Origin of the sequence: Cobetia sp. 2AS, assembly GCF_029846355.1 — a bacterium.
GTDB lineage: Bacteria > Pseudomonadota > Gammaproteobacteria > Pseudomonadales > Halomonadaceae > Cobetia > Cobetia amphilecti.
This window is the reverse complement of sequence record NZ_JARWKQ010000001.1, coordinates 1-57,671: the sequence shown is the minus strand read 5'-3', so window position 1 is coordinate 57,671 and position 57,671 is coordinate 1. Positions and strand designations below refer to the sequence as shown.

Genomic DNA, 57,671 nt, shown 5'->3' with positions numbered 1-57,671 from the left:
GAACTGGTCGAGGCCGCGCGCATAGATGGCGCCGGGCCGTGGCGCTTTCTCAAGGACATCCTGCTGCCGCTGTCGAAGACCAATATCGCGGCACTGTTCGTGATCATGTTCATCTACGGCTGGAATCAGTATCTGTGGCCGCTGTTGATCACCACCGATGCCGACTACCTGACCATCGTCGTCAGCCTCAAGCGCATGCTGACCACCGGTGATGGGCTGGTGCCGTGGCAGGACGTCACCGCCACCACGCTGCTGGCCATGGGCCCGCCGGTACTGGTGATCCTGTTCATGCAGCGCTACTTCATCAAGGGCCTGGTGGACAGCGAGAAGTGATCTCGCGCTCCGACCCGCGACACCTCGCCCCAAGCCCCCTGATTCCGTTACGCCGTGATGGACAGACTTGCCCGTCACGCCACCGCTCTGGATACACAACTCATGGCAACACTGGCGCTCAAGCAGCTCAAGAAGCAGTACCCCAATGGCTACCAGGCCCTGCATGGCATCGACCTGGCCTTCGGCGAAGGCGAGCTGATCGTCATCGTCGGGCCTTCCGGCTGTGGCAAGTCGACCCTGCTGCGCACTCTGGCGGGCCTGGAAGACATCTCCGAGGGCGATCTGGAGATCAACGGCAAGCGCGTCAATGAGCTGGAACCCGCCGAGCGCGACATCGCGATGGTGTTCCAGAACTACGCGCTCTACCCGCACATGAGCGTGTTCGACAACATGGCCTACGGCCTCAAGAATCGGCGCACGCCCAAGGACGAGATCCAGCAGCGCGTCAGCGAGGCCGCCGAGCTGCTGGGCCTGACCGAGCTGCTCGATCGCCGCCCCAAGCAGCTCTCCGGCGGCCAGCGTCAGCGTGTCGCCATGGGGCGCGCCATCGTGCGCAAGCCACAGGTCTTCCTGTTCGATGAGCCACTCTCGAATCTGGACGCCAAGCTGCGTGTGCAGATGCGTCTCGAGATTCGCCGCCTGCAGAAGCGTCTCAAGGTCACTTCCGTCTACGTGACCCATGATCAGACCGAGGCCATGACCCTGGCGGATCGCCTGGTGGTGATGAATGGCGGCCATGTCGAGCAGTTCGGCACGCCGATGGCGCTCTACGATCAGCCCGCCAGTCAGTTCGTCGCCGGCTTCATCGGCTCGCCGGCGATGAACTTCCTGAGCGCCACCCAGGCACAGGCAGGCCTTGCGCTGCCGTGTGGCGCAACCATTGCCCTGCAGGGTGAGAGTGATGAGGGCGAAGGCCTGGCCACGGGCGCTGAGCTGACCCTCGGCATTCGCCCCGAGCACCTGCAGGTACTGGGAGCAGCCGATGCCCTGCCCGCAGGGGCCGCGGAGCTTGAGGCGCGCATCGAGCTGGTCGAACCGCTGGGTGCGGACACCCTGGCGTACTGCCGACTGCAAGGCCAGAGCGAGCCGCTGGTGGTGAGATTGGATGGCGAGCACGCCGTCGCGGAAGAACAGACGCTGCGCCTGGCCATCCTTCCGGCGCGTGCCCATCTGTTCGGCGCCGACGGCAAGCGGCTGGCAACTCGCGAGCAGGCGACAGCGGCCACCGAATGAGCGCTGTCGTCCTGTCGCGGGCCGACGGAACCCCTTGCCCTGATAACGTCATCATTGGATGGTAATGCTTGAGACCTGCCCTGATCCGTCTCGCGTCTGAGCATCAGTGATCCGCCTCGACCGATCAGCGCCACAGCTGCGTGGCGGGCAGACATGCCATTCTTTCTGTGAGGATTCACCATGGTTTCATCGTCACATTCAGCCGACGCATCACATTCAACTGACAGCGTCCTGTCCCTGCCCCTGGCGATCGCACATCGCGGCCTGTCGGCCTATGCGCCGGAAAACACCCTGGCCGCCATTCAGGCGGCGCATGAGGCAGGCTTTCAATGGGTGGAACTGGACGTGCAGTTGCTGGGCGATGGCACGCCGGTCATCTGGCACGATGCCGGCGTGAATCGCTGCTCGGATGGGCGTGGCAAGCTCAAGAATCTCGATTGGGACAGCGTGCAGACCTTCGATGTCGGCAGCTGGTTCAATGCGTGCTTTGCCGGTGAGCGCATGGCCTCGCTAAAGCAGGCGCTGGAGCTGATCGCACGCCTGGACATGCGCCTGAATCTGGAGCTCAAGCTCAGCCCTGGCCACGATGCCCAGGCGCTGGTCGATGCTGCCATCCCGATGGCCAGCGCCCATCTGCCCGCCTCACACCTGATCATCTCGTCGTTTGATCCCCAGGCGCTGCACCTGACGCGGCAACGCGACCCGCAGGTGCATATCGGCCTGCTCTACGATGACATCCCCGACGACTGGCAGAGTCTGGCCGATGAGCTGAACGCAAGTTCCGTGCATGCCGATTGGCGCGCCCTGACGCGGGCCGCGGCCAGTGCCATCACCAGTCATGGCCACAAGCTGCTCTGCTATACGCCCAACGATGCAGCCGCCTTCGCGCCGCGCTGGGCCTGGGGTGTGGATGCCGTCATCAGCGATGACCCGGCCATCTTCAGCGAGGAGGATCGCGAGCCCACTCTGCCGAACGACACCACCACGCAAGGGCTACCCCAGACATGACCCCGGGCATCGAGCGCGACAGTCGCAGCGTCGAACACGCCAGCAACGATGCACTGACGCCGCGCCAGCAACAGATACTCGAGCGACTGGCCCGCGAGGGCCAGCTGGCCGTCGATCCGCTGGCCCATGCCTTCGACGTCACGCCCCAGACCATCCGGCGTGACCTGGGCGTGCTGTGTGAGCGGGGGTTGGCACGTCGGCGCCACGGCGGCATCGAGCGCCCACCCGGCGGCTACAACCTGGGACATTCCCAGCGCATCATGCTGGCGCGGACCGCCAAGCAGGCCATGGCCGCCAGCGTGGTCGCCGAGATTCCCGATGGCGCCACCCTGGCGCTGGGCATCGGCACCAGCGTGGTGGCGGTCGCCGAAGCCCTGCTTGCCCGACGCGGCCTGCGCGTGATCACCAACAATCTGCAGGTGGCGCAGGCGCTCTCGACCCATCCGGATGTCGCCGTCCAGTTGGCGGAAGGACAACTGCGCCCGCAGGATCTCGATGTGGTCGGCAGTGCTACCGTGGCCTTCTTCGCGCGCCATCAGGTCGATATCGCGGTCCTCGGCTGTGGCGGTCTCGATGCCGGTGGGCTGCTCGACTTCGACCCGGAAGAAGCCGCGGTCAGCCGTGCGCTGGTCCATCACGCCCAGCGCCGGATTCTGGTCGCCGATGCCAGCAAATGGGGGCGCGCCGCCATGTGCCGCATCGCCCCGCTCGAGGAGATCGACCTGCTGGTCACCGATGAGCTGCCCCATCAGGCCGATTATCGCAGCGCGCTGGAGGCTGCCAGCCAGCAGAGCCTGTCGGTGCGCTTCACTGCCTGAACCGAGGCGCGTCGCGCAAGCCGGCACGCATCGACGATACTGAAGGGACACGCGGCTGATGACAGCCGCGCGCCCGCTTACCTTCTGAGGATTTCTGGAATCACCATGCAAGCCTTCGCCCACTGTCCTGCCAGCACCCTGTCGGGTATCCGGTATCTGTTGACCGATATCGATGACACCCTCACCCATGAAGGGCGTCTCGCGGCATCGACGCTGGCGGCGCTGGAGCGTCTGGATGCTGCCGGCATCAAGGTCATCCCCGTCACGGGCGGCTGTGCGGGCTGGTGCGATCACATCGCACGCGCCTGGCCGGTCGCCAGCGTGATCGGTGAGAACGGCGCCTTTGCCTTCCGCCGCCAGGGGCAGCGCATCCTCACCACCTGGTGGGAAGACGAGCAGCGCCTGCGCGCTCGCCAGCGCCATGTCATGACCGTCGCCCGCCAGCTGCTGCTCAATCATCCGCGTGCAGCACTGGCCCAGGACCAGCCCTTCCGCTTCGCCGATGTCGCGGTGGACCACTGTCAGGCGGTCGGCCCGCTGGCCCAGAGCGAGATTCGCGCCATCATCGCCGGCTTCACGGCCGCCGGTATTCAGGCGCGTGCCAGCTCCATCCACATCAATGCCTGGCAGGGCGAGTTCGACAAGGCGCGCATGGCGGTGCGGGTCCTCACCGAAACCTTCGGCCTGGACCGCATGCAGCTGGAGCAGGAGGTGATGTACGTCGGCGATGCGCCCAATGATGCGCCGATGTTCGCCACCTTCCGCCACACCGTGGGCGTGGCCAACATCATCCAGCACCGCGCGGCACTCGGCTGGGAGCCCAGCTGGGTGACACGCCACAGTCATGGCGCCGGGGTCGAGGAAATCGCCGAGGCTCTGCTCACGGCACGCAAGGGAGTCGAGAGCGTCAAGACAGACGCCTAACCTGTGACTGATGGCAGCCATAGACCTCCAGCAGGATGACAGCCACAGGCCTTTGGACAGAAGTCAGCAGACAGGCATGAAAAAGCCCGTATGGCATTGCCATGCGGGCTTTTGTTATCCATAAGACAACGAATAACGCCAACTACCGGCTATCAATCCCCGAAGAACAATCCCCGCAGACCCTCGCCCGGATCATCAAAGCGCATGAAGGCTTCTCCCACCAGGAAGCCGTGGACGCCAGCGTCGCGCATCTTCGCCACGTCGTCACGGGTATGGATGCCGGATTCGGTGACCACACGCACGCCCTGCGGCATGTCGCTCAGCAGGTCCAGCGTCGTCTCCAGCGACGTCTCGAAGGTGCGCAGGTCGCGGTTGTTGATGCCGACCAGCTCGATGCCCAGCGCCAGTGCACGCTTGAGCTCTTCGCCGTCATGCACCTCGACCAGCACATCCATCCCCAGCTCACGCGCCTGACGATACAGAGCGCTCAGGCGTGCATCGTCCAGCGCCGCGACGATCAACAGGATGCAGTCGGCGCCGATGGCACGCGCTTCCAGCACCTGATACGGATGGATGATGAAGTCCTTGCGAATCACCGGAATCGAGACAGCGTCGCGCGCCTCGATCATGAAGTCCTCATGCCCCTGGAAGAAGTCGGCATCGGTGAGCACCGACAGACAGGCGGCACCGGCCTGCTCGTAAGCCACGGCGATCTCGGCGGGCACGAAGTCTTCACGGATCACGCCCTTGGAGGGTGACGCCTTCTTCACCTCGGCGATGATGGCCGGCTCGCCACGGTCGATGCGCGACGTCAGCGCCTCGATGAAGCCGCGCGGCGCGCTCTGCTTCTCGATCAGGGTCTGCAGGTCCGCCTCGCTCACCGCGGCGCTGCGCTCGGCGATCTCTTCTTCCTTGCGCGCCAGAATCCTGGCCAGGATGGTCGGCAATGCCTTGTCAGTCGTCTGCTCGGTGCTCATCAGCGGGTCGCTCCTTCATCATTGACCTGGGCGTAGACACGGGTGAAATCCGCCAATTCCTTCATCTTCTCGAATGGCAGCTTGCTGGCCTGCACGTCCTCGGCAATGCTGACACCCTCCTTGAGACTGTCCGCGATGCCCGCCACGTAAAGGGCCGCACCGGCATTGAGCGCCACGATGTCGCTGGCCGGGCCTTCATCACCGCGCAGCGCCTGCTGCACCAGCTTGAGGCTGGCGTCCGAGGTCTCCACCGCCAGACTTTCCAGCGACTGGCGTGCGATGCCGAAGTCTTCCGGCGCGATGCGGTATTCGCGGATCTCGCCATCCTTGAGCTCATTGACCAGCGTCGGTGCCGCCAGCGAGATCTCGTCCAGACCATCATCGCTGTGCACCACCAGCACATGCTCGGCCCCGAGGCGCTTGAGCACCTCGGCCATCAGCGGTACCAGCGCCGGGTCATAGACCCCCAGCACCTGGCGGGTGGCGCCGGCCGGATTGGTCAGCGGACCGAGGATGTTGAACATGGTACGCACGCCCATCTCGCGGCGCGGGCCGATCACGTGCTTCATGGCGGCGTGATGATTGGGCGCGAACATGAAGCCGACCCCGATATCATCGATGCAGCGTGCGACCTGCTCGGCGTCCAGCGCCAGATTGATGCCGGCCGACTCAAGCAGGTCGGCACTGCCGGACGATGACGAGACACTGCGGTTGCCATGCTTGGCCACATGACCACCGGCGGCCGCCACCACGAAACTTGCCGCCGTGGAGACATTGAACAGGTTGGCACCATCACCGCCGGTGCCGACGATATCCACTGCATCGGTGGCGCGCACCGTGACGCGCGTCATCAGCTCACGCATCACCTGGGCGGCGGCGGCCAGCTCATCGACGGTCTCGCCCTTCATCGACAGCGCCATCAGCAAGGCCCCGATCTGCGCCTGGGTCGCCTCGCCGGTCATGATGGCCGTCATGACCGCATGAGTGTCGTCGTAGCTCAGGTGCTGGCGGCGCATCACGGCGCCAATCGCCTCACGCATCTGCATGTTGTGTCTCCGCAGGCGCCAGCCTCGGCGGCTGACGCATGAAAAATAGGATGTAACTCTTGCGATCAACGCCCGCTCAGGCGGCTTTCGCAGCCTCGCCGCGACGCAGGAAGTTAGCCAGAAGCTCATGGCCCTGCAATGTCAGGATCGACTCAGGGTGGAACTGGACACCTTCGACATCCAGCTCGCGATGGCGCAGGCCCATGATCAACTGCGGCGTGACATCGTCATCATCCGTCCAGCTGGTGACGATCAGACACTCGGGCAGGCTCTCACGATCGACCACCAGCGAGTGATAACGCGTGACTTCCAGCGGCTCGGCCAGCGCAGCGAAGACACCACTGTTGTCGTGACGCACGGCGGAGGTCTTGCCGTGCATCACCTGGGGCGCACGTACCACCTTGCCGCCGTAGACCTGACCGATGGCCTGGTGACCGAGACACACGCCCAGAATCGGCAGCTTGCCGGCGAAGTGGCGAATGGTTTCCAGCGTGATGCCGGCCTCGTTGGGCGTACACGGCCCCGGGCCCAACACCAGATGTGAAGCGCCGAGCGCCTCGATCTGCTCGAGCGTGATGGCGTCATTGCGCACGGTCAGCACTTCCGCGCCCAGCTCACTCAGATACTGGACGATGTTGTAGGTGAAGCTGTCAAAGTTGTCGATCATCAGCACGCGTGGCGTGCTGGCGTCCTGCGAAGTGAATGTCTGCATGGTCAGTGTCCATTCTCGGGAGCGGATCATGCGCCGTGATTGACCGGCCTGCCCGCTCTCCTGTGGTGTCGTTCCCGCCGTCCAGCAACAAAAATGCCGCCCTGGTCGGCGGCATTCTTCTGGTCGTACGTCCTCGAACTTCAGACATGCGAAAGCCGCCCCCTTGTCAGGAGCGCCACCACTGCTGGCTGAGGTCGTGCGGGTTACGTAGCGTCATGGGTCAATAGTGCGTTGAGCTGCCAGGAGTGTCAATCACATGCGCCGTTGCAGGGAGTGACCCGCGAACACTGGCGAGTCACTCCCGAAATGCACGGCGCGCCGATCAGTCCAGATTGTCCAGACCGCGCTCCGCCATCGCCACGGCACGGAACAGGGCACGCCCCTTGTTGAGGGTCTCGTCCCACTCGGACTGCGGCACGGAATCGGCCACGATGCCGGCGCCGGCCTGGACGTGCAGCACCTTGTCCTTGAGCACCGCGGTGCGGATCGCGATGGCGGTATCCATGTTGCCGTGCCAGGAAAGATAACCCACCGCACCGGAATAGATGCCGCGCTTGACCGGCTCCACCTCGTCGATGATCTCCATGGCGCGAATCTTCGGCGCGCCGGACAGGGTGCCGGCCGGGAAGGTGGCCCGCAGCACGTCCATCGGCCCCAGGCCTTCCTTCAGCTTGCCGGTGACATTGGAGACGATGTGCATGACGTGGGAATAGCGCTCCACCACCATCTGGTCCGTCACCTTAACGCTGCCGGTCTGGCTGATGCGACCGGCGTCGTTGCGACCCAGGTCGATCAGCATCAGGTGCTCGGCGACTTCCTTGGGGTCTGACAGCAGGTCCTTCTCCAGCGCCAGGTCTTCTTCTTCGGTGGCGCCGCGCACGCGGGTACCGGCGATCGGGCGCACCGCGACCTCGCCATCCTCGAGACGCGAGAGAATCTCCGGCGACGAGCCGATGACGTGGTGATCATCCAGATTGAAGAAGAACATGTACGGCGAGGGATTCAGGCTGCGCAGTGCACGGTAGAGATCCAGCGGCGCGGCGCGGTAGGGAATCGACATGCGCTGCGACGGCACGCACTGCATGACATCACCGGCCAGCACGTATTCCTTGATCTTCTCCACTGCGCCCTTGAAGCCTTCCTCGGTGAAGCCGGAGGTGAAGTCGGTCTCCTTGACCGGCTCGCCGCCGGTGCCGGGGCTGACAGTGTTCAGCGTCGCGCTGCGCAGCTGGATCTCGAGGCGCTCGAGACGCTCGCAGGCGGCCTCGTAGGCGTTCGGCGTTGCCGGGTCGGCGTGGGTCAACAGCGTCAGACGCCCGGACAGGTTGTCGAAGATCACCAGCTCGTCGGCGACCATCAGCAGGATGTCCGGCACGCCCAGCGGGTCCGGCTTCTCGACGCCGCGCAGGCGCGGTTCGATATAGCGCACGGTGTCATAGCCGAAGTAGCCGACCAGACCGCCATTGAAGCGTGGCGCACCGTCGATGACCGGCACACGGAAGCGGGTCTGGAACTGCTCGATCCAGTCGAGGGGGTCCTCGACTTCGGTCATGCCGGTCTGCTCGCCATTGATCAGATGCGAGACCACCTGACCACGCACCTCGATGCGCTCACGACACGGCAGGCCGATGATGGAGTAACGCCCCCACTTCTCTCCGCCCTGCACGGACTCCAGCAGGAAGGTCCACGGCATGTCGGCCAGCTTGAGATAGGTAGACAGTGGCGTGTCGAGATCCGCCAGCACGTCACGGGTGACGGGAATGCGGTTGTAACCGGCTTCGGCCAGTTCAGCGAAGTGTTGTGGGGTCATCATGACCTGCAGTTCCTTCCACGGAGGGTGCGTTGCCGACACGGGGCCGGCTTGTCTGGGACTCAGTCTATCATCGCGGGTCGCTGGCGGCAGCGCTGGTGGAGGCAAGTTCTGCCATCTCATGCCTCACTGTGCGCCCGAGCGGGACACCAGCCTCGCTCTGTCAATCAATTCCAATCAATCAGCGTCACTCAGCCAGCCACGACCAGCTCGGCGAGTGAGTCGACGAGGTAGTCCGGGTGGCTGCGCGAGATCGGCTCGCCATGGTTGTAGCCGTAAGGTACCGCCAGGGTGCGGAAACCGGCGGCGCGGCCTGCCGCGATATCGTGACGCGAGTCACCGACCATCAAGGCCTGACGCGGCAACACTCCCAGCCGCTCGGCGGCGAACAGCAGGGGCGCGGGGTCCGGCTTGCGCGTCGGCAGGCTATCGCCGCCCAGCGCCAGCGCGAAATGCTCGCTCAGCGCGAAGTGCGAAAGCAGCGGTTCGATGAAGGCTTCCGGCTTGTTGGTGATCAGCACCAGCGGGATCCCGGCCTGGCGCAGACCTTCCAGGCATTCCCGCACGCCGGGATAGAGTCGCGTACGCGAGCTGGGGTCGGCGGCGTAATGTGCCAAAAAGCTCTGATGCGCCTGCTCGACCCGCGCCAGGTCATCGGTCGCCAGGCCATGTGCTGCCAGGGCGCGCTCCACCAGTACCCGCGATCCATTGCCGACAAAGTCGCGTATCCGCGCCTCCCCCAGCGCCGTCAGCCCCTCTTGCTCAAGCATGCAGTCGATCGCATGGGCGAGGTCCGGCACCGAGTCGATCAGGGTGCCATCGAGGTCGAAGGCGACCATCTCGATCGCCCTGAGCGACGGATGTACCGGACCTGTGAATGTGGGATGATCGTGCATCCTTGCTCCTTTTCAGCGACAGAATTCGTGTAGGTGCCAAAAGCGCAACGACGAGTTCTCGCGTGCTCATGGCGAATATACGTAAAATAACGACATCTCGCGCATGCAGCACTATTTAGCACGCTCATTATATTGTTATCATAGCGGTATCGCGACGCCAGTTATCGACTCCGGGCCTTGCATGTTCTGACTCGATAGCCGGCCGACACTTTTCACACCTTCCCCATCAATCTTGTCACTGAGGAGCACTCAATGGCCATTCCCCGCATCGTAGTCGTTGGCGGAGGCGCCGGCGGTCTGGAACTCGTCACCAAACTGGGCCACAAGCTGGGCCGCAAGAAGAAAGCCGAGATCATTCTGATCGACCGCAACTCCACGCACATCTGGAAGCCGCTGCTGCACGAAGTGGCCACCGGCGTGCTGGATTCCGGCCTCGATGAAGTCTCCTACCAGGGCCATTCCAAGGCCCACGGCTACAAGTTCCAGCGCGGCACCCTGGAAAGCCTGGAGCGTGAAGAGAAGCAGCTGACCCTGGCCGCCATCCATGACGCCAAGGGCAACGTGCTGCTGCCCGCCCGCCAGCTCAGCTATGACTATCTGGTGCTGTCACTGGGCAGCGTGTCCAATGATTTCGGCACCGAAGGCGTCGCCGAACATTGCCACTTCCTGGACAGCCCGCAGCAGGCCGAGAAATTCCGCCGCGACATGCTCGACACCTTCCTGCGCTTCAGCGCCAACGGCGAGGAATGTGAGCGCCAGCAGCTCAACGTCGCCATCATCGGCGCCGGCGCCACCGGGGTCGAACTCTCCGCCGAGCTGTTCGATGCCTCCAAGATGCTGCACAGCTACGGCTTCTCCTCGCTGGAAGACCGCCAGGTCAAGGTCCACCTGATCGAGGCCGCACCGCGCATCCTGCCCGCCCTGCCGGAACGCATCGGCAAGCCGGTCGCCAAGGAGCTGACCAAGCTGGGCGTCGATATCCACGTCGATACCCGGGTGACCTGTGCCGACTCACGCGGCATCACCACTGCCGATGGCACTCTGATCGAAGCCGACCTGAGCGTGTGGGCCGCCGGTATCCGTGCGCCCGCCTTCCTGTCCGAGCTGGGTCTGTCCACCGAGCGCAACCATCAGGTCAAGGTGCACCAGACCATGCAGAGCATCGATGATGAGTTCATCTTTGCCCTCGGTGACTGTGCCAGCTGCCCGCAGCCGGATGACAAGCGCGTCCCGCCGCGCGCCCAGGCCGCTCACCAGCAGGCCAGCCTGATGGTCAAGAACCTGCGTGCCGCGATGGCCAACAAGCCGCTCAAGGACTTCGTGTTCAAGGACCACGGCTCGCTGATCTCGCTGGCGCACTTCGATGCCGTCGGCTCGCTGATGCGCGGTGCCTCGGCGCGTTCGCTGTTCATCGAGGGCCGCCTGGCCAAGTTCTTCTACGCCTCGCTGTATCGCATGCACCAGATGGCGATCCACGGCGTGGTCAAGACCGGCGTGACGGTGGTGGTCGATGGCCTGAACCGCTACCTGCGCCCGAAGATGAAACTGCACTGAGACTGAGCCTGCCCGGCAGGGTCGCCAGTCAACAAAACGCCCCAGACGGATTCCGTCGGGGGCGTTTTCATTTCACGCATTCAATCAAGCAGACCGTCAGGTCTCGCCGAGCAGGCTATCCAGTGTCATCTCGCCGGCGATCAAGCGGCGCTTGGCCGCCACACTCAACTGCTTGACGCGATACTCAAGCTTGAGCGCCCGCGAGCGATCGCCGACCACCTGTTGATAACACAGCGTCAGCGGCCCCTTGCCGCGCAGCGCTCGCGCACCGCGCTTGCCGCCCTCATGCTCGCTCAGGCGGCGCGCCACATCGGTACTGATACCGGTGTAGAGGCGCCCCTGGGCCGTCTCGAGCACATACAGCGACCACTCGCTGAGCGCCGCGGCGTGAACCGAGCCGTCGGCCGCTCCCAAAGCTCTCGCGCTGTCATCCGTCACGCGATCAGCTGCGCACGCTGGCAAGCTCGGCACGCAGCTTCGCCAATACGCTGTCGTAGCGGTTGGCATCGCTGTCGCTGCGCGCATTGAAGATGGCGGAACCGGCCACGAAGGTGTCGGCACCGGCACGCGCGATCTCGGCGATGTTGTCGACCTTGACGCCACCATCGATCTCGAGACGGATGTTGTAGCCGGAGGCATCGATGCGACGACGCGCTTCACGCAGCTTGTCGAGGGTACCGGGGATGAACGACTGGCCGCCGAAGCCCGGGTTGACGCTCATCAACAGAATCATGTCGACCTTGTCCATCACGTAGTCGAGGTAGGACAGCGGCGTGGCCGGATTGAATACCAGACCGGACTTGCAGCCCGCATCACGAATCAGCTGCAGCGAGCGATCGACGTGGTCGGAGGCTTCCGGATGAAAGGTGATGTAGCTGGCACCGGCCTCGGCGAAGTCACCGATCATGCGGTCGACCGGCGTGACCATCAGGTGGGCGTCGATCTCGGCGCTGATGCCGTAATCACGCAGCGCCTTGCACACCATCGGCCCGATGGTCAGGTTGGGCACGTAATGATTGTCCATCACGTCGAAGTGGACGATATCGGCCCCGGAGGCCAGCACATCCTCGACCTCCTGCCCCAGGCGGGCGAAGTCAGCAGAGAGGATCGACGGGGCAATCTTGAAGTCATTCGGCAGTAGTTCAGACATGTCATCAGGCGCCAGCGAGAAGTGGAAGAGGCATTTTACGCCACCCTCTCACAAAAGACAGGCGCTGTGTGAATGTGCACGGCCAGCCTGCCGATCCGTCGCCGGCCCACGCCAGGCACTCCACTGCGACTCGCACCCTCAAGCCGCCCTCACACCAAGCCCTCATCCCCTTCCCAGATCAGACGCCAACAAGAATATTGCCGTGCAAAGTTGAAATTGGTGCATTAGCAACTGATAGTTAAGCTGTTCTCTCGGCCCAGTGAGCAGCTCGCTGGCCTTCTGCGCATGTTCCTCGCACTGCACGCATCATGTCGCATCTCTTATAACGATAACAGGAACCTACACCTCTCATGTTCGACACCTCTCTCGCAAACCGCAGACATCTCAAGGCGCTGGCTGCCGCCGCACTGTTGCCGCTGGCCGGCCTGCTACCGACGGCGATTCCCGCTGCCTTCGCCGAGTCTTCTGCAATTCTGGAAGGCGAGCGCTTCCACCCCCAGGAAGGCCAGCACGGCATGGTCGCGACCAGCCACTATCTGGCCTCTCAGGTCGCACGCGATGTGCTGGCCGATGGCGGCAACGCCGTCGACGCCGCCGTGGTGGCAGGCTTCGCGCTGGCCGTGACCCAGCCGCGCTCCGGCAACATCGGTGGCGGCGGCTTCATGCTGGTCTCCGATGAGAAGACCGGCGAAGTGGTCGCCATCGATTACCGCGAGAAGGCCCCGGCCGCAGCCAGCGAGACGATGTTCCAGGACGAGAATGGCGAGGCGGTCTCCGAGTGGTCACGCTTCACCCACCGTGCGGCAGGCGTGCCCGGCACCGTCGCTGGCCTTGCCAAGGCGCTGGAAGACTACGGCACCCTGAGTCTCGAGCAGGCGCTCGCCCCGGCCATCAAGCTGGCCGAAGACGGCTTCGTGATTCCGACGCGCTTCGCCAAGGGCTTGAGCGATGCCAAGGACCGTCTGGCCAAGTGGGACAGCACCGCCAAGGTGTTCTACAAGCCGGATGGCAGCAACTATCAAGCCGGTGAGCTGTTCAAGCAGCCGGAACTGGCCGCGACCCTCAAGCGCATCGCCGCCAATGGTGCGCGCGAGTTCTACGAGGGTGAGACCGCCCGGCTGATCGTCGCCGAGATGGAGCGCCACGACGGCATCATGACGCTGGATGACCTCAAGGCCTACGAGCCGGCCATTCGCGAACCGGTCCACGGCACCTATCGTGGCTATGACATCTTCTCGATGAGCCCGCCCTCCTCCGGCGGCGCGCACATCGTCGAGATTCTCAACATGCTCGAAGGCGATGACATCCAGGCGATGGGCTTCAATTCCGCCGCCACCATCCACGTGATGGCAGAAGCGATGCGCCGCGCCTACGCCGACCGCTCCGAGTATCTGGGCGACACCGACTTCGTCGATGTGCCGCTGTCGGGCATCATCTCCAAGGACTACGCCAAGGAATTGCGCGCCCAGTTCGAGCTCGACAAGGCCACGCCCTCCAGTGAGGTCAAGCCCGGCAAGCCGCAGCCGTATGAGTCCAATCAGACCACCCACTTCTCGATTGCCGATGGCAATGGTCTGGCCGTTTCCAATACCTACACCATCAACTTCAGCTACGGCTCCGGCATCGTGGTCGATGGCGCAGGCTTTTTGCTCAACAACGAGATGGATGACTTCTCCGCCAAGCCGGGCGTGCCGAATGCCTATGGCCTGATCGGTGGCGTCGCCAACAAGATCGAGCCGAACAAGCGCATGCTGTCTTCCATGAGCCCGACCATCGTGATGAAGGATGGCAAGAATTTCCTCGTCACCGGTAGCCCCGGCGGCTCGCGCATCATCACCACCACGCTGCAGGTGATCATGAACGTGATCGATCACGGCATGAACATCCAGTCGGCGGTCAGTGCGCCGCGCATCCACCACCAGTGGCTGCCGGACGAGATTCGTATCGAGGCGGGCATCAGCAAGGACACCATCCGTCTGCTCGAGGCGATGGGCCACAAGGTAGTGACCAAGGACGCCATGGGCGCCATCCAGTCGATCATGATCGACGACGGCACCTTCTACGGCGGTGCTGACCCGCGTCGCTCCACCTCTTCGGCCATGGGGCTGTAGACGACGGCTGCGACGGGGTAATCTCTGCATCGCATCGCCGAGCTGCCCCATCAATGACGCCTTGACCCCATTGTTGGGGCGGGCTATCTGTGACGGGCGACACTTCGGTGTCGCCCGTTCGCGTCTTGCCGTGCCATCACGCCATCAGCCCTACAAGGTGCCCTCGTGTCCTCAACCAAGTCACTCACGCCGCCCATCTCTGGCTGGCGGCAGTGGGCCAACCGCTATCCGGTCGCCTTGATCGCCCTGGCGCAGCTGTTCGGCACCAGCCTGTGGTTCACCCCCAATGCAGTACTCACGCCGATGCTGGCGAGCTGGGGCTTCGCCGGCGATAGCGCCGCGGCACTCGGCCAGCTGACCTCCTCGGTGCAGGGCGGCTTCATCGTCGGCACCCTGGTGCTGGGGCTTGCCGGCCTGGCGGACCGCTTCGCGGCGCGCCATCTGTTCATGGCTTCCTGCGTGCTGGGCGCGCTGACCAATCTGGCGCTGTTGATCGCGCCGGGCCTGCTGAGCGCCTCAGGCCTGCGCGTGCTGACGGGACTGGCACTGGCCGGCATCTACCCCATCGGCTTGAAGCTGATGGTGCAGACCGCACCGGACCGTGCCGGTGCCGCACTCGCCTGGCTGGTCGGCATGCTGGTGCTTGGCACCGGGCTGCCGCATGCACTGGCCGCACTGCAACAGGGCGAAGGCATGCAGCTGCCGTGGGGCGCGGCCATCAGCACCGCCTCGCTGCTGGCCATCGTCGGTGCCGGTCTGGTCGCCATGCTGGCCCCACCGGCGGCGAAAGCCGCCACAGCCCCCCGCCAAGCAACAGCGGCGAAAGACGGCCGCAACACCTTTCTGGCACGTGCCACACGAGGCCTGGCGGCCTGGCAATATCCCGGCTTCGTGCGCGGCGCACTGGGCTACTTCGGCCACATGTGGGAGCTGTACACCCTGTGGGCGCTGACACCTCTGCTGCTGACCCAGATGGCCAGCGCGACAGGCGTGACGCTCTCTCCTGCCAGCCTGGCCTGGCATAGCTTCCTCGTCATCGCCATCGGCGCGCCCGGCTGCGTCATCGGGGGCTGGCTCTCGCGCAGCCGCGGCAGTCTGTGGGTGGCGCGTCTCGGACTCGCCGGCTCGGTGACGCTGACGTTGATCTTCGTCGCTGCTACGCAGCTTGAGGCCGGTTACGGCGTGCTGCTGGCACTGCTGGCGCTGTGGAGCCTTCTGGCCGTGATCGACTCGCCACAGTTCTCGGCACTCGCCGCGGGCGGCACGCCGGTCGAGCTGCAGGCCAGCGCCCTGGCGATGATGAATGCCTTCGGCTTCAGCCTGTCACTGGTCTCGATCGCCTTGCTCACGCCGCTGATCGCCGGCCACGGCAGCCTGCTGTTGCTGGCCTTGCTGCCCGGCCCGCTGCTGGGCCTGCTGGCCTTGAGCAGACGCGTCGACGGCGCATGAGCCATGGACCATGGGCTACGGGCCATGAACCTCGGCCACTGTCGCTTGCAGAGGACAGCCGTGAGCCTGAATTTCCACTACGCTCAGGCGCCATTCTGGCCCTATACTCGCGCCATTGTGCTCCGGCCATCCCGCGCTGCAGGCGAGATATTGGCAACGGATGGCCGAGATGACTCCCATGACAACCGGCCTCAGGCCCAGGAACCCCGATGATGATGCACAAGTTGCGCACCACCTGCATGAGCGTGGCACTGATCGCCACGGCGGCACTTCTCAGCGCTTGCGGCACCAGCCCGCAGCGCCTGTACGTCAATCCGCAGGTCGGCGAGATGGGCGTGGTCGGCCACGGGCAACAGGTGGTGGTGGACGTGCTCGATGAGCGTCCGTCAGAGCGCATCGGTTCTCGCGATGGCGCCACCAATGCCTCGAGCTATCTGGTCGTGCCGACCGGCGACCTGACGCCCAAGCTTGAGGCCCAGACCGTCAGCGCCCTGCGCCGCATGGGCTTCGTGCCGGTATCCGCCGAGCAGGCCAACCAGGGCGCAGCAGAGCTGACCATCTCGCTGACCGAGCTGGCCTATGGCGTGAAGCGTGGCGGCCTGATCACCGATACCGCGACACTCAATGGCGTGATCAAGGCCGTCGCCGTGTCCGGCAAGCAGCGCTATACCGGCAGCTACACCGCGACGCGTGATCAGGGCTATGCCCTCAAGCCGAGCCAGGAGAAGAACACCGAGATGGTCTCTGAGGTGATCGGCGATGCGCTGACTCGCGCCTTCCAGGACACCACGCTGATCCGCCAGCTCGATCAGTAAGTTCGAACAGCAAGCTCAATCAGCAGCTCGCCACCAACGAAAACGCCACCGCCGCCCATTGGGCGGCGGTGGCGTTTTTCATGAGGACTGAACCTTCATGAGGACTGGACCTGACTGACAAGGTCACCCCCGAGTCGTCAGCGACGCGGTCCCTTGCGCACCAGACTCCATACCGTCTCACGCAGCCCGCGCTCATCCGGGGCGCGACGCTCCAGCACCTCAAGCGTGAAGTTGGCGCTCAACAGCTGACGAATCTCGTCTTCGGCGACATGGAACGGCGGCCCCTGATGCTGCTCCGTCTGCCGCTCGAGACTGATCAACAGGCCACGCGCGCCCGGGGGCAGCAGCTGCGCCAGATGGAAGGCGTAGCGCTGCCGGGTGGCCGGCGGCAAGGCAATCAGCGCGGCGCGATCATAGAAGGCGTCCAGATGATCGACATGGTCGATATGGAAGTGGAAGAAGTCTCCGCACCACAGCTCGACCATGCCCTGACGGAAGCATTCGAAGTGCTCCAGCCGATAGCGCGAGACATCCCCGGCGCCTTCGGCGACGAACTGCTCACAGGCCTGGCGTGCAAGCTCGATGCCCAGCACCGGATAGCCCTGCGCCGCCAGCCAGCGCATGTCGAGACTCTTGCCACACAACGGCACCAGCACCTTGGCACCCGCCGCGATCTCAAGCCGCGGCCACCAGCGCTCCAGCGCCGAATGCGTGGCGGGCAGATGAAAGCCGATCCGCCCTTCCTGCCATCGCGCCAGCCAGGGGTCACTGGCCGGCGTCGCGTCCATCGTCGTGTCTTGTGCCGACATGAGCTGGCGCACTCCCTCTGCTATCGGTTACCGGAATGCCTTACAGGAAGCCGTGACGCTTCTTCTTGCGACGCGGCAGGTGCGGCACGATAAGGCCGACCAGCAGGCCGACACCCGCCACGCCACCGCCGTACATGAAGTAGCGCATCAGCAGGTCCTGCTTCTTGGTATCGAGCTTGGTTTCCATGTCCTGCATCTTGCTGCGCGCCTGGGCAAGCTCGGCTGACTGGCTGTTGCTGGCCTGCTCAAGCTCTTCGATGCGCGCCTGACGCGTCTCGAGGCCGGTCTTCATGTCCTCGACACGGGTTTCCCACTCTTCATTGATGCCATCGAGCTTGGCAGTCAATTCCTTGACCCTGGCGCTCAGCTCGGGCACCCGGGCATTGACGCTCTGAGTGTCCTGCAGGTCAGCGGAGGGAATCCACACCACGTCGCCGCTGGCGGTGCGGATCTTGCTGTAGTCATTCTGGACCTCGAGCAGCTCGACCGGCTGGCCGGCTTCCACCGTGCCCACGATGCGGTAGCCATCCGTCGGGCCACTGCGCACGAAGGTGGTGAGGTCATCGGCGACCCAGCGGTCGGTGGCCGCATTGGCCAGCGGTGCGCCCAGCAGCAGGCTGCCGGCGACGCCAGCCCCCAGCACCATACGGCGCAGTGAGCGCGCAAGCGTCGAACACGGCGATCGGGGTGACAGGAGACCGAAAGATGAAGGGGTGCTGGTAATGGAGAATCGCGTCATATCGTGTTCTTCATGGCTGTCTAAGGGCGTAAGCCGACCGTGTCAGGCGTGTGGGCACGAGGAGCAAGCGCGCTGAATCCTGCGTCCCCACATGCCGAACATGATCGACCGCTTTTGGGCGAAGGAAGGCTCGCCCTGTCTGCCCATGCGGTGTCTGCCAGGTTGCGCAATGCAAGGCATCCTGCCTGGCATCGCTGTCGCGCTTGGACGTACGGTAACGAAATTGCCGCGAGAAAAATCCGAGACTGTCATTTCAGTGTCTTCAGACATCCACACTTTCTGTGGATAAGTCTTGGGACAACCTCAAAGGGGCAGGTCTGCGCACGGCGAAGTGCCTGCCCCGCCAACAAATCGATCAAATTTTAACCAGCTCAGGCAGCCGGGCTATCGGCATGAAAACCTCAACAAATCAAGCCATTGACAGCCTGATGTGCGTTGCGCAACACCTGCCTGATAACTATGAAACATGCCAAGCCCCTGTTGTAGCGTCAGGGCATGCGCGGACTTTCTCGTGAGGATACCACAGCCACCATCAGGCTGAACCGGTGGTTGGCAGGCATCCTCCTCATTGCTGACAGCGATGCGACAGGGCTGGCCGCATGGCCGGCAGACTCCTATACTGTGCCGTCCCGATTTTGGCCTCGACCCGATCAGCGTGCCGCTTGGCACAGTATCGTCGCGCCCTCGATTCCCGGCCAGCCATCGGCGCCGGGGCTCATTCATTACAAGTCGCGCCCGCTTCTCCTGACCGCTGACGCTGCCCGCCGCCATCATGTGCCCGGGCGCGAGGCGCACGAAGCCCGGGCGCGCAGCTCAGAGCGTTCACACAAGGCAATGGCGAAGAAACTCTTCATCAAGACTCACGGCTGCCAGATGAACGAGTATGACTCCGCGCGCATGGCGGATCTGCTCGGCGAATCGCATCAGATGGAAGTCACCAGCGACGAATCCGAAGCAGACGTCATCCTGCTCAACACCTGCTCCATCCGCGAGAAGGCCCAGGAGAAGGTGTTCCACCAGCTGGGACGCTGGAAGAAGCTCAAGGAAAAGAACCCGGACCTGGTGATCGGCGTCGGCGGCTGCGTGGCCAGTCAGGAAGGCGACAACCTGCGCAAGCGTGCCCCGCATGTGGACATGGTGTTCGGCCCGCAGACCCTGCACCGCGTGCCGAAGATGCTCGACACCCGCCGCGACAGCCTCAAGCAGATTTCCGTGGTCGACGTGACCTTCCCCGAGATCGAGAAGTTCGACAATCTGCCCGCGCCCAAGAGCGACGGTGCCAGCGCCTTCGTCTCGGTGATGGAAGGCTGCTCCAAGTACTGCACCTTCTGCGTGGTGCCCTACACCCGCGGTGAGGAAGTCTCGCGCCCCTTCGAGAAGGTGATGGATGAAGTCATCCACTTGGCCGACCAGGGCGTGCGCGAGATCAACCTGCTGGGCCAGAACGTCAACGCCTACGCCGGCCTCAACCAGCTGGGCGAGGAGATCGACCTCGCCGAGCTGATCAGCTGCGTGGCGCAGGTCGAGGGCATCGACCGCATCCGCTTCACCACCTCGCATCCGCTGGAGTTCAAGGACTCGCTGATCGAGGCCTTCGGTGAGATCCCGGAGCTGGTCAGCCATCTGCATCTGCCGGTGCAGTCGGGCTCCAACCGCATTCTGGCGGCGATGAAGCGCGGCCACGAGCGTGACCTCTACATCGACAAGCTCGAACGCATCCGCGCGCTGCGTCCGGACATCAGCTTCTCCTCCGACTTCATCGTCGGCTTCCCGGGCGAGACCGATCAGGACTTCATGGACACCATGGACCTGATCGGCCAGATCGGCTTCGATCACTCCTTCAGCTTCATCTACTCCGCGCGCCCGGGCACCCCGGCGGCGAATCTGGAAGATGACACCCCGGAAGAAGTGAAGAAGGAGCGCCTGCTCATCCTGCAGGAGCGCATCAACCAGCAGGCGATGCAGATCGGTCGCAAGATGGTCGGCACCACCCAGCGCATCCTGGTCTCCGGCTTCTCGCCACGTGACCCGGGCCTGCTGTCCGGGCGCACCGAGAACAACCGGGTGGTCAACTTCCGCGCCGCCAACCCGACCGAGCTGATCGGCTACCTGGTGGATGTCGAGATCACCGAGGCCTACCCCAACTCGCTGCGCGGTGAGCTCAGCTCGCCCTACCGCTATTGATCGCTCGTCGCTCACGACATTGACGAGGCGCCATCAGCCCCCACTATCAAGCAGATAGCCACGCTGGCCGTACAGGACAATTGCCCTGTACGGCCATCGCGCATTAAGCTCTCTTGAGACTTCGGCAACGCGTCACCATTGACACTGAAATGGCGCCGTCATGCGCCGTGGCGGGCAGAGCGCCCCGTGCATTACGCGCAGGTATCCGCCATCGCGGCTGCCCCTCATCGCCAAGCATCATCGTCACTCATCACTATCAGGATATTCGACGCCTTGAGCCACCAGTCACAGCAAGCCAATCGCATTCTCAACATGACGCTTGAGCCGGCAGACCCGCAGCGTCTGGCCAGCCTGACCGGCCAGCGCGACGAGCATCTCAAGCTGATCGAATCCCGGCTCGGTGTCACCCTGCGCAATCGCGGCAATGACTTCCAGATCGCAGGCCCCGCGGCCGCCGTAAAGGCGACCGCCAACGTGCTGGAACATCTGTACCGCGAGACCGGCGCCGGCGAAGTCGATGCCGAGACCGTTCATCTGTTCCTGCAGGAATCCGGCGTCGAGGCGCTGGTCGAGGCCGCCGAAGACCAGGGCGCCACCTACGGTGATGTGGTGATCCGCACGCCCAAGGTGCTGGTGCGCCCGCGCGGCTTCAATCAGCAGGGCTATGTCACCGAGATGCGCAATCACGACATCAACTTCGGCATCGGCCCGGCCGGTACCGGCAAGACCTATCTTGCCGTCGCCGCTGCCGTGGAAGCGCTCAACAACAACGAAGTGCGACGCATCCTGCTGGTGCGCCCGGCGGTCGAGGCCGGCGAGAAGCTCGGCTTCCTGCCGGGGGATCTGGCCCAGAAGATCGACCCCTACCTGCGCCCGCTCTACGATGCCCTGTACGAGATGCTCGGCTTCGAGCACGTCAACAAGATGATCGAGCGCCAGATCATCGAGATCGCGCCGCTGGCCTACATGCGCGGCCGGACGCTCAACAACGCCTACATCATTCTCGATGAGTCCCAGAACACCACGCGCGAACAGATGAAGATGTTCCTGACGCGCATCGGTTTCGGCTCCACCGCCGTCATCACCGGTGACGTCTCGCAGGTCGATCTGCCACGTGGCACCCAGTCAGGCCTGGCGCACGTGATGGAGGTCCTCAAGGACACCCCGGGGATCAGCATCACGCGCTTCCTGGCCAAGGACGTCGTGCGTCACCCGCTGGTGCAGCGCATCGTCGAGGCCTACGACACCTTCGAAGCCGCGGAAGAGCAGCAGGAAGGCGAACGTCGCGAGCAGCGTCAGGCCGAGCGCGAAGCCCGCATGGCGGCGCTGAATGCCCAGAGCAACGTGCCGCCTGCCAGCACCCCGACGGGAGGTAGCCAGTGAGCGAAGCCCCCGCAGTCGTCGTGGACCTGCAACTGGCCATCGGCGAGAGTGAATTCGATGGCCAGCCGCTGCCGGCCAGCCATCAGCTGGAAGCCTGGGTGGCGGCTGCGCTGCTGGCCGCCGCGGAGGATGGCGCGCTGGAGCGCGATGCCAGCGCCGCCGCGGCGCCGTACGAGCTGACCGTGCGTCTGGTGGAAGAAGCCGAGAGTCAGGGCCTCAATCGCGATTATCGCGGCAAGGACTCCCCGACCAACGTGCTGTCCTTCCCGCATGAGCCGCTGGATCTGGACGACTTCGCCCTGCCACCGGAACTGGCCGCGCGCTTCGCCGAGGAAGGCGATGACGACAGCCTGCCGCTTGCGGGCATGCCGGAGAGCGATCTGGATGCCGGCGAAGAGGAAGGTCTCGACGGTCACAACAGCGACGATGTCATGCTGGCGTCAGACGCCATGAGCGAAGCTGACGAGGCAGACGTCTCTGAGGCCGCGTCTTCTGGCTTCTCGACTTCTGGCGCCGCGTCTTCTGCCCTCGGCTCTGCGGCTACCGAGACCGCGGCTGAGCAGGCTCTTGATGAACAAGCTCTTGATGAGCAGCGCTTTCTGGGCGACCTGATCATCAGCGTGCATGTCGTCGCCCGCGAAGCGCGGGAACAGGGCAAGTCGCTGGAAAATCATTTCGCCCACATGCTGGTCCATGGCACCTTGCACTTGCTCGGCTATGACCATATCGAGGACGATGAAGCCGAACGCATGGAAGCGCTCGAGCGTCATGTGCTGGCAGGGCTCGGCATCGCCGACCCCTACCGGGAAGAGAATCACTGATGCCGGCGCCCTTGCGCATCGGCAGCACCCGCCGTCGGGTGGCTCGGGGCTTGTCCCCGGGTCACTCGGCTGCCCCGATACCACCACGACGATGGGGTATCGCCACCGAGGAAAAGAGAAACTAACGCATGAGCGAAGACCGATCGGGAAGCCAATCGAAAACCTGGCTCGATAAGCTGTTCGGCGCCTTCTCAAGCGACACCGACGAACCCAGCTCCCGTAGCGAGCTGCTCCAGTTTCTGGCTGAGGTAGGCCCACGCCTCAACCTCGATCAGGACGCCATCGCCATCATCGAAGGCGCGCTGGAAATCAGCGACCAGCAGGTGCGCGAGGTGATGATCCCCCGCTCCCAGGTGCAGGCCATTCAGGTCGATCAGCGCCCGGAGGAGTACCTGCCGCTGATTCTCGAATCGGCTCACTCCCGCTATCCCGTCATCGACGAGAACCTCGACGAGGTGCTCGGCATCCTGCTGGCCAAGGACCTGCTGCCGCTGATTCTGCAAAATGACAGCGAGCGCAAGCGCTTCGATCTGCGCGAAGCGATCCGTCCGGCGATGTTCATCCCCGAATCCAAGCGCCTCAACAGCCTGCTCAAGGAATTCCGCGAGACCCGCAATCACATGGCGGTGGTCATCGACGAGTACGGCGGCACGGCAGGCCTTGTCACCATCGAGGATATCCTCGAGCAGATCGTCGGGGATATCGAGGATGAGCACGACACCGATGAGGATGAGGACATCCGCGAGCTGGGCGATGGCCAATTCGCCGTCAGCGCGCTGACCACCATCGATGACTTCAATGAGCACTTCGATACCGACTTCTCCGATGAGGAATTCGACACCATCGGCGGTCTGATGATTCAGCGCTTCGGTCACATGCCGCGCCGTCAGGAATCCACCGATTTCGCCGGCTGGCGTTTCACGGTGCTCAATGCGGACAATCGTCGCATTCGTCAGGTACAGGTATGTCGTCTGGAAGATGCCACCGGTGACGCGCCGCCCTCGGCCGAGCATCGTGCGCACATCAGCGGCGAGTGATTCATGGCCTGACCACAGGCTGACCCGATAGAGGACAATGCCAGACACATCCGCCGATGTGTCTGGCATTTTACAAGGAGAGCGGCATGTCAGATTCCCCCCGCGCGAGGAGCTTCCCGGGCGCCTCGTTGCTGGCCAATGTACTGGCGATCATTGCCGGGGTACTGGTCACCCTGAGCTTTGCCCCCTTCGAGCAGTGGTGGCTGGGCCCGATCGGCGCAGGCCTGCTCTACGGGGCGCTGCGCATGGAAGGCGGTGGCTTCCTGCGCGCCTGGTGGTTCGGGGTCGGCCTGTTCGGCAGCGGAGCCAGCTGGGTCTACGTCTCGATCCATGATTATGGCTATACCGGCATGCCGCTGGCGGTGCTGCTGACGATGCTGTTCGTAGCCTGCATGGCGCTGTTCCCGATGCTGTGGATGGGCCTGTGGCAGCGCTTCTGCTCACGCAAGCTCGATGTACTGTCATTCGCTGCGGTATTCGTGCTCAGCGAGCTGTTTCGCACCTGGGCCTTCACCGGCTTCCCGTGGCTGCTGCTGGGCAACAGTGCCGTGGGCTCGCCGCTGGCCAGCTGGGTGCCGGTGCTTGGCGTCTACGGCATCTCGCTGATCATCGCGCTGTCCGGTGCGCTGCTGTGGAATCTGGCATTGCGTCGCCGCTGGTGGGCGATCGCGCCGCTGCTCGTGCTGTGGAGCGCGGGTCTGCTGCTGCCGACCGACTGGACACAGTCCGGCGGCCAGCCGGCACGCGTCGCCCTGTTGCAAGGCAACCTGCCGCAGTTGATCAAGTGGAGTGCTGAAGGGCAGCGCCGTGCGGCCAATACCTACGCCGCGATGACGCGCGCCGTGCAGGACGATGCCGACCTGATCGTCTGGCCGGAGACGGCACTGCCGATGCTGCGCGACCAGGCCGAGCCCTTCCTCGAGCGCATCCAGGCAACTCTGCCGCCCAAGACCGGTCTGATCACCGGGATCGTCGAGCGTGACGCCGACAATCGCTTCTACAACAGCGTGATTCCCATCGATGACCCGTCGGCCCAGTATCGCAAGGAGCACCTGGTGCCCTTCGGCGAGTATGTGCCGCTGGAAAGCTGGTTGCGGGGCATCATCGGCTTTTTGGACCTGCCGATGTCGAGCATGCAGTCAGGCGACAGCCAGCAGCCGCCACTGATGGTCAGCGGTCTGCGTATCGGCGTGGCGATCTGCTATGAGATCGTCTACCCGGAGCTGGTCCGCCAGCGCGCCTTGAGCTCTACGGTGCTGCTGACCGTCTCCAACGACACCTGGTTCGGTCACTCCATCGGCCCGCTGCAGCACCTGCAGATGGCTCAGCTGCGCGCGCTGGAAAACGGCCGCTATCTGCTGCGTGCCACCAGCAATGGCGTCACGGCGATCATCTCGCCGCAGGGTGAGATCATCGCCCAGGCGCCCCAGTTCGAGGAGGCCACCGTCACTGGCGATATCCGCCTGCAACTGGGCATGACGCCCTGGATGCACTACGGCCTGCTGCCGGTGTGGATCCTGATCGCGCTGCTGCTGGCGCCGGGCCTTGTGCTGGGCATCAACGAATGCCTCAAGTCGCGCCGTCAACGCCCGCAGGACGCCTGAGGGCCAGAACGTCTGAGTCCCCTGGACCTCAGACGCTTGAACGCTCAACCTTACCCGTTGCCGGGCCGATGCCCGGCACTGCCTCTGCACAAGCGAGACCACAATGGGCATCACCGAGTTACTCGGCATCATCAAGGACCTGGTATTGCCGCCCGGCGGGCCTCTCCTGCTGCTGTTTCTGGCCATGCTGGTGCTCAAGCGCTGGCCGGGCCTGGCACGCGCCATGATGGTCGTGGCCATCCTGGGCATGTGGCTGCTGTCCTCGCCTGTCGTCTCCACGCGCCTGATGTCAGGGCTGGAGCGCATTCAGCCCAGTGAACCGGCAGAGTGGATCCAGGCGCAGGCCGTGGTCGTGCTTTCCGGCGGACGCTACTACGACGCCCCGGAACTGCAGGGCCGTGATCGCATCAATGGCGAGACGCTCAGCCGTCTGGACGAAGGCGTCCGCGTGGCCCGCAACGCGGAGCTACCGATTCTGCTCACCGGTGGCAAGGTATCGTCTTCCGATGACGGCACCCTCGCCGAGCTGATGCAGCGCTCGCTGATCGATGAATTCGACTACCCGGCGCGCTGGCTGGAGAACCGCAGCGAGAACACCCAGCAGAATGCGCTCTTCACGCGCGAGATGCTCGAGCAGGACGACATCAACAAGATCGTGCTGGTGACCAGCGCCTGGCACATGCCGCGCGCGATGCGCAATTTCCAGAACCAGGGCTTCCGCACCATCATCCCGGCGCCGGTGGGCTACACCACGGTGTCCGGACTGGGTATCGATGCCTGGATCCCCAACAGCTCCGCGCTGACCCAGTCACGCTGGGCACTGCATGAATGGATCGGCTGGCTGGTGGGTCGCTAGACCCGACAGCGCTGTTGGCAAGACAAGCGAAGGACTGCTGGCAAGACACACGAAGGGCTGCCCATGGGCAGCCCTTCGTGTGTCTATATAACCCGCTCAGCAGACGCTTATCGCTGGATTGCGTTCAGACGTCGCTGTCACGCATCCAGCTGGCCTCCTTGAGCCATGGCCCCAGCTGGCGGAGCTGGAAGGCGCGATCGCGCGTCCACTCGTCACTGCCGACGTGCGCCGTGCCGCCAGGTGCTTCTCCCAGCACGTCGTCCGGGAACTTCAGGCTGTCACGACCCTTGATCTGCAGCGAGTAACACCGGTCGTGGCTGACCAGACTTTCGCGCAGATAGCGCCACACGCATTCCTTCATGAACCACTGATCGATATTCGGCGTCTCGACATGCTGTGGCTGCCATTGGGCCAGCAATGTCTCGAGTGGCGGCAGGACTCCGGCCACCCCGCCCCACAGCCCCGCCAGCACCAGATCGGTATGACTCCACCAGTCACGCATGACATGGAAGAAGCGCCCGGACGTCAGCCACATCTGCACCGCGCGCACTTCGCGCAGGCTGATGACGCTGTCGCAGTCGCGAACCACGAAGTAGCCCACCGTCGGGTCATCGGCGACCGCGAAGCGCCAACACAGCCGCTGTCTCAGGGTGTCACTGGAGGGACGCTCACACAGCTCGGCGTCCAGTTCCCGCGCCAGGGCCAGGAAATCATCGGGCACGCTGTCATCGTGATAGAGCCGAACCCGCCACCCCGGATACAGCACCGGCGCCAACAGCAGGTTATGCAGCATGCCGTTCAAATAGCGCGGCCCCTTGCCCCAGAGGCCAAAGGACAGCACACGCGTCTTGCCGGCGGCGACTGCCGAGGGGGATTCAGCGGGCAGCTGCCAGCCCTTCGCCAACGCCAGGCCCCCATGCTGCTCGTCCTTGAGCGCCAGGGCGCGACTGCCATGCTCGCGTGCCTCGTCATGGCGCTTGAGTCTGGCCGCGCTGCTGGCCAGCGAGTCGAACAGCACCGGATTAAGACAGCCCTGTGCGGCCAATGCCTCACCGGCCGCCAGCGAGCCGGCGGCATCATTGGCGCGCGACAGACACACTACCTGATTGAGCGCGATCTCTTCATCGGCCGGACACTCTACATGCCCCTGGGCCAGAATCTGGCTGGCCGAGCGATAATCCGCGAGCAGAAACAGGTAATAGGAGATCTGCTTGAAGAGGCCCGCCTCACGTGGACGCGGGCGCTGATTGAAGTGATCGATCAGCTGTTGCAACGCCTTGTGGCGCTGACCGGCGCTCCAGGTGGCATGCGCCGGGGCGAACCAGTCTGACGGTGTCGCCATCAGCCCTGATCACCCTCATCGGCCGCGGGAGGCTGACGAGTGACGGGCGGCGCGCCACGCGAGAAGAAGCGATGTCCACAGGCATGGCAGGGTTCCAGCACGCTGGGCCGCGTGAGCGTGGTGGTCGACTCACAGTGCACGCAATGCAATAGCCCCGGCGCGATGACCTCGCCGCTGGTGTAGTCGGCGCGCGCGGCCTCGAGGTCTTCCTCGAAGTGGGCGCGGTCTACCACGGTGCGGTCCGCGATCGACATCAGCGCGGAACTGACACTGCGCGACAGCACCGAGAGATCGATCCCCAGCCAGCTGGCGATCCCTTCTCCACCGGTCGCCAGATGGCGGCGGAATTCGCGCATATCACGCTCGACCCAGGCACGCAGCAGCGCCAGCTCGTCGAGCGTGAATTCCTCGACCTCGGCCTCGAACTTGACCGCTTCATCCAGCTCGGCCTTGAGGCCACCCCACGACAGCTCACCGCTGCTGTCTTCCAGCCGTGTCAGGATTCGCCCATAGGCATCGCCGAGACGTCCTTCACCTTCGCCCTGCGGCTGGCTGGAGGCTGAGCGCGAGGGCATCGGCGTATCTTCAAAGCCACTGTCGTGCGAGGACGTGGCAGCCGTATCACAATCCGTGGCGCTGATCGGCTCATGGGGATCGCGGGGTTCACGTGGTTGGCTCATGGACTCTCCTTGTGTCTTCACCTTCTCCCGTACTGCGGGAGGGCATGGCGCTCTACCTTCAGCATGGTGGCGTTGGCGTTGCGACACAAGCCACACTCTTCCACTCCCTGACACGCATCAAGCGCGTGGCACTGGCAGCATGAAGCGCATTCGCCTGGCGCCACAGGGCTCGCCTCCCCTACCTGAGTCCTGGCGTCTGGGGTAGACTTGACCCCATCGCAGACAGCGGCGGCCCATCCCGATGTGACCGCCCACCTCTTCACGCCCTGCCTGTCCCTGGTGACGGGTAGCGGCCAATGCCAAGGTAGTGACGGACCCGATGGATTCACAGGATACTTCTCAACAGTACGCTCCCGATCAGATCGAACAGGCTGCCCAGCAGTACTGGGAGAAAAATCAGTGTTTCAAGGCGGTGGAAGATGCCAACCGCGAGAAGTTCTACTGCCTGTCGATGTTCCCCTACCCCAGCGGCAAGCTGCACATGGGTCACGTGCGCAACTACACCATCGGTGACGTGATCTCGCGCTTCCAGCGCATGCAGGGCAAGAACGTCATGCAGCCGATGGGCTGGGATGCCTTCGGCCTGCCGGCGGAAAACGCCGCGATGAAGAACAACGTCGCGCCGGGCAAGTGGACCCACGAGAACATCGCCTACATGCGCGATCAGCTCAAGGCGCTGGGCTTCGCCTACGACTGGAGCCGTGAATTCGCCACCTGCGACCTGGAATACTATCGCTGGGAGCAGTGGTTCTTCGCCAAGCTGGTCGAGAAGGGTGTCGTCTACAAGAAGAGTTCCATCGTCAACTGGGACCCGGCGGACCAGACCGTGCTCGCCAATGAGCAGGTCATCGACGGCCGTGGCTGGCGTTCCGGCGCACTGATCGAGCGCAAGGAAATCCCGCAGTGGTTCCTGCGCATCACCGATTACGCCGAAGAGCTGCTGGCCGACCTCGACAAGGTCGAGTGGCCGGAGCAGGTCAAGACCATGCAGCGCAACTGGATCGGCAAGTCGCGCGGTGTCGAGCTGAGCTTCGGCCTCGATGCCAAGGCCAGCCAGGTGCAGGAATCCCTGACCGTCTTCACCACCCGTCCGGACACCCTGATGGGCGTGACCTACGTCGGCGTCGCCGCCGCTCACCCGCTGGCCAAGGCCGCGGCGGAGCACAATGCGGAGCTGGCCGAGTTCAACGCCGAGTGCGCGCGTGGCGGCACCAGCGAAGCCGACATGGCGACCATGGAAAAACGCGGCATGGATACCGGCTTCAAGGCCATCCACCCGCTGACCGGCCGTGAAGTGCCGGTCTTCGTCGCCAACTTCGTGCTGATGGAATACGGCACCGGTGCCGTGATGGCCGTGCCGGCCCACGACGAGCGTGACCACGAATTCGCCACCAAGTACGACCTGCCGATCGAAGCAGTGATCGCCGATGCCGACGGCAATGCGCCTGACGTCAGCGAAGCCGCCTTCACCGAGCACGGCGTGCTGATCAACTCCGGTGACTTCAATGGCCTCGACTTCGAGAGCGCCTTCGATGCCATCGCCGCGCGCCTGGTCGAGCAGGGCCGTGGTGAGGTCAAGACCAACTTCCGTCTGCGCGACTGGGGCGTCTCCCGTCAGCGCTACTGGGGCGCACCGATCCCGGTCAAGAATGGCCCGAACGGTGAATCCATCCCGCTGACCGACGACGAACTGCCGGTCGCCCTGCCGCTGGAAGTCGAATTCGACGCCTCCGGTGGCTCGCCGATCAAGAAGATGCCGTCCTTCAGTGACCTGGGCGATGGCTGGCAGCGCGAGACCGATACCTTCGACACCTTCATGGAGTCCTCCTGGTACTACGCGCGCTTCTGCTGTGCGGACAACGCCGATGCCATGCTGGACGAGCGCGCCAACTACTGGCTGCCGGTCGATTACTACATCGGCGGCATCGAGCACGCCATCCTGCACCTGCTCTACTCGCGCTTCTTCCACAAGCTGATGCGTGACTTCGGCCTGGTCGACAGCGACGAGCCGTTCAAGCAGCTGCTGACCCAGGGCATGGTGATCGCGGACACCTACTACCGCATCAACGCCAAGGGCGGCCGCGACTGGTTCAACCCGCTGGACGTGGACGTCGAGACCGACGACAAGGGCCGCGCCATCAAGGCCGTGCTGAAGTCCGATGGTCTGCCGGTGGAAATCGGTGGCACCGAGAAGATGTCCAAGTCCAAGAACAATGGCGTGGACCCGCAGTCGATGATCGACCGCTTCGGTGCCGACACCGTGCGCCTGTTCATGATGTTCGCCGCGCCGCCGGAGCAGTCGCTGGAATGGTCCGATTCCGGTGTCGAGGGCGCGCACCGCTTCGTCAAGCGCGTCTGGCGTCTGGTCCACGAACATGTCGCCGCCGGCACTCCGGGCGCGCTGGACGTGACGGCCCTGAACGAAGATCAGAAGGCACTGCGTCGCAAGACACACGAGACCATCGCCAAGTGCAGCGACGACATCGGCCGCCGCACCACCTTCAACACCGCCATCGCGGCCGTGATGGAGCTGGTCAACGCCATCAGCCGCTTCGAGGACACCTCCGAGCAGGGCCTGGCCGTCAGCCGTGAAGCCGTCGAGGCCTGCGTGCTGCTGCTGTCGCCGATCATCCCGCATGCCAGCCACTCGCTGTGGGCGACACTGGGCCACGACGAAGCCGTGATCGACGCCAGCTGGCCGGCCGCCGATGCCGAGGCGATGAAGAAGGACAGCATCGAGCTGGTCGTGCAGGTCAACGGCAAGCTGCGTGCGCGTCTGTCCTTCGCCGCCGATGCCGATCGCGACGCCATCGAAGCCGCGGCGCTGGCAGATGCCAATGTCACCAAGCACACCGATGGCAAGACGGTGCGCAAGGTGATCGTGGTGCCGGGCAAGCTGGTCAATATCGTCGCCAACTGATAGCGACCAGACCGAGCAAGATGCCGGCGGCCCGAGTCGCCGGTCCCGTCAGAGCCCGACAGGCAGCTGGAAGGATGTCGGTCTCTGACGGCCATATTCCGTGCGCTGCGTGATGCTGACAGGCACCACGCAGCGCTCTCGCAAGATATTCATGACACCCGCTCATGACAGGAGGTCACGGTGACGCAAGCGAAGTCTTCCAGTGTTTCAGCAGACACATCAGAGCATGCATCCCGCGGCCTCGGCCGCCGTCGTGTGCTGGCCGCCCTCGGCGTCGGCCTGGCGCTGACGCTGAGCGGATGCGGCTTCCAGCTGCGCGGCGTGAACGATGCGCCGATGGCCATTACCGAGCTGGACGTCCAGGCACCGATCACCAAGACCCACGACGCCCTGCGCGACGCCCTCGAGCGTGCCGACGTCCAGTTGAGCGACAGCGCCCCGCTGACTCTCAACCTGGGCAAGGTTCGTGAGAACGTGCAGCAGATCACCTACGGCGATGCCGGCAGCATCAAGCGTGAACTGACCTATCGCCTGACCTACTCGCTGCAGCGCAAGTCCGATGGGGCCTATCTGGCCAACCAGCAGGAGCTGCAGGCCAGCAGCTTCTTCTATACCAACGATGATGACCTGCTCAACACCGACAACGTACATGAGCGCGCAGCCGGGGAAGTCAATCGTGATCTGAGCCGTCAGTTGCTGGAGCGCCTGCGCGCAATCAAGCCCTAAGCTCCACGCTCCCGCACTGAGGCGCCCCGTTCGTGAGTCATGAGTCGTGATCCATGAGTCGTGATCCATGAGTGCTGAAAGGCCAGACGATTGACGACAAGCCGATTGACGACAAGCCGATTGACGACAAGCCGATTGACGACAGGCGGAGCCGGGAGAAGTGGAAGGAAGCAGGCAGCAGTTGGTAGAGATTGGAAGTCGCAACGTTCGCCAGGCACGGCTCCACGATACCGGGCAACCGATCATCATGGGGCCGTGCCTGTTCAGGGCCACCATCACGCCGGGGCTAGCACCCTGCTCGTGAATGGCCGCCCGAGCCTTAGGCGCACTTGCCCACCAGACCCGCGCAGTATCGAAGGACATTCATGAAGGTCTATCCCGACAAGCTCGACGAGCAGCTCAACAAGCGCCTGTCTCCCGTCTATATCGTGGCCGGTGATGAGCCGCTGATTCACCAGGAAAGCTGCGACGCCATCCGGCGTGCGGCACGCGCTGCCGGTGTCGAGGAGCGCGAGGTACTGCATGTCGAGAACGGCTTTCAGTGGGGCCGTTTGACCGAATCTGCCGCCAGCATGTCACTGTTCGCCTCGCGCAAGCTGATCGAGCTGCGCATGGGCACCCAGAGTGCCGGCCAGGAAGGCAGCAAGGTCCTCAAGGCCTACGCCGAGCGCATCGAGAAGGATGGCGACATCCTGCTGATCACCGCAGCGCGCCTCGATCGCAAGGTGCAGCAGACGGCGTGGTTCAAGGCATTGGAGAAGGTCGGCGTCTTCATCGCGGTGTGGCCGGTGGACCATTCCCGCCTCGGCTTCTGGATTCGCGATCGCGCCCGTCGTCACGGCCTCGAGCTGAATCAGGACGCCGCCCGCCTGCTGGCCGAGCGCATCGAGGGCAATCTGCTGGCCGCGGATCAGGAGCTGCAGAAGCTGGCGCTGCTGCACCCGCCGGGCGCACGCCTGGATGGCAATGCCATCGTCCAGGGCGTCGAGGACAATGCCCGCTATGATGTCTTCACGCTGGCCGATGCGTGTCTGAAGGGGGAAGTCGAGCGCAGTGGCCGCATCGTGCTCGGGCTGCGGGGAGAAGGCGTCGAGCCGCCGGTGATCCTGTGGGCGCTGACCCGCGAGCTGCGCACCCTGCTCTCACTGCGCCAGCACCTCGATCAAGGCCAGAGCTTCGAGCATGCCTGCAAGGCGCAGAAGCCGATGATCTTCGACAAGCGTCGCCCCTTCTATCAACAGGCGCTCAACCGCCTGCCCCACAAGCGCCTGCACAAGCTGCTGCTGTTCTCGCAGCGACTCGACATGGCGATCAAGGGCGGGATGACGCTGCCCATCTGGGACGGGATGGTCGATCTCGCCCTGACGCTCGCCGGCGGACGCGGCCCACTGGCCGAACTGCCTCACGCCTACAAGGTGGTGTGATTCAGACACCCGGGAGAACACATGCAGACCTCCTCCAGCACGCTTGGCGAAGCCGTCGACGTCGAGACCCTGCGGCGGTGGCTCGCCGAGGGCAATACCCTGACAGTGGAAGTGCAGACGCTGGATCAGGGGCTTCATGTGGTCCGCCTGCATCACGCCGCAGGCATCAGTCGTCTGGTCGATGACAGCGGCCAGTCCCTGCGTTTCACCGGCACCCAGTGGATCAGTCGCCTGCTGTTGCCGCTGGGGCTGACCCACGGCGTGCAGACCTGGGCGGAAGTACAGGATGAGATGATCGGCCTGCCCACGACGCCGATCGACAATGCCAGCCTGCTGGCCCATGGCACGCGCGTGGCCTTCCAGACCCGCTAGACGCTGCGGGCCACGCCTCTCCTCGCTTGTCTTTCTCTCGCCAATCATCAAGACGCCCCCACCAGCAGGCTGATGGGGGCGTCTTGTCATTCGGCTTCTGTGCCTTATGCGGCTTTTCGGCTTATACAAGTGATGCCGCGTCACTCAATTGCGCTCTGCGAGCGTGGCAACTCTTCGCTCAGTGCGCCGCATCCGCCTTGGACTTCACGAACGCCTTGTAGCCATAAAGCTTGCGCGGGTTGTCGCGGAAGATCTTCTCGCGCATCTCGCGCTCCGGTAACCAGCGCTGCATCAGCTCGGCCAGGGTGTCCTCCTCCGGCATCTCGACGCCGATATAGGGATGCGGCCAGTCACTGCCCCACACCACGCGCTCCGGGTTGGCCGCTACCAGCGCCCGCACCAGCGCCGTGACATCGGAGTAAGGCAAGCGACCACGCGTGGTCAGCCGGTAAGGCGCCGACAGCTTGACCCAGGTGCGCCCCTGCTTGAGCAGTCGACACAGCGCGGCAAAGCCGGGACATTCAGGGCCACGCGTGGCCGCCAGATGACCCATGTGGTCGATCACCACCGGCACCGGCAAGCTGCCGAGGCGCGCCTCCATGTCACGGAAGGTCGAGACATCGATCAGACATTCCAGGTGCCACTTGAAGCGTGCCAGGCGATCCGCCAGCAGCACCACATCACGCCAGCGCAACCCGCCGGCGAAGATCAGGTTGAGGCGAACGCCACAGACACCCAGCTCGGAGAGCCGCTCAAGCTCGGCATCACTGATCTCGGGGGTGACAACCGCCACGCCACGGTAATCCAGCCCACGCTCACGACAGCTCTGCAGGCTGTCGCACAACAGGCGATTGTCATAGCCATAGACACTGGGCTGTATCAGCACGCCATGGCTGGCGCCCAATGCATGATGCATCTCGAGTGCTTCATTGAGCCCCACGGGGGCCGGGTCATAGGTTCTGTCCGCCGCCAATGGGTAACGCACCGGGTCACCAAACAGGTGAAGGTGACAATCAATACTGCCCGCCGGCAACCGGAAGGTCAGGGGGTGTGGCAAGGGTCTGGGCGGCGTGGCGCGCGGCAGATCCTGCTCGACATGATTCCAGTCCATCGATGCGACTCCCTCGCGTAACCTCAATCATCAAGCCCGGGGCGACGTGACGCTCGATCGCCCATTGCCACGATACTGCGCCGCCCTTCTCGTTTCCAGACAAAAGCCTGCCAACGAAAAAGCGGCATGTCCGAAGACATGCCGCTTGAGGTATCAGGCGAGGGCCTGATCGCTTATCGAAAACGCTGACCGAAGACGCTGACGCTCAGTCGAGTCGCTCGAACACGGTCGCGACGCCCTGGCCCATGCCGATGCACATGGTCGCCAGGCCCAGGCGCGTGTTCTGCTGCTTCATGACGTTGAGCAGCGTGGTGCAGATACGCGAGCCGGAGCAACCCAGCGGGTGACCCAGCGCGATGGCGCCGCCGTTGAGGTTGACCGCCGTATCGACACGCTCCAGCAGGCCAAGGTCCTTGAGCACCGGAATCGACTGCGCCGCGAAGGCCTCATTCAATTCGACGGTCTGGATGTCCTCGATGGTCAGGCCTGCCGCCTTGAGCGCCTGCTTGGAGGCCGGCACCGGCCCGTAGCCCATGATGGAGGCGTCACAGCCTGCCACGCCAGTGGACAGCACACGAGCGATGGGCTTGAGGCCCAGCGCTTCGGCGCGCTCGGCACTCATCACCGCCATGCCCGAGGCGCCCACCGACAGCGCGGAAGAGGTACCCGCCGTCACGCTGCCGCCCTTGGGATCAAATACCGGCTTGAGGTTGCCCATGGACTCCATGCTGGCATCGCCACGGATGACCTCATCGCGAGTCACCATCACGCGACGCCCCTCGGCATCATGGCCCTCGACGCCGATGATCTCGTCATCGAAGCGACCTTCATCAGCGGCGGCCTGGGCACGCTGGTGAGAGCGCACGCCGAACTCATCCTGCTGCTCACGACTCACGCCATGCATCTTGCCGAGCAGTTCCGCGGTCAGGCCCATCATCATCGCCGCCTTGGCCGCGTGCTTGCTGGCCGCCGGGTTGACGTCGACCCCGTGTGCCATCGGCACGTGCTCCATGTGCTCGACACCGCCGATGATATAGAAGTCACCCATGCCGGCCTTGATGTTGGCGGTGGCGATATGCAGGGCACTCATCGAGGAACCACACAGGCGGTTGACCGTCTGCGCCGGCACGGTACGCGGAATGCCGGTCATGATGGCGGCATTGCGCGCGATGTTCATGGACTGTTCCAGGGTCTGGTTGACGCAGCCCCAGATGATGTCGTCGACCTCGGCCGGCACCAGGCCGGGATTGCGATCGAACAGCGCCTGCATCACCGCGGCGGACAGATTCTCGGCGCGCACGTGTCGGAAGGCGCCGTTCTTGGCCTTGGCCATGGCGGTACGCACGCCATCGACGATTACCACATCTCTCGGATTCAGATTCATTGTCTGGCTCCCTCATGGCCCTCGCTGTCGCGAGGGCCGAAAATTCTGGTCGGATAGTGCTGGCGGCCACTCGGGCGCTCAGCCATCAAAGGCTCAGGAGTAGAAGGCTTCGCCACGCTTGGCGCGCTCGCGCAGCGCCTCGGTCGGGCGATACAGCGGCCCCAGCTCATCGGCCAGGCTGTCGGCCAGCGCGACGAACTCGGCCACGCCCATGGCATCGACATAGCGCAGCGCGCCACCACGGAACGGCGGGAAACCGATGCCGTAGATCAAGGCCATATCGGCCTCGGCCGGGCTGCCGACGATGTCGTCTTCCAGGCAGCGGATGGTTTCCATGCACAGCGGCACCATCATGCGCGCGATGATATCTTCATCGGAGAACTCGCGCGTCTCGCTGACGACCTGTGCCACCAGCGCCTGAGCCTCATCATCCGCCAGCTTCTTCGGCTTGCCCTTGCGGTCTTCCTCGTAGCGGTAGAAGCCCAGATCGTTCTTCTGGCCGAGGCGCTTGTTGTCGTACATCACCTGGATGGCGGTCTTGCCGTCTCGCGCCATGCGGTCCGGGAAGCCTTCCGCCATCACGGCATTGGCGTGCACCGCGGTATCCATGCCGACCACATCCAGCAGGTAGGCCGGACCCATCGGCCAGCCGAACTTCTCCATCACCTTGTCGACGCGCTGATAGTCGGCGCCCTTCTCGACCAGCAGGCTGAAGCCACCGAAGTAGGGGAACAGCACACGGTTGACCAGAAAGCCCGGGCAGTCGTTGACGACGATCGGCGTCTTGCCCATCTGGCGGGCATAGGCGACGGTCGCGGCGATGGCCGCATCGCTGGACTTCTCGCCACGGATGACCTCGACCAGCGGCATGCGGTGCACCGGGTTGAAGAAGTGCATGCCGCAGAAGTTCTCGGGACGCTTGAGCGACTCGGCCAGCCGCGTGATGGAGATGGTCGAGGTGTTGGAGGTCAGGATGGCATCCTCGGCGACGTTGTCCTCGAGCTCGGCCAGCACCGAGGCCTTGACCTTGGGATTCTCGACCACCGCCTCGACGACCAGGTCCACATTGCCGAAGTCACCGTAGGACAGCGTCGGGCGGATGTTGGACAGGCTCTGCGCCATCTTCTCGGTGGTCAGCTTGCCGCGCTCGACGCCCTTGCCGAACAGCTTGCGAGCCTCCTTCAGGCCCAGTTCGATGGCCTCGCCGTTGATGTCCTTCATCAGGATCGGCGTGCCCTTGCTGGCGCTCTGATAGGCGATGCCGCCGCCCATGATGCCGGCCCCCAGCACGGCGGCCTGCTTGATCTCACTGGCCTGCTTCTCGTAACCCTTGGCCTTCTTCTTGACCACCTGATCGTTCATGAACAGGCCGACCAGATTGAAGGCCACGTCGGTCAGCGCCATCCTGGCGAAGGTCTTGGCCTCGATGGCCTGGGCACGCTCACGCGATTCACCCGCCCCCTTCTGGATGACCTTGATGGCCTCCACCGGCGCCGGATAGTGCGGACCGGCCTTGCCGGCCACGAAGCCCTTGGCGGTCTCGAAGGCCATCATCTGCTCGATGGCATTGAGCTTGAGCGGCGAGGTCTTCTCGAGACGACGCGCCTGATAGTCCAGCTCGCCGGCATTGGCACGCGCCAGAATATCGAGTGCCGCCGCATCCAGCTCGGCCACCGGCAGGACGGCATCGACGGCGCCCACTGCCAGCGCCTTGTCGGCACGGTTCTCGGTGCCACCACAGATCCACTCGATGGCGTTGTCTGCCCCGATCAGACGCGGCAGTCGTACACAGCCCGCCCAGCCCGGGATGATGCCGAGCTTGGTTTCCGGCAGGCCGATCCTGGCGCTGTCGGCCATGACCCGGAAATCGGTGGTCAGGGTGATCTCGCAGCCGCCGCCCAGCGCCAGCCCATTGATGGCAGTGACGGTGGGGAACGGCAGGTCTTCGATGGCATTGAAGATGCCATGGATGTTCATGTTCATGTCGATGAGGAAGGCTTCATCCTTCTCGAACATCTGATGGAACTCGGTGATGTCAGCACCGACCACGAACGCTTCCTTGGCGGAGCGGATGACCAGCCCCTTGAGATCGGCCGTCGCCTTGATGGCCTCGACCGCCTCTCCCAGCTCCTTGAGTACGTAGCTGGCCAGCTTGTTGACCGATTCGCCTTCAAGGTCGAGGGTCAACAGGGCGATGGCGTCCTGATTGGCCTCGACGGTTAGCGTTTTGCCTGAATAGATCATCCACGGATCTCCACAAGAGAAAGAGGTGAAGGGGCTGCCCGGCGCTCGAGGGTCACTGCCATTTGGCGTTGACCATGAGGGAGCTGGCAACCGGCCTCGCCGGACTCGCCGCTGGCAGAGGCACCGCGCGAGAGTCATCTCTCATCACAGCGCTTCATACAAGCGTTTGAATACAGCCAGCTTGGGCCAGTGACGGGCAAAGATCAAGCCTGCGGACATTAGCGAAAGGTCGGGGGTCACGGGCCGTCTGTATACTGGCCCGGGCTGACTGGCGCACGCCATCGACAGCCGATGTAGGCAAAGATCGACGCTACACCGCACAAGGCAGCCGCGTTACCCTGAACGCTTTCCCAACCAGCAGGCTGGCCGCGACATCTCCTCGCGCGCCAGCAGGCTTTCAAAGGCCTCATCGATATCATGCTTTCATGAGCAGCACTCTCACCGCCCTGTATCTGCGCCTGACCGGCCTTGTCGAACGCACCAAGCGCTGGCACTGGCTATGGCCGCCCATCGGCTTCGCCGCCGGCATCTGCAGTTTCTTCCTCGTCAATCGACAGCAATGGCTGGGCGGCATGCTGGCGCTGGGCATGATGCTGGCCTGGTTGATCCTGATCGCCGAAGGCCTGTGGAGCCGTCTGCGCCGCCATCGCGGTCAGAATGCCCTGCCCCGCAAGCTGGCGACCTTCGTGGCCCAGCTGATCCAGCAGGAGACACTGTGTTTCACCTTGCCGTTCTTCCTGGCGACCACCGACTGGGCCAGCGGCCAGGCGGGCTTCACGCTGCTGCTGTGCGGCGCGACCCTGCTGTCGATTCTCGATCCCTTCTACTACCGGCTGGCCGAGCGCCATCGCTGGCTGTACTTCGGCTTCCACGCCCTGTGCGTGTTCGTGGTGGTGCTGGTCACCCTGCCCCTGCTGCTGGAACTGACCACGGGTGAGAGCCTGCTGGCCGCCTGTGCCGCCATGAGCCTGTTCGCGCTGCCCAGCGTCGCCAACCTGCGCATCGCTCGCGGGGTGGTCGGCGGTCTGGCGATGATCGGCATCAGCGTGATGCTCGGGGTAGGCGCATGGGGGGCACGCGCCTGGATTCCGCCCGCCACGCTGTGGATCAATGCCAGCAGCCTGTCGCCGGACTTCGATACCGCGGCGCGCGCACCGCGTGGCGAGATGCAGCTGACGCCTGCGCAGCTCTCCGCCCGAGGCCTCTACGCCTTCACGGCCATCCGCGCCCCGCGCGGCCTGTCGGAGAAGGTCTATCACGTCTGGCGGCATGACGGCGAAGTCGTCGATCGCATCGCCCTGAACATCAACGGCGGGCGCAGCGAAGGCTACCGCGCCTGGACGCACAAGACCGCCTTCCCGCAGGGCAGCGAGGGCGAGTGGCGCATCGATGTCGAGACGATGAACGGACAGCGCATCGGCAGTCTGCGCTTCGTGGTCAGCGATGATCCGCAGCTGGCGACCCTGGCCGACAGCACCATCAGCCAGCCGCCCGGCATCCCCGGCTGGCGTATCACCAACCTGATTCCGGGTTTGTGACAGGCGTCATCATGAGTCACTTTGCAAGCGGGAACGCTGAGTTACTCGACCTTGGACGTAAAATTCGTTCGCAGGCTTGTAATTATCCAGACTGCCTAGCATGCTGATGTGAAGGGCGGCGCGCACAAGGAATCAGTCTCATTCAGGTTTGAGTGATACTGGACGCGCGCCAATGACAAAAGCCCCTTCACATTTGCACTCAGCGGACGACCTATCCATGCATGAAGATATCGGACTCAAGCTTTCCCGCCTGCCGCGCCTGTGGCGCGCCATTCTGGACCAGCGACTGTCCCCACTAGGGCTGACCCAGACTCGCTGGATGACGCTGGTACACCTGTGGCGCATGGGCGATGGTCAGCCCCAATGTGATCTGGCTCGCTCCATCGGTATCGAAGCCCCGTCGCTGGTTCGCACCCTGGACCAACTGACCGAACAAGGCCTGGTCGAGCGCCGTGCCTGTGAGGAAGACCGCCGCACCAAGCGCATCTTCCTGACCCGCAAGGCGCTGCCACTGATCGAGAAGATCGATGCCATCGCCGAGCAGACTCGCATCGAGATGCTCGAGGGCCTGAGCGAAGCGCAGGTCGATCAATTCTGTGAATGCCTGCGCGTCATGGAGCGCAATGGCCTGGAAATCTCCGAGAAGGTGCCGGAGAGCGCCTGAGCCTACACGCCGACCGGAAATGGCCGGCCGCGCCAGCAGGACATGAGCGCAAGCGGAACATGAAAAAGCCCCCATCGAGTGACTCGATGGGGGCTTTTTTCTGCGGGCAGGAAGGCTGCGCGTGTCAGGCGTCCGGCATCTTCGGCTCGGTGCCCACCAGCGGTCGACGCTTGTGCGAAATAGGCGCCTTGTCGATCAACAGCGCATGCAAGGCCTCGAATTCGCGCCGCCAGTCGTGGCAGCTCTCCACATCCAGACTCTCGCCCCACCACAGCGTCAGACCGGAGAGCGACGACTCCAGCATCAGGGCATCCTCCGGCAGCGTGCGCGTGAAGCGCAGCAAGGCCGCGGCAACATCAGGGTCATCCGCCAGGCGACTCTCCTCGCGCCAGCGATAGCCCGGCACCGCCTCACGCAGGGCATCACTGGCCCATTCATCCTGCACCAGAATGAAGGGCGTGACATCGCGCTCGGTCGGCCAGGGGCGGCGGTAACCGACGATGCCCTTGGGCGCGTCAGAAAGCGCCGGCGCATTGAGGTCCACCCGCATGCCATCGGCGATCACCGCCTTGCGGACCAGTGAAGTGCGCGTCTCGCGTTTGCTGGGGCGTAGCCAGGTCAGCGGCGACAGCATCGCCAGCACGACAAAAATGATGATCAGCGCAGTCGTCATCGTCTATCCAACGGTTGTCTATTCAAGGGTTTCATCAAGCAGGACGTGGCGTGAAAGCGCAGGATAGGCTATGCAGCCCCGCAGTGTTGCGTATCACGCACTGCCATTACGTTGATGTAAGTCATTGTGTTAAAGGGGGCGGCAAGCCTAGCATGGAAGCAGGTGCACGACGCCACTCGAATGGCCAACCTCTGCGGGAGGACCTCAGGATGAGCAACGAATACAAGCATGTACTGGTCGCTGTCGACCTGACCAAGGATTCCCATCTGGTGCTGGAGCGGGCACTGCCGATCGCCAAGCGCAACGGCGCCAAGATTTCCATCATCCATACGCTGGAACCGCTGGGTTTTGCCTATGGCGGTGATATTCCGATGGACCTGACCAGCATCCAGGACCAGCTGGATTCCCACGCCCGTGAACGGCTTGGCGAGATCGCCTCCCCTCATGATATCGCCGCCGAAGACCAGTACGTGGTGGTCGGCATGCCGGACAGCGAGATTCATCGCTTCGCGGCCGAACACGACGTGGATCTGATCGTGGTCGGCTCGCATGGTCGACATGGCTTTGCGCTGCTGCTGGGCTCCACCTCCACGGGTGTCCTGCACGGCGCCCAGTGCGACGTGCTGGCGGTGCGCGTCGGCGCGGATGACAGCGAGGAATGATGGCGGCCGGCTAGACGACACCTCATGCCAGACGACACCTCACGTCAATGACATGTGAAGGACGACAAGAGGGCTGCCCATGGGCAGCCCTCTTGTGTGTTCAGCTGACGGGCTTTCTGCACCGCACGCTCATCAAGCATCGTCACTCATGACCGTACGTGCTCAAGACCGTACGTGCTCAAGACCGTCACTTGCGGCTTCAGCCTTCCTGCATGGCTTCAAGTTCCATCCAGCGTTCCATCGTCTCTTCCAGCACCTGCTGCTTGTGGCTGAGCTTCTCCAGCGTGTTCTTCACCGCCTTGGCATCCCCGGTGTAGAACTCCGGTGCCGCGATCTCGGCTTCCAGCGTCGCGATCTCCGCTTCCAGCTTCTCGATGGTCGCCGGAATCAGGTCCAGCTCGCGCTGGAACTTGTAGGGCAGCTTGACCTTCTTGTTGGCCTGCTGCGCCTGGGCGGCCTCACGCTTGCGGCGCTCGTCTTCTGCCTGGGCATCACGACGGTGCTTTTCCTCGCGCTCACGCTCGACTTCCCACGGCGCCGGCGGCAGATGCCCGCCCTGACGTATCCAGTCGCTGTAACCCCCGACATACGGCTTGACGACCCCGTCGCCCTCGAAGGCGAGGATGTTGGTGACCACGTTGTCCATGAAGGCACGGTCATGGGAAACCAGCAGCACGGTACCGTCGAAGTCGAGCAACAGCTCCTCGAGCAGCTCCAGCGTCTCGACATCCAGGTCGTTGGTCGGCTCATCGAGCACCAGCACGTTGGCCGGCATGGTGAACAGACGCGCCAGCAGCAGGCGGTTGGACTCGCCCCCTGACAGGGAACGTACCGGCTGACGCGCGCGGTCCGGCGTGAACAGGAAGTTCTGCAGGTAGCTCATCACGTGCATGTCACGCCCGCCGACCGTGACACGGTCGCTGCCGCGCGCCACGTTGTCGTAGACGGTGGCTTCCATGTCGAGGCCCTTGCGCAGCTGATCGAAGTAGGCGATCTGCAGCTTGGTGCCTTCGATGCGCTTGCCTTCGCTGGCTTCCAGCTGACCGAGCAGAATGTGCAGCAGCGTGGTCTTGCCCGCGCCGTTGCGCCCGAGCAGGCCGACCTTGTCGCCGCGCTGGATCTCGACGCTCAAGTCACGGATGACCCACTGCTCCTGCGCCTCGTCGTAGCGATAGCTGACGTTCTCCAGCTCCACGACCCGCTTGCCGCTGCGCTCGGCGGAGTCGACGGCGATACGCGCACGGCCCTGCACTTCACGCCGCTGGCCACGCTCGGCACGCATCTTCTCCAGTTCACGCACACGGCCTTCATTGCGGGTACGACGCGCCTTGACTCCCTGGCGGATCCAGGTCTCTTCCTGGGCCAGTTTCTTGTCGAACTCGGAGTTCTCCTTGGCCTCGACATCCATCTCGTGCTGCTTCTGGGCCTGGTAGGCCGCGTAATCGCCCGGGTAACGCCCGAGACGGCCACGGTCCAGCTCCAGAATCTGGGTCGCGAGGCGCTTCAGGAAGGCCCTGTCGTGGGTGATGAACAGCACGGCGCCGGAGAAGGCCGCGACCTGCTCTTCCAGCCAGGCGATGGTATCGAGATCCAGATGGTTGGTCGGCTCATCGAGCAGCAGCAGGTCCGGGTCGGAGACCAGCGCACGCGCCAGCGCGACACGACGACGCCAGCCGCCGGACAGGTCTTCCATCATGGTGTCTTCCGGCAGGCCCAGGCGGGTCAGCACGGTATCGATACGCTGCTGGAACTGCCAGCCATCGACGCTTTCCAGCGCGACCTGCACGTGCTCGAGACGCTTGAGGTCCGGCTCGGGATCGCTGATCAGGTGATGGTACTCCGCCAGCAGCGCGCCCGCCTTCGGCAGGCCTTCAGCGACGATATCGAAGATGGTGCGTCCTTCGGCGGCCGGCAGGTCCTGCGAGAGCACACCGATCTTGAGGCCCGGTGCCTTCCACAGCTCACCGGCATCGGCCTGGAATTCGCCGGTGATCAGCTTGAGCAGGGTCGACTTGCCGGTGCCGTTGCGGCCGACGAGCGCCAGACGCTCGCCGCGCTCGACGACAAGGTCCGCCCCGTTGAGCAAGACGTGATGGCCATAGGCCAGCTGAAGATTTTCCAGTCGTAACAATGCCATGTGCAGCAGCAACTCGTGACGGGTCCACGGCCGGGAAGGCCACGGAGGAAGTGGGAGTCAGGCGGACAGGCCGCCGCCAGCGACGCGCGCCGGAGAATGCTGCCATTCTACCCGAGGCGCAGCGTGCAGGCGATGGAAGACGCCGCAAGGGCTGAAAGACGCCGGCGCCTTGGGTAGAATGGCCGACCGCTTGAAATCACGTCACGTGCCCTGCACTGCCAAGGCCCGCCTGTCATGCAGCGCTATCGAGTGCCAGGCCGACGGGCTGTTGGCCGGCCTTGCGCTGTCACGTGTCTTCTCCCTCCCCGCGATCCCAAGGGTGTCCGATGTCCGCGCTTCCCCCGCATGCCGATCCTGCCTCCCTGCCCTACTATGATAGCGAGCGGCTGTCCGACGAGACGCTTGCCGCCTTGTGTGACGACCTTGAACTCGGCGAGGCCGATATCGCGGCCGCGCTGACGCTGCTGGCACCGGAGCTGCGTTTCGCCAGCCCCTCGGCACTGGTCGATATCGGCGTCAACCTGACGCATGAGAGCTACGCGCGCGACATCGAGGGCACCTTGCTGCGAGCACGCGCGGCGGGCGTCAGCCAGCAGATCCTGACCGGCACCAGCCTGGATGGCTCGCGTGAGGCCCAGGCGCTGGCGGCACGCTATCGTGGCCTTTCTTCCACCGCCGGCGTGCATCCACATGATGCCAGCCAGTGGAACGACGGCGTCGAACGCGGCATCCGGGAGCTACTGGCGCAGCCGGAGGTCGTCGCGGTGGGGGAATGTGGTCTCGACTTCAATCGCAACTTCTCGACGCCCGCCGAACAGGCCCGGGCGTTCGAAGCGCAGCTGACGCTGGCCGCCGAGACAGGCCTGCCACTGTTTCTGCATGAACGTGACGCCGGTCGCCAGATGCTCGAGATGCTCAAGCACTGGCGCGACGATATCAGTCACGCCGTCGTGCACTGTTTCACCGGTGAGCGCGAGACGCTCTACGGCTATCTCGATCTCGACCTGCACATCGGTCTGACCGGCTGGCTTTGTGATGAGCGCCGAGGCGAACACCTGCGCAGCCTGTGCCGCGAGATTCCCCTCGAACGCCTGATGCTGGAAACCGATTGCCCCTATCTGGTACCGCGCAATCTGCCCGCCAAGCTCAAGGGGCGCCGTCATGAACCCTCACTGCTGGTGTGGATCATGGCGGAGGTCGCGGCGCTGCGCGGTATCGACATGGAAGAACTCGCAGAGGCCACCACCGCCACTGCCACACGCTTCTTCCGCCTGTGATCGGCATCAACGACTTTCCCTGCACGCTTCCCTGCTCTGGACATCACCATGCACGAATATGAACCCGAAACAGGGGACTTCCCCGCCTTCATCGCCGTCGAGACCGGCGAGGACTCCAGTCTGCCGCTGGCCATCGCCTGGGCGCTGCCCGATGGCCAGATGAAGCATGTGCTGATCCAGCCGGATGACGAATGGCTGGATGGCGAGATGCTGGAGCTGGGCGACTACAGCCTGGACGACCTGCGCAGCTTCGGCGTCAGCCCCCTCGATGTGCTCAAGGAGCTGGAGCAGGACTACTACCAGACCACGCTCTATACCACTGGCGTCATGGATGATGAGCAGGCACTGGCCCGCCTGTTCGACGCCTACAACATGGACCCCTTCATCGAGTTCGCGCCGGCGGAAGGCCTCTACCCTGAGCTTGCCCCGGGTGACTGGGCGCGCGAGCGCAACAACATGCTGTTCGAACAGGGTTTGCAGCCCTTCCGCCCGGACAACGAGGTGCTGGTGATGCTGGCCATCCATACCCGCCTGCGCGGTGATGGCGTGCGTGGCGAGCAAGACATCCAGGGCACTGGCCCGGATTACGAGATCGACTGGGAAGAAGACGTCTGATCAGACGCTCCTGCTCCTGACACACAAACGCCCCGACAACCGCAAGGTTGTCGGGGCGTTTGTGTTCAAGCCTTGGCCTCTACGGCGCGGCTCAGCCGTTGGAGCGGCCACCACCGTTGCCACCGCTGGAGCGGTTGCGACCACCACGTGAGCGGCGACGCGGACGCTCATCATTGCTCGGCGCGTTCGGCGCACGGTTGCCGTTTACCTCCGGTTGCGGCGCGACGCGATTGCCATCGACTTCACGCTGCACCGGTGCACGGTTGCCGCGGTTGTCATCATCGACACGCGCGGTCTGCTGAGGCTGACCGCCAGTGCGATGACCTTCAGAGCGCTGGCCGCCCGAACGCGCGCCACCAGAGCGCTGGCCGCCATTGCCACGACCTTCACCGGCAGGCTTGCCGCCAGTGCGCTGGCCGCTAGAACGCTGGCCTTCAGAGCGCTGGCCGCCCGAACGCTGGCCGCCAGAACGCTGGCCGCCATTGCCACGGCCTTCACCGGCAGGCTTGCTGCCAGTACGCTGGCCGCCAGAACGCTGGCCACCACGCGGCTGACGCGGCTCACGTTCCGGTTCGACATCGATTTCCGGCACGAAACCTTCCACTTCGACGCGCTTGAGCTTGCCCTTGAGCAGACGCTCGATGCCGCCGAGTTCCTTGCGCTCATCGCTGGAGACCAGCGAGATGGCACGCCCACTGGCGCCGGCACGGCCGGTACGTCCGATGCGGTGCACGTAGTCTTCCGGCACGTTGGGCAGTTCGTAGTTGACGACCTGCGGCAGCTGCTCGATATCCAGACCACGCGCCGCGATGTCCGTCGCGACCAGCACGCGCACTTCGCCGTTCTTGAAGCCGGCCAGTGCCTTGGTACGCGCATTCTGGCTCTTGTTGCCGTGAATCGCCGCGGCACTGATGCCGGACTTCTCGAGCTTGGTCGCCAGACGGTTGGCACCGTGCTTGGTACGGGTGAAGACCAGCACCTGGTGCCAGTTTTCCTTGATGATCAGGTGCTTGAGCAGCGAAGGCTTGTGGCTCTTCTCCACGGTGTGGATATGCTGCTCGACCTTCTCGGCCGTGGTGTTGCGCGGGCTGGCTTCCACCGCCACCGGGTCATTCAGCAGCTTGTTGGCCATGCCGCGAATCTCATCGGAGAAGGTCGCGGAGAACAGCAGCGTCTGACGCTTGGTCGGCAGCAGCTTGAGCAGACGACGGATGTCGTGGATGAAGCCCATGTCCAGCATGCGGTCCGCTTCATCCAGCACCAGCGTCTCGAGATCGGAGAAATCGATGGCCTTCTGGGAGTGCAGGTCCAGCAGGCGGCCCGGCGTGGCGGTCAGGATCTCGACGCCAGAGGACAGGCGGCTGATCTGCGGGTTGATCTTCACGCCACCGAATACCACGGCATTGCGCAGCTTCAGGTGACGGGAATAGGCAGTGACGTTCTCGTCGATCTGCGCGGCCAGTTCACGCGTAGGCGTGACGATCAAGGCCTTGATCTTGCGGGCACCCGCGGGAGCGCTCTGCGAGAGGCGCTCGACCAGCGGCAGGGCGAAACCGGCGGTCTTGCCGGTACCGGTGCGCGCGGCAGCCATCACATCACGGCCTTCCAGCACGGCAGGAATCGCACCTGCCTGGACGGGAGACGGCGTGGAATAGCCCATCTCGGCGATCGCTTTCAGGACAGGAGCGGACAGCCCCAGGGAGGCAAACGCCGGGACGGAATTGGCAGTAGTCTCAGTCATCAATATCTCTTCGGCTGACCGGCCACGTGCTGGTCGATCATTAAGGAATGGCGCCTGGCCGGGCACGTGCCGGGAGAGGGAGCGAGGCGTATCAGGCGCAGAGAAGAAAGAGTCGGTCAGAGGGACCTCATCCGGCTGCTGCCAGTCGCTCGCGTCAGGCGATGGCCCAGTCTACCATCTTCCGCCGTCGCCTGCAGAAGCGTGCATCCGATGGGTTCAATGCCAGTGCAGCGGATAGCGGCGATGACGCGCCAGATTGTTGATCAACACCGCCAGCACCAGCATCGCCAAGCAGCCAAGCCCCACCGGCAACAGGGCGTACCAGTAGCCCAGCTCGTGCAGCGGCTGACCGCCGATCACCGCGATCAAGGCCGTGGCGCCGCCCGGCGGGTGCAGGGTGTGCGTCAACTGCATGACCAGCAGTGCCACCGAGACCGCCATGGCCGCTGCCAGCCAGCCATCGCCCAGCCAGTGATAGCAGGCGACACCGACCAGTGCCGACAGCATGTTGCCGCCCAGCACATTGCGCGGCTGAGCCAGCGGACTGTGCGGCGCGCCGTAGAGCAGCACCGAGGTCGCGCCGAAGGACCCCACCAGCAACAGCGAGCTGACCGCCAGGTAGTGCGAGGACAGCCAGCCGATCAGCGCCATGCCCAGAAAGGCCCCGAGCCATGACCACAGGGCATCGGCAACATGCGGCCTGCCCCGCTTCAGGGGGCCACCACGCATCTTGGCTACGTAAGGCTTGAGCATCGTGCGAACCATCTCCGGCGTTGTCCTGTCAGTGTCGAGCGCTGCACCCTAGGCGATCTCCACACGAGGAACAACTCTCATATGGCAATAAGCTGATGCCGACGCTGTCTTCATCATGACTCGCTGCGCGAGGCCACGATGGTGCGCGAGATCACGATCACCGGCAGGATGCCGACCACCACGATCACCAGCGCCGGCAACGCCGCCTGCTCGAGCATTTCATCCGAAGCGTACTGATAGACGTGAGTGGCGAGCGTGTCGAAGTTGAAGGGCCGCAGCAGCAAGGTGGCCGGCAGCTCCTTCATGGCATCGACGAACACCACCAGCGCCGCGGTCAGCAAGCCGGGACGGATCAAGGGCAGGTGCACCCGGCGCAGTGTCGAGAAGGTGTTCTCACCCAGTGAGCGCGCCGCCATGTCCATCGAGGGCGTGACCTTGTCGAGGCTCGATTCGATGGAACCCGCGGCGATGGCGAGGAAGCGCACCACGTAGGCGATGATGATCGCGCCCATCGTCCCCGTCAGCAGCAGACCGCTGGAGAACCCGAAGTTGGCGCGCAGGAAGCTGTCCAGCGCGTTGTCGAAACCCGACAGCGGCACCAGCACGCCCAGCCCCAGCACGGCGCCCGGCATGGCATAACCGAGACTCGAGAGCTTGAGCGCCTGCTGTACGCTGGCGGTGCGATCCAGCCGCTTGGCGTAGGCCAGCAGCACCCCGATGATCAGCGTCAACACGGCAGCGCTGACCGACAGCATCAGGCTATTGAGCGCGTAACCGGCGAAGTCCGGTGTCCACGACTCCTCGAAGTAGCGAATGGCATGCCGCGTCAGCAGCCCCACCGGCAACAGGAAGCCGAACAGCAGCGGCAGCAGGCAGGCCAGTGTCGCCAGCCCGGCGCGCCAGCCATGCAGGGTCGGGCGACGATAGCGACGATAGCGATCGCCCTTGCCGAACTGACGCTGCCGGCGCCGGGCATGTCGTTCCAGCCAGATCAGCGTGACCACGAAGATCATCAGACACAGCGCGATCTGGGCCGCACCGCGCAGGCTGCCCATGTTGAGCCACACATTGAAGATGCCGGCGGTCAGCGAACGCACCGCGAAGTAATCGACGGTGCCGAAGTCATTGAGCGCCTCCATCATCGCCAGCGCCAGACCGACGGCGATCGCCGGGCGTGCACTGGGCAGCGCCACGCGCCAGAAGCTCTGCCAGCCATTGCAGCCCAGGGTGCGGCTGGCATCGCGCAGTGACGGTGATTGATCGAGAAACGCCGAGCGCGCCAGCATGAAGACATACGGAAACAGCACCAGCGACAGCATCAGGATGGCGCCGCCCAGACTGCGTATCTCGGGGAAGTAGTAATCCTGCGGCGAGTCCCAGCCGAACAGCGCACGCAGCGCGCCCTGGAAGGGCCCGGCATACTCGAAGACATCGGTGTAGATGTAGGCGATGACGTTGGCGGGAATCGCGAACGGCAGCAGCAACGACCACTCGAAGGTGCGCCGCAGCGGGAACTGATACATGGTGGTCAGCCACGCCGACACCACGCCCATGCTGCCACTGAGCACCGCCACGCCGGCCACCAGCGCCAGACTCGTCATGACGTAGTCAGGCAGCACGGTGGAGACGAGGTGCGGCCAGATGCCGTCACCGGCCTGATCACTGCCATCATCGCCGAACAACGCCAGCCAGATGACGGCCAGCACCGGCATCACCACCAGCGCGGCGACCCCCCAGGCCGTCGCGAACCACCCCATGTGCGTGCCCAGACGCCGCTGACGACGTCTTATCGCCGTGTCTTCGGCGCCTGACGTGCTGTGAGTCGCGCGCTCCAGGGCGAGCTCCGTCGCGCTGGTTGCCGTGCAGGCTTCCTCTTCAAGGCTCGCACCTCGCTTTGCCAACAGCCGCTTGCCTTGCGTCATCTGTTCTTCCTCACTGACCTGCCAACTGCAATTGCGTCTATTTTACATTGTTCACTCAAACGAAGAGGGGCTGTCGCATCGCGACAGCCCCTCTTCGTTCATGACATCCCACCCGATAGCTTACGCCAGCGGTGAGTGCCGTTACTGGTTGAAGCCGACTTCATTGACCATCTGAGCAGCACGCTTGCGGTATTTGGCGACCTCGGTCAGCGAGAGGTCATCCTGCTTGAACTCGCCCCAGGACGTCAGCAGCTCCGAGCTTTCGGCAGCCGGGTTGGCCGGGTACTCGAAATTGACCTCGGCATACATGTGCTGGGCGGTCTTCTCGGTCAAGAAGCGCATCAGCTTGAGCGCATTCTCTTCGTGCGGCGCGTACTTGGTCATCGCCATGCCGGAGATGTTCATGTGCGTGCCGACACCGTTCTGGTCCGGGAACTCGATGCGTGCCTTCTCGGCCCACGGACGCTGCTCGTCATTGTCGAGCATCTTGCCGTAGTAGTAGCTGTTACCGATGGCCACGTCACAGACGTTGTCACGAATCGCCTTGATCTGATCGCGGTCCCCGCCCTGCGGCTTGCGCGCCAGGTTGTCCTTGAAGCCTTCCAGCCATTCGCGGGTCGCTTCCTCGCCGTTGTGGGCGATACGCGAGGCGATCAATGCCACGTTGTAGGGGTGATCCCCGGCACGCGAACAGACACGGCCCTTGAGGCTCGGGTCCGCCAGGTCGTCATAGCTTGCGACCTGACCGGCCTCAAGACGCTCGACGCTGGTGTAGAGCACGCGGGCACGGGTGGTGATACCGAACCACTGGTTGTCAGGACCGTGATACTGCTCGGGCAGGTTGGCTTCGATGACGTCGTCATTGACGCTCTTGACCAGCTCTTCGTCGACCAGCTCCTGCAGGCGACCGATATCCACCGTCAGCAGGACGTCAGCCGGCGTGTTGCGACCCTCACGCTTGAGACGCTCGGCCAGACCCTGCTTGGCGAATACCACGTTGACCTTGACGCCGGTCTCCTCGGTGAACTCCTTGAGGAACGGCTCGATCAGATAGGCCTGACGATAGGAGTAGACGTTCACCTCTTCCTGGGCTTGCGCCGGCATGGCCGTGACAGCCGTCACGCCGACCAGCGCACTCAACAACAGCTTGCGAGCGGAGGATGCAGAAATCATGGATACAGCAGTCATCGAATACCCCTGTTCAAGGTGTCCTGTCCTGACGAGGACTGCCATGAGCAGACCTGCAGGCCAGTAAAAGCGGAACCATTGTGTCAATGCGAATCATTCTAATCACAAAGCCCTGACACCTGCAACGTGAGTGCAACGCTGATTTGCAGATAATGCAATCCCGCTCAGGGAGGCGAGTTCCGTGAGGCAAGCCCAGCGGGCGACATCACTACCGCCTGGCATGCACAGGTAAGGCATCACGCCAGTCGGCCGTCCTCCCCCACCGCAGGCAACAGGGGCCTGGCATGGGCGATGGCCTGCTCAAGCGGCATCCCCTGCTGCCAGACACCGGCGAGTGCGTGGCGGAAGGCAGCGGCGCGGGCGGGCAGGCCGCGCTGCTCGACATCGGCGGCGCGCTGCATCACACGTTGCGCGAAGGCGTCTCGATCCACCTCCAGCTCAAGATTGTCGACGCTGACATGAAACGGCTTGCCCACCGCCCGGTGGAACAGCAGCTCCAGCGCTTGCGGCGCGACCTCGACACTCTCGAAGGCACGCTGCTGCTCGGCGTCGCGGCCATCCGGTGCATACCAGTAGCCGTAATCTTCCTCGAGCCGCCGTCTGGCGCCCGCGATGCACCAATGGCTAATCTCATGCAGCGCGCTGGAAAAGAAGCCACGTGCCAGATAGATGCGGTGATAGCCAAGCTCTGATTCCGGCACATGCCTGCCTTCCCCCTGCATGCCGGCCGGAAGATAGAGCGGCTCCTCGGGATCACAGCGCAGCAAGGTGTTGAAGGTGTCGCCGAACAGACCGTCAAACAATGCCATCAAGGTGGCGAGGTCATGCGCACGACGGGGACTCCCGCAGGCGGAATCAGAGGAAAGGACGGCAGGTAGGGACTCATGGGACGACACGGCAATTCTCGGCAAGCGCTGGCAGTGTGTGGGCATTCGATGGCGGCAGGAAAACCTGCTCTGTCGGATGGCTCATTGTACGTGGCTAGCGTATAGCGCGTCATTTCAGCTGACAGTGTCGCTTACAGCCGTGATAATTCATCAGCTTGCGTTCATGAAACCTGCTTATCTGCTAGGATGGCGCGCCAAGCAAGAATGATTCTCGATTACTAGCAGGAGCCTGCCGTGCCCCCCGCCGATTCATCCACCCCCTCCAAGCCTCAGACGGCCCCCGGTTCTCCGCCTCCGCCACTGATTCCCCGCGTCAGAGCGGAAACCTCACGCCTGCTGACCCTGGCGCTGCCGATCTGTGGCGCGCAGCTGGCTCAGGCAGGCATGAGTGCCGTGGACGTGTTGATGACGGGACGCTCCTCGGCCACGGACCTGGCAGCCGTGTCGGTGGGCTCAAGCCTGTGGGTGCCCCTGCTGCTGCTGATGGCGGGCACCCTGATGGGTCTGACGCCGGTGGTCGCGCAATTGATGGGGGGCAATCGCAGCGGTGAGGTGCGTGGCAACGTGCATCAATCGCTGTGGATCTCGCTGGTGCTCGGCAGCCTGTCCGGGCTTGCGCTGTGGTATCTGGCCGCGCCGATCTTCACCCTGATGGAGGTGCCTGAGGCCGTGGCCGAGCAGGCGACCCTCTATCTGATGGCCATCGCCTGGGGCATGCCGGGTGCCGCCTTCTATCAGGTCCTGCGCGCCTACTCGGACGGCATGAACCATACCCGCCCAGCACTGATCATCAGCCTGATCGGCCTGATATCGAACATCCCGCTCAATTACGTGCTGATCTACGGGTCTGCGGGCGTGGATGACCTGCTGGGGATCACCTTGCCGGGACTGTTGGGCGACATTCCGGCCATGGGCGCCGCCGGCTGCGGTATCGCCACCGGCCTTGCGATGTGGATCATGTGCCTGAGCATGTTCGCCTACACGCGTTACAGCAGCGCGTATCGCGCCGTGGCGCTGTGGTGCCAGCCCAGCGCCCCCCAGTTCAAGCAGATGGGCGAACTGCTCAAGGTCGGCCTGCCGATCGGGATCGCGATCTTCTTCGAGGTCACTCTGTTCACGGTCATCGCCCTGTTCGTGGCCAGCTTCGGCGAGATCAAGGTCGCGGCCCACCAGGTCGCGCTCAACTTCACCTCGCTGCTGTTCATGCTGCCGCTGTCGATGGCGATGGCCCTGACCGTGCGCGTCGGCCACACCATCGGCCGCGGCGACATGCGCGAAGCACGTTTCGTGGCCTGGAATGGCGTGGCCTTCTCGCTGGTGGTGGCGCTGGTGAATGACATTGTGATCTGGGTACTGGCCGAGCCGGCCGTGGCGCTCTACACCAGCAACCTCAAGGTCCAGGCCCTGGCCATGTCGCTGATCACCCTGGCGATGCTCTATCAGGTCTCGGATTCCCTGCAGGTCGCGATGGCAGGCGCACTGCGCGGCTTCAAGGACACGCGCATCATCATGCTGATCACCATGTTCGCCTACTGGGTGGTCGGGCTGGGAGGCGGACACCTGCTGGGTGTCGGCAGTGAGGCCTTTCCGATCTCGCCCTGGCCCATCGAGCAGATGGGCGTCTATGGCTACTGGATCGGCATGGTGGCCGGCCTGACCGTGGCGGCGCTGCTGCTTGGCTGGCGCCTGTGGATCATCGCGCGCCGTGGCGTGCGTGACGAGGCATTGGCGAGCCAGTGATGCCTGGCAGATAGCGCCTGCGTCTCAGCCTGCATCTCAACAGGAAGCTCGGCCCGGATGCTGGGCTGACAGCTGCCTGAAACGCCTTGATGAGCAAGCCCCGCGACACCCGACAGGGTGACGCGGGGCTTTTGCGTTTAAACACGAAAAAGCTGATAGACGGTCATTTCGTCCAAGGAGGGGTTACCGTCAAGGCTCTGGCTGTGCTAATGGTTATTCAAGGCAGTGCTCTCTCGCTGACGACACACATGGCAGAAGCGAGAGAACGCACCAGCACACGCCGAGGACGATCGACAAGCTGCTGAGGAGGGTTCGTCATGGGCGTACCAGTATCTTCCCCCCGCTCCGCCAAGGTCATCGACCTGAGTGTCATGCGTGACAGGATGCGTGCACGACGTCGTATTCTCCGGCTGGCGCCGGAACACGACGGGTTGGAAATGCTCTATCAGCTCGACAGCGATCCGGACAGCTATTACAGCATTCCGGTACTGGCCTGGGGGCTGCGCGAGGATGGTGAAGTCGTCGGCATGGTGCCGTGGATGGAGGGGCTGATGCCCTGCCACGAGCTGGAAGACCCCCAGCAGGGGCATTTCGTCGGCTATCGCGACCCGGAAACCGACGAAGTCTTCATGCTGGCGCCTGACCACAAGGTGTTCGAGCTCGAACATGCCGCGGCCTATTACGACTATGAAGTCTCGGACAAGACGACGCTGCTGCAGCAACTGCCGGACACGCTGGGTACCCATGCGCTGTGCATGACCAACGGCGAGACACAGTGGCAGCTCAAGCAGGTCTTCGGCTGGCGTCTCTACAGCGATGGCAACATCGAGGCCTTGCTGGTCGATGAGGCTCGCGTCACCCAGACACCCGTGCTGGCCGGCGACGACTGCCTGTACCCGGGGCGCAGCCGGCATGATGTGGTCTATTTCTTCCAGCGCGCCATCGCCAATCAGATTCGCGAGCAGGACCCGGCGACGCTGGAGGCTCTCGCGCTGATGATGACCGGCGAGAGCGACCAGGTCTGCGTCGAGGTCCATGACCGCGAAGCCTGAGGACCAGTCATGGCCAACGACTCAGCGGCTGCGGATGGCGCTCAACTGATGCGGATGTAATACAGGAACTGTTCCGGCGTCTCGTGGCTCAGTTCCAGGGTGTGGCCGAGAAAGGCGCAGAACTTGGGCACATCACGGGTGGTGGCAGGGTCGGTCGCCACTACCCGCAACAGGTCACCCGAGGCAAGCTCACGCACCTTGTTGTGCAGCATCATGATGGGTTCCGGGCAATACAGGCCACTGGTTTCCAGCTCGGCATCGGCCTCGGGCAATGTGATATCGGTCATCGAAGACTCCTGACAATCCTGCCGCCCTGGCTGGCGGCACGTACAAAAAAGGGGAGACAGGCATGATCAAGGTTCTGATCGAACGGCATATCATGCCGGGACTGGAACAGGATTACGAACAGGCCTCGCGTGAAGTCGTACGCGAGGCCACGCATGTCCCGGGCTTCATCTCGGGCGAGAACCTGATGGAAACCGGCCGCGCGGGTCACCGCATCCTGATCACCTCATGGCGCGATGCGCGAGCGTGGCAGGAATGGTCGGTCAGTCCGGCCAGAGATCGCATGATGGCGCGCCTGGCGCCCATGCTATCCCAACCGGAGCGGATAATCCTGCTGGAGCATACTTGAGCGCGCCTCTCCGGCGAGCGAAGTCATCAGGCGCCCCATACAAGAACCCCACGACCTGGGCAGGCCGTGGGGTTCTTGTATGGGCCATGTGCCACTCGTGCATGCTGATTGAGCAACAGCCAATCAGTGCGTGATGCGCACGTGCACAGTGACCTCTTCACGGTCGTGATACAGATGACGACAGCGAATCTCGGCACCGACGTTGGAGCGCTCGAGACTGGCGGCCAGATAGTCGAGGCAGCGAGAGACTTCCTTCCAGCGCTGCTTCATCGGCAGCTTGAGGTTGAAGACGGCCTCGTTGCACCAGCGCTTCTTCAGCCAGCGCTCGACCATCTCGGTCACACGAATCGGCTTGTCGACGATATCGCAGACCAGCCAATCCAGGCGCAGCGGCGGCTCCCAGGTGAAGCCATCTTCCTTGAGATGCTCGACCTGTCCTGTCGCCATCAGGTCCTTGTTCATCGGACCATTGTCGATCGCGAACACGAACATGCCCTTCTCGACCAGCTGGAAGGTCCAGCCACCCGGGGCGGCACCAAGATCCGCTGCCTGCATGCCAGTGGCGATGCGACGCTCCCACTGATCGCGCGGCACGAATTCGTGCCACGCCTCTTCCAGCTTGAGCGTGGAGCGGCTGGGCGCACGACTCGGCGAACGCAGGTGACGAATGCCATTGGCATATTCGCTGCGGTTGCCCGGGAAGCTCATGCCCAGCTGGACTTCATCGCCATCCGTCCAGAAGACATGCAACGCCCGACCACCGGCCTTGCGGCGCAGGGCGCCCCGCTTCTTGAGCGCGGACTCCAACGGGCGACCGACAGCCTTGCCCAGCCCCGACAGTGCCTTGCCATCATTGGTATCCGGCATCTCGTGGCGGATCTCCTCGAAGCTCCAGCCGGCGTCGACCACCTGCTGCAGAATCGGCGAGACACGATTCTCCCGCGACATGCCGACCAGCGGCTCCAGTGCCACCAGGGTCTGACGAGCGAAGACCAATGCCTGTAGCGGCATGTCACGATGCAGGGCGTTGGCGGGCTCATCACCCGTCACCACATAACGCACGAAGCCACTGTCGCGTGCCGCAATCGGATAACCCGGCGTGCCGATATACGCCGCTTTCTCGCTGACTTCTGAGGCCAGGTCGGCCTCGAAGCCAGGGCGGCAATACAGCAACAGTTCTTGAGGTTGCATCATCATCTCCAATACAGAAGGCTGGGGAGTCTAGCCTCTCGCCGCTGCCTTCTACAAGCGTGCATGTACGTGATGGGGCTGTGACAACGCTCAGGCCGTCGTCATGGGCGCAGCAGACGCCTCACGAAGCGCGTACGTCTCTTGCTTTGCGCAACTTTTCTCACCACAAAGAGAACCGCCCCTGCAGCAAGGCTGCAGGGGCGGTTCGGTATAAGTGCCTGACGATGACCTACTCTCACATGGAGAAACTCCACACTACCATCGGCGCTAAGCGGTTTCACTTCCGAGTTCGGCATGGGATCGGGTGGTTCACGCTCGCTATGGTCGTCAGGCGAAACGGTGGCATCTTGCAATGCCTGAGTCTCAAGGCTTTTGGCCTCGCGACTCGCAATATGAATCATGCTGACCGATATGTCTCGATCCTGTCGCAATCCCGGCGTTTGCCTAAGCAAACCCCTTGGGTGTTATATGGTCAAGCCTCACGGGCAATTAGTACTGGTTAGCTCAACACATTGCTGTGCTTCC

Annotated in this window: 50 protein-coding genes and 1 rRNA gene (1 of these 51 running past the window's edge); 27 read left to right on the top strand and 24 right to left on the bottom strand. The window is 63.8% G+C overall.

What is annotated here, in order from left to right:
* The 5 genes from ugpE to QD356_RS00235 form a co-directional block, all read left to right on the top strand.
* Window positions 1-333, top strand: partial view of a sn-glycerol-3-phosphate ABC transporter permease UgpE gene (gene ugpE / locus QD356_RS00255; protein ID WP_043335925.1) — the 3' portion only. The gene continues 513 nt to the left of window position 1, outside the view; only the last 333 of its 846 coding nucleotides appear in the window; its start codon lies beyond the left edge, outside the window; its stop codon occupies window positions 331-333.
* Between the two features lie 102 nt (window positions 334-435).
* Window positions 436-1,566 (top strand): sn-glycerol-3-phosphate import ATP-binding protein UgpC, encoded by a 1,131-nt coding sequence (locus QD356_RS00250; RefSeq protein ID WP_192838315.1) that lies wholly within the window; start codon window positions 436-438, stop codon window positions 1,564-1,566.
* A 180-nt stretch (window positions 1,567-1,746) separates the two neighbouring features.
* Complete coding sequence (locus QD356_RS00245; protein ID WP_192838314.1) at window positions 1,747-2,574, top strand: glycerophosphoryl diester phosphodiesterase; 828 nt, start codon at window positions 1,747-1,749, stop codon at window positions 2,572-2,574.
* Window positions 2,571-3,392 carry a DeoR/GlpR family DNA-binding transcription regulator gene (locus QD356_RS00240; protein ID WP_192838313.1) on the top strand — a complete coding sequence of 274 codons (822 nt, stop codon included), beginning with the start codon at window positions 2,571-2,573 and terminating at the stop codon, window positions 3,390-3,392. The genes QD356_RS00245 and QD356_RS00240 overlap by 4 nt, the downstream gene beginning before the upstream one ends.
* Before the next feature lie 105 nt (window positions 3,393-3,497).
* The gene (locus QD356_RS00235; RefSeq protein WP_107335461.1) at window positions 3,498-4,316 is read left to right on the top strand and encodes an HAD-IIB family hydrolase; all 819 of its coding nucleotides are present in this window, start codon (window positions 3,498-3,500) and stop codon (window positions 4,314-4,316) included.
* A gap of 152 nt (window positions 4,317-4,468) precedes the next feature.
* Here QD356_RS00235 and trpC read toward each other — a convergent pair whose 3' ends face one another.
* The 5 genes from trpC to QD356_RS00210 all read right to left on the bottom strand — a co-directional run bounded on the left by trpC (window position 4,469) and on the right by QD356_RS00210 (window position 9,757).
* Entirely contained in the window at window positions 4,469-5,293 is an 825-nt protein-coding gene (gene trpC / locus QD356_RS00230) for an indole-3-glycerol phosphate synthase TrpC (protein WP_192838312.1), read from the bottom strand.
* A complete protein-coding gene (gene trpD, locus QD356_RS00225) occupies window positions 5,293-6,339 on the bottom strand; it encodes an anthranilate phosphoribosyltransferase (RefSeq protein WP_043335260.1) in 1,047 nt (348 codons plus the stop codon). Before trpD ends, trpC begins: the two co-directional genes overlap by 1 nt.
* A 76-nt stretch (window positions 6,340-6,415) precedes the next feature.
* Window positions 6,416-7,051, bottom strand: coding sequence for an aminodeoxychorismate/anthranilate synthase component II (locus QD356_RS00220; protein WP_107336649.1), 636 nt, complete (start codon window positions 7,049-7,051; stop codon window positions 6,416-6,418).
* Between the two features lie 322 nt (window positions 7,052-7,373).
* Window positions 7,374-8,861, bottom strand: coding sequence for an anthranilate synthase component I (gene trpE / locus QD356_RS00215; RefSeq protein ID WP_043335326.1), 1,488 nt, complete (start codon window positions 8,859-8,861; stop codon window positions 7,374-7,376).
* Window positions 8,862-9,052: 191 nt separating this feature from the next.
* A complete protein-coding gene (locus QD356_RS00210; RefSeq protein WP_192838311.1) occupies window positions 9,053-9,757 on the bottom strand; it encodes a phosphoglycolate phosphatase in 705 nt (234 codons plus the stop codon).
* A 252-nt stretch (window positions 9,758-10,009) separates the two neighbouring features.
* On the opposite strand from QD356_RS00210, the gene QD356_RS00205 reads away from it, so the two are divergent.
* Window positions 10,010-11,311 (top strand): NAD(P)/FAD-dependent oxidoreductase, encoded by a 1,302-nt coding sequence (locus QD356_RS00205; RefSeq protein ID WP_192838310.1) that lies wholly within the window; start codon window positions 10,010-10,012, stop codon window positions 11,309-11,311.
* Window positions 11,312-11,407: 96 nt separating this feature from the next.
* On the opposite strand, the gene QD356_RS00200 is transcribed toward QD356_RS00205, so the two are convergent.
* On the bottom strand, window positions 11,408-11,725 hold the full coding sequence (locus tag QD356_RS00200; protein ID WP_225996461.1) for a GIY-YIG nuclease family protein: 318 nt from the start codon (window positions 11,723-11,725) through the stop codon (window positions 11,408-11,410).
* Between the two features lie 28 nt (window positions 11,726-11,753).
* Window positions 11,754-12,461, bottom strand: a complete 708-nt coding sequence (gene rpe, locus QD356_RS00195; RefSeq protein WP_043335268.1) for a ribulose-phosphate 3-epimerase — start codon at window positions 12,459-12,461, stop codon at window positions 11,754-11,756.
* A 350-nt stretch (window positions 12,462-12,811) separates the two neighbouring features.
* Between rpe and ggt the strand changes: the two genes are divergently transcribed.
* The 3 genes from ggt (at window position 12,812) to QD356_RS00180 (ending at window position 16,836) form a co-directional block, all read left to right on the top strand.
* Complete coding sequence (gene ggt, locus QD356_RS00190; protein ID WP_192838308.1) at window positions 12,812-14,572, top strand: gamma-glutamyltransferase; 1,761 nt, start codon at window positions 12,812-12,814, stop codon at window positions 14,570-14,572.
* 165 nt (window positions 14,573-14,737) lie between these two features.
* Entirely contained in the window at window positions 14,738-16,021 is a 1,284-nt protein-coding gene (locus QD356_RS00185) for an MFS transporter (RefSeq protein WP_279876522.1), read from the top strand.
* 209 nt (window positions 16,022-16,230) lie between these two features.
* A complete protein-coding gene (locus tag QD356_RS00180; protein ID WP_052384762.1) occupies window positions 16,231-16,836 on the top strand; it encodes a YajG family lipoprotein in 606 nt (201 codons plus the stop codon).
* A 137-nt stretch (window positions 16,837-16,973) separates the two neighbouring features.
* Here the strand turns inward: QD356_RS00180 and tmpT are convergent, their stop codons facing one another.
* Window positions 16,974-17,645: a thiopurine S-methyltransferase gene (tmpT, locus tag QD356_RS00175; RefSeq protein WP_225996460.1), complete on the bottom strand. Its 672-nt coding sequence runs from the start codon at window positions 17,643-17,645 to the stop codon at window positions 16,974-16,976.
* A 40-nt stretch (window positions 17,646-17,685) separates the two neighbouring features.
* A complete protein-coding gene (locus QD356_RS00170) occupies window positions 17,686-18,384 on the bottom strand; it encodes a TIGR04211 family SH3 domain-containing protein (RefSeq protein WP_225996459.1) in 699 nt (232 codons plus the stop codon).
* Window positions 18,385-19,218: 834 nt separating this feature from the next.
* On the opposite strand from QD356_RS00170, the gene miaB reads away from it, so the two are divergent.
* From miaB to QD356_RS00140, 6 genes are all read left to right on the top strand, one after another.
* A complete protein-coding gene (miaB, locus tag QD356_RS00165; protein ID WP_192838307.1) occupies window positions 19,219-20,568 on the top strand; it encodes a tRNA (N6-isopentenyl adenosine(37)-C2)-methylthiotransferase MiaB in 1,350 nt (449 codons plus the stop codon).
* A 273-nt stretch (window positions 20,569-20,841) separates the two neighbouring features.
* On the top strand, window positions 20,842-21,951 hold the full coding sequence (locus QD356_RS00160) for a PhoH family protein (RefSeq protein ID WP_052384763.1): 1,110 nt from the start codon (window positions 20,842-20,844) through the stop codon (window positions 21,949-21,951).
* Window positions 21,952-22,064: 113 nt separating this feature from the next.
* The gene (ybeY, locus tag QD356_RS00155; protein WP_192838503.1) at window positions 22,065-22,772 is read left to right on the top strand and encodes an rRNA maturation RNase YbeY; all 708 of its coding nucleotides are present in this window, start codon (window positions 22,065-22,067) and stop codon (window positions 22,770-22,772) included.
* Window positions 22,773-22,900: 128 nt separating this feature from the next.
* Window positions 22,901-23,809 (top strand): transporter associated domain-containing protein, encoded by a 909-nt coding sequence (locus QD356_RS00150; protein WP_052384764.1) that lies wholly within the window; start codon window positions 22,901-22,903, stop codon window positions 23,807-23,809.
* 86 nt (window positions 23,810-23,895) lie between these two features.
* Window positions 23,896-25,413, top strand: a complete 1,518-nt coding sequence (lnt, locus tag QD356_RS00145) for an apolipoprotein N-acyltransferase (RefSeq protein ID WP_107335471.1) — start codon at window positions 23,896-23,898, stop codon at window positions 25,411-25,413.
* A gap of 103 nt (window positions 25,414-25,516) precedes the next feature.
* Complete coding sequence (locus QD356_RS00140) at window positions 25,517-26,269, top strand: YdcF family protein (RefSeq protein ID WP_043335281.1); 753 nt, start codon at window positions 25,517-25,519, stop codon at window positions 26,267-26,269.
* A 124-nt stretch (window positions 26,270-26,393) separates the two neighbouring features.
* On the opposite strand, the gene QD356_RS00135 is transcribed toward QD356_RS00140, so the two are convergent.
* Both QD356_RS00135 and QD356_RS00130 read right to left on the bottom strand, forming a co-directional pair.
* A complete protein-coding gene (locus QD356_RS00135) occupies window positions 26,394-27,611 on the bottom strand; it encodes a tetratricopeptide repeat protein (RefSeq protein WP_192838306.1) in 1,218 nt (405 codons plus the stop codon).
* Window positions 27,611-28,291: a hypothetical protein gene (locus tag QD356_RS00130; RefSeq protein ID WP_318833284.1), complete on the bottom strand. Its 681-nt coding sequence runs from the start codon at window positions 28,289-28,291 to the stop codon at window positions 27,611-27,613. The genes QD356_RS00135 and QD356_RS00130 overlap by 1 nt, the downstream gene beginning before the upstream one ends.
* Window positions 28,292-28,610: 319 nt before the next feature.
* Here QD356_RS00130 and leuS point away from each other — a divergent pair, with 319 nt between their 5' ends.
* The 4 genes from leuS (at window position 28,611) to QD356_RS00110 (ending at window position 33,733) form a co-directional block, all read left to right on the top strand.
* Window positions 28,611-31,211 carry a leucine--tRNA ligase gene (gene leuS / locus QD356_RS00125; protein WP_192838305.1) on the top strand — a complete coding sequence of 867 codons (2,601 nt, stop codon included), beginning with the start codon at window positions 28,611-28,613 and terminating at the stop codon, window positions 31,209-31,211.
* A 180-nt stretch (window positions 31,212-31,391) separates the two neighbouring features.
* Complete coding sequence (gene lptE, locus QD356_RS00120; RefSeq protein WP_192838304.1) at window positions 31,392-31,937, top strand: LPS assembly lipoprotein LptE; 546 nt, start codon at window positions 31,392-31,394, stop codon at window positions 31,935-31,937.
* A 365-nt stretch (window positions 31,938-32,302) separates the two neighbouring features.
* Window positions 32,303-33,361 (top strand): DNA polymerase III subunit delta, encoded by a 1,059-nt coding sequence (gene holA / locus QD356_RS00115; protein ID WP_043335288.1) that lies wholly within the window; start codon window positions 32,303-32,305, stop codon window positions 33,359-33,361.
* A 21-nt stretch (window positions 33,362-33,382) separates the two neighbouring features.
* Window positions 33,383-33,733, top strand: a complete 351-nt coding sequence (locus tag QD356_RS00110) for a DUF6482 family protein (protein WP_192838303.1) — start codon at window positions 33,383-33,385, stop codon at window positions 33,731-33,733.
* Between the two features lie 178 nt (window positions 33,734-33,911).
* Here QD356_RS00110 and QD356_RS00105 read toward each other — a convergent pair whose 3' ends face one another.
* The 3 genes from QD356_RS00105 to fadB all read right to left on the bottom strand — a co-directional run bounded on the left by QD356_RS00105 (window position 33,912) and on the right by fadB (window position 38,472).
* A complete protein-coding gene (locus tag QD356_RS00105) occupies window positions 33,912-34,844 on the bottom strand; it encodes an amidohydrolase family protein (RefSeq protein WP_192838302.1) in 933 nt (310 codons plus the stop codon).
* A 205-nt stretch (window positions 34,845-35,049) separates the two neighbouring features.
* Window positions 35,050-36,228, bottom strand: coding sequence for an acetyl-CoA C-acyltransferase FadA (fadA, locus tag QD356_RS00100; protein WP_043335293.1), 1,179 nt, complete (start codon window positions 36,226-36,228; stop codon window positions 35,050-35,052).
* A 93-nt stretch (window positions 36,229-36,321) separates the two neighbouring features.
* Window positions 36,322-38,472, bottom strand: a complete 2,151-nt coding sequence (fadB, locus tag QD356_RS00095) for a fatty acid oxidation complex subunit alpha FadB (RefSeq protein WP_192838301.1) — start codon at window positions 38,470-38,472, stop codon at window positions 36,322-36,324.
* Between the two features lie 425 nt (window positions 38,473-38,897).
* Between fadB and QD356_RS00090 the strand changes: the two genes are divergently transcribed.
* Both QD356_RS00090 and slyA read left to right on the top strand, forming a co-directional pair.
* Complete coding sequence (locus QD356_RS00090) at window positions 38,898-40,010, top strand: DUF5924 family protein (protein WP_192838300.1); 1,113 nt, start codon at window positions 38,898-38,900, stop codon at window positions 40,008-40,010.
* A 217-nt stretch (window positions 40,011-40,227) separates the two neighbouring features.
* Window positions 40,228-40,674, top strand: a complete 447-nt coding sequence (slyA, locus tag QD356_RS00085) for a transcriptional regulator SlyA (RefSeq protein ID WP_043335305.1) — start codon at window positions 40,228-40,230, stop codon at window positions 40,672-40,674.
* A 124-nt stretch (window positions 40,675-40,798) separates the two neighbouring features.
* Here the strand turns inward: slyA and QD356_RS00080 are convergent, their stop codons facing one another.
* Window positions 40,799-41,347, bottom strand: coding sequence for a preprotein translocase subunit YajC (locus tag QD356_RS00080; RefSeq protein ID WP_192838299.1), 549 nt, complete (start codon window positions 41,345-41,347; stop codon window positions 40,799-40,801).
* A gap of 209 nt (window positions 41,348-41,556) precedes the next feature.
* On the opposite strand from QD356_RS00080, the gene QD356_RS00075 reads away from it, so the two are divergent.
* Window positions 41,557-42,009 (top strand): universal stress protein, encoded by a 453-nt coding sequence (locus QD356_RS00075; RefSeq protein ID WP_043335309.1) that lies wholly within the window; start codon window positions 41,557-41,559, stop codon window positions 42,007-42,009.
* Window positions 42,010-42,208: 199 nt separating this feature from the next.
* Here QD356_RS00075 and QD356_RS00070 read toward each other — a convergent pair whose 3' ends face one another.
* Entirely contained in the window at window positions 42,209-44,146 is a 1,938-nt protein-coding gene (locus tag QD356_RS00070; protein ID WP_043335312.1) for an ATP-binding cassette domain-containing protein, read from the bottom strand.
* 326 nt (window positions 44,147-44,472) lie between these two features.
* On the opposite strand from QD356_RS00070, the gene QD356_RS00065 reads away from it, so the two are divergent.
* The gene (locus QD356_RS00065) at window positions 44,473-45,423 is read left to right on the top strand and encodes a TatD family hydrolase (RefSeq protein WP_192838298.1); all 951 of its coding nucleotides are present in this window, start codon (window positions 44,473-44,475) and stop codon (window positions 45,421-45,423) included.
* A gap of 48 nt (window positions 45,424-45,471) precedes the next feature.
* Complete coding sequence (locus tag QD356_RS00060; protein WP_225347560.1) at window positions 45,472-46,038, top strand: hypothetical protein; 567 nt, start codon at window positions 45,472-45,474, stop codon at window positions 46,036-46,038.
* A gap of 91 nt (window positions 46,039-46,129) precedes the next feature.
* On the opposite strand, the gene QD356_RS00055 is transcribed toward QD356_RS00060, so the two are convergent.
* From QD356_RS00055 to QD356_RS00035, 5 genes are all read right to left on the bottom strand, one after another.
* The gene (locus QD356_RS00055) at window positions 46,130-47,779 is read right to left on the bottom strand and encodes a DEAD/DEAH box helicase (RefSeq protein WP_192838297.1); all 1,650 of its coding nucleotides are present in this window, start codon (window positions 47,777-47,779) and stop codon (window positions 46,130-46,132) included.
* A 216-nt stretch (window positions 47,780-47,995) separates the two neighbouring features.
* Window positions 47,996-48,532 carry an HPP family protein gene (locus QD356_RS00050; protein WP_043335366.1) on the bottom strand — a complete coding sequence of 179 codons (537 nt, stop codon included), beginning with the start codon at window positions 48,530-48,532 and terminating at the stop codon, window positions 47,996-47,998.
* Window positions 48,533-48,645: 113 nt separating this feature from the next.
* Window positions 48,646-50,454 (bottom strand): iron ABC transporter permease, encoded by a 1,809-nt coding sequence (locus QD356_RS00045; RefSeq protein ID WP_225996458.1) that lies wholly within the window; start codon window positions 50,452-50,454, stop codon window positions 48,646-48,648.
* Between the two features lie 141 nt (window positions 50,455-50,595).
* Window positions 50,596-51,642, bottom strand: a complete 1,047-nt coding sequence (locus tag QD356_RS00040; protein ID WP_225347558.1) for a Fe(3+) ABC transporter substrate-binding protein — start codon at window positions 51,640-51,642, stop codon at window positions 50,596-50,598.
* A 236-nt stretch (window positions 51,643-51,878) separates the two neighbouring features.
* Window positions 51,879-52,451 (bottom strand): elongation factor P hydroxylase, encoded by a 573-nt coding sequence (locus QD356_RS00035; protein ID WP_107335481.1) that lies wholly within the window; start codon window positions 52,449-52,451, stop codon window positions 51,879-51,881.
* A gap of 378 nt (window positions 52,452-52,829) precedes the next feature.
* Between QD356_RS00035 and QD356_RS00030 the strand changes: the two genes are divergently transcribed.
* On the top strand, window positions 52,830-54,269 hold the full coding sequence (locus QD356_RS00030; RefSeq protein WP_225996480.1) for an MATE family efflux transporter: 1,440 nt from the start codon (window positions 52,830-52,832) through the stop codon (window positions 54,267-54,269).
* Between the two features lie 317 nt (window positions 54,270-54,586).
* Window positions 54,587-55,321, top strand: a complete 735-nt coding sequence (locus QD356_RS00025) for a hypothetical protein (RefSeq protein WP_052384769.1) — start codon at window positions 54,587-54,589, stop codon at window positions 55,319-55,321.
* Window positions 55,322-55,362: 41 nt separating this feature from the next.
* Here the strand turns inward: QD356_RS00025 and tusA are convergent, their stop codons facing one another.
* Window positions 55,363-55,608 (bottom strand): sulfurtransferase TusA, encoded by a 246-nt coding sequence (tusA, locus tag QD356_RS00020; RefSeq protein ID WP_054555155.1) that lies wholly within the window; start codon window positions 55,606-55,608, stop codon window positions 55,363-55,365.
* A 62-nt stretch (window positions 55,609-55,670) separates the two neighbouring features.
* On the opposite strand from tusA, the gene QD356_RS00015 reads away from it, so the two are divergent.
* Entirely contained in the window at window positions 55,671-55,955 is a 285-nt protein-coding gene (locus QD356_RS00015) for an antibiotic biosynthesis monooxygenase (protein WP_043335322.1), read from the top strand.
* Between the two features lie 123 nt (window positions 55,956-56,078).
* On the opposite strand, the gene rlmM is transcribed toward QD356_RS00015, so the two are convergent.
* Window positions 56,079-57,152: a 23S rRNA (cytidine(2498)-2'-O)-methyltransferase RlmM gene (gene rlmM, locus QD356_RS00010; RefSeq protein ID WP_043335379.1), complete on the bottom strand. Its 1,074-nt coding sequence runs from the start codon at window positions 57,150-57,152 to the stop codon at window positions 56,079-56,081.
* 210 nt (window positions 57,153-57,362) lie between these two features.
* A 5S ribosomal RNA gene (gene rrf / locus QD356_RS00005) occupies window positions 57,363-57,478 on the bottom strand.
* Window positions 57,479-57,671: the final 193 nt, after the last annotated feature.

Coding starts and splice junctions, on each gene's coding strand:
- QD356_RS00250 (WP_192838315.1), top strand. CDS start 436: ATGGCAACACTGGCGCTCAAGCAGCTCAAGAAGCAGTACCCCAATGGC.
- QD356_RS00245 (WP_192838314.1), top strand. CDS start 1,747: ATGGTTTCATCGTCACATTCAGCCGACGCATCACATTCAACTGACAGC.
- QD356_RS00240 (WP_192838313.1), top strand. CDS start 2,571: ATGACCCCGGGCATCGAGCGCGACAGTCGCAGCGTCGAACACGCCAGC.
- QD356_RS00235 (WP_107335461.1), top strand. CDS start 3,498: ATGCAAGCCTTCGCCCACTGTCCTGCCAGCACCCTGTCGGGTATCCGG.
- trpC (WP_192838312.1), bottom strand. CDS start 5,293: ATGAGCACCGAGCAGACGACTGACAAGGCATTGCCGACCATCCTGGCC.
- trpD (WP_043335260.1), bottom strand. CDS start 6,339: ATGCAGATGCGTGAGGCGATTGGCGCCGTGATGCGCCGCCAGCACCTG.
- QD356_RS00220 (WP_107336649.1), bottom strand. CDS start 7,051: ATGCAGACATTCACTTCGCAGGACGCCAGCACGCCACGCGTGCTGATG.
- trpE (WP_043335326.1), bottom strand. CDS start 8,861: ATGACCCCACAACACTTCGCTGAACTGGCCGAAGCCGGTTACAACCGC.
- QD356_RS00210 (WP_192838311.1), bottom strand. CDS start 9,757: ATGCACGATCATCCCACATTCACAGGTCCGGTACATCCGTCGCTCAGG.
- QD356_RS00205 (WP_192838310.1), top strand. CDS start 10,010: ATGGCCATTCCCCGCATCGTAGTCGTTGGCGGAGGCGCCGGCGGTCTG.
- rpe (WP_043335268.1), bottom strand. CDS start 12,461: ATGTCTGAACTACTGCCGAATGACTTCAAGATTGCCCCGTCGATCCTC.
- ggt (WP_192838308.1), top strand. CDS start 12,812: ATGTTCGACACCTCTCTCGCAAACCGCAGACATCTCAAGGCGCTGGCT.
- QD356_RS00180 (WP_052384762.1), top strand. CDS start 16,231: ATGATGATGCACAAGTTGCGCACCACCTGCATGAGCGTGGCACTGATC.
- tmpT (WP_225996460.1), bottom strand. CDS start 17,645: ATGTCGGCACAAGACACGACGATGGACGCGACGCCGGCCAGTGACCCC.
- QD356_RS00170 (WP_225996459.1), bottom strand. CDS start 18,384: ATGACGCGATTCTCCATTACCAGCACCCCTTCATCTTTCGGTCTCCTG.
- miaB (WP_192838307.1), top strand. CDS start 19,219: ATGGCGAAGAAACTCTTCATCAAGACTCACGGCTGCCAGATGAACGAG.
- QD356_RS00150 (WP_052384764.1), top strand. CDS start 22,901: ATGAGCGAAGACCGATCGGGAAGCCAATCGAAAACCTGGCTCGATAAG.
- lnt (WP_107335471.1), top strand. CDS start 23,896: ATGTCAGATTCCCCCCGCGCGAGGAGCTTCCCGGGCGCCTCGTTGCTG.
- QD356_RS00140 (WP_043335281.1), top strand. CDS start 25,517: ATGGGCATCACCGAGTTACTCGGCATCATCAAGGACCTGGTATTGCCG.
- QD356_RS00135 (WP_192838306.1), bottom strand. CDS start 27,611: ATGGCGACACCGTCAGACTGGTTCGCCCCGGCGCATGCCACCTGGAGC.
- QD356_RS00130 (WP_318833284.1), bottom strand. CDS start 28,291: ATGAGCCAACCACGTGAACCCCGCGATCCCCATGAGCCGATCAGCGCC.
- leuS (WP_192838305.1), top strand. CDS start 28,611: ATGGATTCACAGGATACTTCTCAACAGTACGCTCCCGATCAGATCGAA.
- holA (WP_043335288.1), top strand. CDS start 32,303: ATGAAGGTCTATCCCGACAAGCTCGACGAGCAGCTCAACAAGCGCCTG.
- QD356_RS00110 (WP_192838303.1), top strand. CDS start 33,383: ATGCAGACCTCCTCCAGCACGCTTGGCGAAGCCGTCGACGTCGAGACC.
- QD356_RS00105 (WP_192838302.1), bottom strand. CDS start 34,844: ATGGACTGGAATCATGTCGAGCAGGATCTGCCGCGCGCCACGCCGCCC.
- fadA (WP_043335293.1), bottom strand. CDS start 36,228: ATGAATCTGAATCCGAGAGATGTGGTAATCGTCGATGGCGTGCGTACC.
- fadB (WP_192838301.1), bottom strand. CDS start 38,472: ATGATCTATTCAGGCAAAACGCTAACCGTCGAGGCCAATCAGGACGCC.
- QD356_RS00090 (WP_192838300.1), top strand. CDS start 38,898: ATGAGCAGCACTCTCACCGCCCTGTATCTGCGCCTGACCGGCCTTGTC.
- slyA (WP_043335305.1), top strand. CDS start 40,228: ATGCATGAAGATATCGGACTCAAGCTTTCCCGCCTGCCGCGCCTGTGG.
- QD356_RS00080 (WP_192838299.1), bottom strand. CDS start 41,347: ATGACGACTGCGCTGATCATCATTTTTGTCGTGCTGGCGATGCTGTCG.
- QD356_RS00075 (WP_043335309.1), top strand. CDS start 41,557: ATGAGCAACGAATACAAGCATGTACTGGTCGCTGTCGACCTGACCAAG.
- QD356_RS00070 (WP_043335312.1), bottom strand. CDS start 44,146: ATGGCATTGTTACGACTGGAAAATCTTCAGCTGGCCTATGGCCATCAC.
- QD356_RS00065 (WP_192838298.1), top strand. CDS start 44,473: ATGTCCGCGCTTCCCCCGCATGCCGATCCTGCCTCCCTGCCCTACTAT.
- QD356_RS00060 (WP_225347560.1), top strand. CDS start 45,472: ATGCACGAATATGAACCCGAAACAGGGGACTTCCCCGCCTTCATCGCC.
- QD356_RS00055 (WP_192838297.1), bottom strand. CDS start 47,779: ATGACTGAGACTACTGCCAATTCCGTCCCGGCGTTTGCCTCCCTGGGG.
- QD356_RS00050 (WP_043335366.1), bottom strand. CDS start 48,532: ATGCTCAAGCCTTACGTAGCCAAGATGCGTGGTGGCCCCCTGAAGCGG.
- QD356_RS00045 (WP_225996458.1), bottom strand. CDS start 50,454: ATGACGCAAGGCAAGCGGCTGTTGGCAAAGCGAGGTGCGAGCCTTGAA.
- QD356_RS00040 (WP_225347558.1), bottom strand. CDS start 51,642: ATGACTGCTGTATCCATGATTTCTGCATCCTCCGCTCGCAAGCTGTTG.
- QD356_RS00035 (WP_107335481.1), bottom strand. CDS start 52,451: ATGGCATTGTTTGACGGTCTGTTCGGCGACACCTTCAACACCTTGCTG.
- QD356_RS00025 (WP_052384769.1), top strand. CDS start 54,587: ATGGGCGTACCAGTATCTTCCCCCCGCTCCGCCAAGGTCATCGACCTG.
- tusA (WP_054555155.1), bottom strand. CDS start 55,608: ATGACCGATATCACATTGCCCGAGGCCGATGCCGAGCTGGAAACCAGT.
- QD356_RS00015 (WP_043335322.1), top strand. CDS start 55,671: ATGATCAAGGTTCTGATCGAACGGCATATCATGCCGGGACTGGAACAG.
- rlmM (WP_043335379.1), bottom strand. CDS start 57,152: ATGATGATGCAACCTCAAGAACTGTTGCTGTATTGCCGCCCTGGCTTC.